49 protein-coding genes (2 of these 49 running past the window's edge) are annotated in these 55,854 nt (G+C 66.8%); 29 read left to right on the forward strand and 20 right to left on the reverse strand.

Going from position 1 to position 55,854, the window contains the following annotated elements:
- Positions 1-30: the 3' end of an AraC family transcriptional regulator gene (locus tag ACSVDO_RS21260; protein ID WP_489596982.1), read on the forward strand. It extends 999 nt beyond the left edge of the window; only the last 30 of its 1,029 coding nucleotides appear in the window; the start codon falls outside the window, past its left edge; the stop codon is at positions 28-30.
- Between the two features lie 10 nt (positions 31-40).
- On the opposite strand, the gene ACSVDO_RS21265 is transcribed toward ACSVDO_RS21260, so the two are convergent.
- The 4 genes from ACSVDO_RS21265 to ACSVDO_RS21280 all read right to left on the reverse strand — a co-directional run bounded on the left by ACSVDO_RS21265 (position 41) and on the right by ACSVDO_RS21280 (position 4,969).
- Entirely contained in the window at positions 41-1,033 is a 993-nt protein-coding gene (locus tag ACSVDO_RS21265) for a Bug family tripartite tricarboxylate transporter substrate binding protein (RefSeq protein WP_489596984.1), read from the reverse strand.
- Between the two features lie 195 nt (positions 1,034-1,228).
- On the reverse strand, positions 1,229-2,617 hold the full coding sequence (locus tag ACSVDO_RS21270; RefSeq protein ID WP_332534126.1) for an MATE family efflux transporter: 1,389 nt from the start codon (positions 2,615-2,617) through the stop codon (positions 1,229-1,231).
- Between the two features lie 126 nt (positions 2,618-2,743).
- Positions 2,744-3,730 (reverse strand): TRAP transporter substrate-binding protein, encoded by a 987-nt coding sequence (locus tag ACSVDO_RS21275; protein WP_489596986.1) that lies wholly within the window; start codon positions 3,728-3,730, stop codon positions 2,744-2,746.
- 186 nt (positions 3,731-3,916) lie between these two features.
- Positions 3,917-4,969 (reverse strand): porin, encoded by a 1,053-nt coding sequence (locus ACSVDO_RS21280; protein ID WP_489596988.1) that lies wholly within the window; start codon positions 4,967-4,969, stop codon positions 3,917-3,919.
- 318 nt (positions 4,970-5,287) lie between these two features.
- Between ACSVDO_RS21280 and ACSVDO_RS21285 the strand changes: the two genes are divergently transcribed.
- The 3 genes from ACSVDO_RS21285 (at position 5,288) to ACSVDO_RS21295 (ending at position 9,755) form a co-directional block, all read left to right on the forward strand.
- Positions 5,288-6,817 (forward strand): SEL1-like repeat protein, encoded by a 1,530-nt coding sequence (locus tag ACSVDO_RS21285; RefSeq protein WP_489596989.1) that lies wholly within the window; start codon positions 5,288-5,290, stop codon positions 6,815-6,817.
- A gap of 25 nt (positions 6,818-6,842) precedes the next feature.
- Positions 6,843-7,520, forward strand: a complete 678-nt coding sequence (locus ACSVDO_RS21290; RefSeq protein ID WP_489596991.1) for a winged helix-turn-helix domain-containing protein — start codon at positions 6,843-6,845, stop codon at positions 7,518-7,520.
- A gap of 249 nt (positions 7,521-7,769) precedes the next feature.
- The gene (locus ACSVDO_RS21295) at positions 7,770-9,755 is read left to right on the forward strand and encodes a gamma-glutamyltransferase family protein (protein ID WP_489596992.1); all 1,986 of its coding nucleotides are present in this window, start codon (positions 7,770-7,772) and stop codon (positions 9,753-9,755) included.
- Between the two features lie 82 nt (positions 9,756-9,837).
- Here the strand turns inward: ACSVDO_RS21295 and otnC are convergent, their stop codons facing one another.
- Positions 9,838-10,485 carry a 3-oxo-tetronate 4-phosphate decarboxylase gene (otnC, locus tag ACSVDO_RS21300; protein WP_489596994.1) on the reverse strand — a complete coding sequence of 216 codons (648 nt, stop codon included), beginning with the start codon at positions 10,483-10,485 and terminating at the stop codon, positions 9,838-9,840.
- A complete protein-coding gene (gene otnK, locus ACSVDO_RS21305) occupies positions 10,482-11,768 on the reverse strand; it encodes a 3-oxo-tetronate kinase (RefSeq protein ID WP_489596995.1) in 1,287 nt (428 codons plus the stop codon). The genes otnC and otnK overlap by 4 nt, the downstream gene beginning before the upstream one ends.
- Positions 11,769-11,900: 132 nt before the next feature.
- Here otnK and ACSVDO_RS21310 point away from each other — a divergent pair, with 132 nt between their 5' ends.
- The 9 genes from ACSVDO_RS21310 to ACSVDO_RS21350 all read left to right on the forward strand — a co-directional run bounded on the left by ACSVDO_RS21310 (position 11,901) and on the right by ACSVDO_RS21350 (position 22,196).
- Complete coding sequence (locus ACSVDO_RS21310; RefSeq protein ID WP_489596997.1) at positions 11,901-13,271, forward strand: homoserine dehydrogenase; 1,371 nt, start codon at positions 11,901-11,903, stop codon at positions 13,269-13,271.
- A gap of 21 nt (positions 13,272-13,292) precedes the next feature.
- Positions 13,293-14,129, forward strand: coding sequence for a DeoR/GlpR family DNA-binding transcription regulator (locus ACSVDO_RS21315; RefSeq protein ID WP_332534117.1), 837 nt, complete (start codon positions 13,293-13,295; stop codon positions 14,127-14,129).
- A gap of 31 nt (positions 14,130-14,160) precedes the next feature.
- Positions 14,161-15,135 (forward strand): Bug family tripartite tricarboxylate transporter substrate binding protein, encoded by a 975-nt coding sequence (locus tag ACSVDO_RS21320; RefSeq protein WP_489596999.1) that lies wholly within the window; start codon positions 14,161-14,163, stop codon positions 15,133-15,135.
- A gap of 47 nt (positions 15,136-15,182) precedes the next feature.
- Complete coding sequence (locus ACSVDO_RS21325) at positions 15,183-15,695, forward strand: LysR family substrate-binding domain-containing protein (protein WP_489597000.1); 513 nt, start codon at positions 15,183-15,185, stop codon at positions 15,693-15,695.
- 126 nt (positions 15,696-15,821) lie between these two features.
- Positions 15,822-16,997 (forward strand): MFS transporter, encoded by a 1,176-nt coding sequence (locus ACSVDO_RS21330; protein ID WP_489597001.1) that lies wholly within the window; start codon positions 15,822-15,824, stop codon positions 16,995-16,997.
- A gap of 107 nt (positions 16,998-17,104) precedes the next feature.
- Positions 17,105-17,605, forward strand: a complete 501-nt coding sequence (locus ACSVDO_RS21335) for a sigma-70 family RNA polymerase sigma factor (protein WP_489597003.1) — start codon at positions 17,105-17,107, stop codon at positions 17,603-17,605.
- Positions 17,605-18,609, forward strand: a complete 1,005-nt coding sequence (locus ACSVDO_RS21340; RefSeq protein WP_489597005.1) for a FecR domain-containing protein — start codon at positions 17,605-17,607, stop codon at positions 18,607-18,609. Before ACSVDO_RS21335 ends, ACSVDO_RS21340 begins: the two co-directional genes overlap by 1 nt.
- A gap of 109 nt (positions 18,610-18,718) precedes the next feature.
- Entirely contained in the window at positions 18,719-21,187 is a 2,469-nt protein-coding gene (locus ACSVDO_RS21345; protein WP_332681585.1) for a TonB-dependent siderophore receptor, read from the forward strand.
- Positions 21,188-21,302: 115 nt separating this feature from the next.
- Complete coding sequence (locus ACSVDO_RS21350) at positions 21,303-22,196, forward strand: alpha/beta hydrolase family protein (RefSeq protein WP_489597007.1); 894 nt, start codon at positions 21,303-21,305, stop codon at positions 22,194-22,196.
- Between the two features lie 26 nt (positions 22,197-22,222).
- Here the strand turns inward: ACSVDO_RS21350 and ACSVDO_RS21355 are convergent, their stop codons facing one another.
- From ACSVDO_RS21355 to ACSVDO_RS21385, 7 genes are all read right to left on the reverse strand, one after another.
- A complete protein-coding gene (locus tag ACSVDO_RS21355; protein WP_489597009.1) occupies positions 22,223-23,284 on the reverse strand; it encodes a porin in 1,062 nt (353 codons plus the stop codon).
- 59 nt (positions 23,285-23,343) lie between these two features.
- On the reverse strand, positions 23,344-24,309 hold the full coding sequence (locus tag ACSVDO_RS21360; RefSeq protein WP_489597010.1) for a Bug family tripartite tricarboxylate transporter substrate binding protein: 966 nt from the start codon (positions 24,307-24,309) through the stop codon (positions 23,344-23,346).
- Entirely contained in the window at positions 24,306-25,382 is a 1,077-nt protein-coding gene (locus ACSVDO_RS21365) for a CobW family GTP-binding protein (protein ID WP_332534107.1), read from the reverse strand. The genes ACSVDO_RS21360 and ACSVDO_RS21365 overlap by 4 nt, the downstream gene beginning before the upstream one ends.
- 168 nt (positions 25,383-25,550) lie before the next feature.
- Positions 25,551-25,916: a hypothetical protein gene (locus ACSVDO_RS21370; protein ID WP_489597012.1), complete on the reverse strand. Its 366-nt coding sequence runs from the start codon at positions 25,914-25,916 to the stop codon at positions 25,551-25,553.
- Between the two features lie 8 nt (positions 25,917-25,924).
- Positions 25,925-27,715, reverse strand: a complete 1,791-nt coding sequence (locus ACSVDO_RS21375) for a hydantoinase B/oxoprolinase family protein (protein WP_489597014.1) — start codon at positions 27,713-27,715, stop codon at positions 25,925-25,927.
- Positions 27,712-29,790 (reverse strand): hydantoinase/oxoprolinase family protein, encoded by a 2,079-nt coding sequence (locus tag ACSVDO_RS21380; protein WP_332534104.1) that lies wholly within the window; start codon positions 29,788-29,790, stop codon positions 27,712-27,714. Before ACSVDO_RS21380 ends, ACSVDO_RS21375 begins: the two co-directional genes overlap by 4 nt.
- A 15-nt stretch (positions 29,791-29,805) precedes the next feature.
- Positions 29,806-30,663 (reverse strand): fumarylacetoacetate hydrolase family protein, encoded by an 858-nt coding sequence (locus ACSVDO_RS21385; RefSeq protein ID WP_489597016.1) that lies wholly within the window; start codon positions 30,661-30,663, stop codon positions 29,806-29,808.
- A gap of 114 nt (positions 30,664-30,777) precedes the next feature.
- Between ACSVDO_RS21385 and ACSVDO_RS21390 the strand changes: the two genes are divergently transcribed.
- Complete coding sequence (locus tag ACSVDO_RS21390; protein ID WP_489597018.1) at positions 30,778-31,737, forward strand: LysR family transcriptional regulator; 960 nt, start codon at positions 30,778-30,780, stop codon at positions 31,735-31,737.
- Here ACSVDO_RS21390 and ACSVDO_RS21395 read toward each other — a convergent pair.
- From ACSVDO_RS21395 to ACSVDO_RS21405, 3 genes are read right to left on the reverse strand one after another with little or no spacing between them, the layout of a single operon-like run.
- Positions 31,734-32,603, reverse strand: coding sequence for an EamA family transporter (locus tag ACSVDO_RS21395; protein ID WP_332534101.1), 870 nt, complete (start codon positions 32,601-32,603; stop codon positions 31,734-31,736). The two genes, ACSVDO_RS21390 and ACSVDO_RS21395, sit on opposite strands and share 4 nt — an antisense overlap.
- Positions 32,600-33,160: a phosphonate degradation HD-domain oxygenase gene (locus ACSVDO_RS21400; RefSeq protein ID WP_489597020.1), complete on the reverse strand. Its 561-nt coding sequence runs from the start codon at positions 33,158-33,160 to the stop codon at positions 32,600-32,602. Before ACSVDO_RS21400 ends, ACSVDO_RS21395 begins: the two co-directional genes overlap by 4 nt.
- A 2-nt stretch (positions 33,161-33,162) precedes the next feature.
- Positions 33,163-33,897 (reverse strand): phosphonate utilization associated transcriptional regulator, encoded by a 735-nt coding sequence (locus ACSVDO_RS21405; protein ID WP_489597022.1) that lies wholly within the window; start codon positions 33,895-33,897, stop codon positions 33,163-33,165.
- Positions 33,898-34,052: 155 nt separating this feature from the next.
- Between ACSVDO_RS21405 and ACSVDO_RS21410 the strand changes: the two genes are divergently transcribed.
- The 15 genes from ACSVDO_RS21410 (at position 34,053) to ACSVDO_RS21480 (ending at position 51,492) form a co-directional block, all read left to right on the forward strand.
- Positions 34,053-35,090: a putative 2-aminoethylphosphonate ABC transporter substrate-binding protein gene (locus tag ACSVDO_RS21410; RefSeq protein WP_332549524.1), complete on the forward strand. Its 1,038-nt coding sequence runs from the start codon at positions 34,053-34,055 to the stop codon at positions 35,088-35,090.
- A 5-nt stretch (positions 35,091-35,095) separates the two neighbouring features.
- Positions 35,096-36,187, forward strand: a complete 1,092-nt coding sequence (locus tag ACSVDO_RS21415) for a putative 2-aminoethylphosphonate ABC transporter ATP-binding protein (RefSeq protein WP_489597023.1) — start codon at positions 35,096-35,098, stop codon at positions 36,185-36,187.
- A complete protein-coding gene (locus ACSVDO_RS21420) occupies positions 36,184-37,905 on the forward strand; it encodes a putative 2-aminoethylphosphonate ABC transporter permease subunit (protein ID WP_489597025.1) in 1,722 nt (573 codons plus the stop codon). The genes ACSVDO_RS21415 and ACSVDO_RS21420 overlap by 4 nt, the downstream gene beginning before the upstream one ends.
- Before the next feature lie 39 nt (positions 37,906-37,944).
- On the forward strand, positions 37,945-39,069 hold the full coding sequence (locus ACSVDO_RS21425) for a TIGR03364 family FAD-dependent oxidoreductase (RefSeq protein WP_489597027.1): 1,125 nt from the start codon (positions 37,945-37,947) through the stop codon (positions 39,067-39,069).
- 24 nt (positions 39,070-39,093) lie between these two features.
- Positions 39,094-39,918, forward strand: a complete 825-nt coding sequence (gene phnX / locus ACSVDO_RS21430) for a phosphonoacetaldehyde hydrolase (RefSeq protein WP_489597029.1) — start codon at positions 39,094-39,096, stop codon at positions 39,916-39,918.
- Positions 39,919-39,993: 75 nt separating this feature from the next.
- Entirely contained in the window at positions 39,994-41,070 is a 1,077-nt protein-coding gene (locus ACSVDO_RS21435; RefSeq protein ID WP_489597031.1) for a ligase-associated DNA damage response exonuclease, read from the forward strand.
- Positions 41,067-42,719 (forward strand): ATP-dependent DNA ligase, encoded by a 1,653-nt coding sequence (locus tag ACSVDO_RS21440; protein WP_489597033.1) that lies wholly within the window; start codon positions 41,067-41,069, stop codon positions 42,717-42,719. The genes ACSVDO_RS21435 and ACSVDO_RS21440 overlap by 4 nt, the downstream gene beginning before the upstream one ends.
- Positions 42,719-45,382, forward strand: a complete 2,664-nt coding sequence (locus ACSVDO_RS21445; protein WP_489597035.1) for a ligase-associated DNA damage response DEXH box helicase — start codon at positions 42,719-42,721, stop codon at positions 45,380-45,382. The genes ACSVDO_RS21440 and ACSVDO_RS21445 overlap by 1 nt, the downstream gene beginning before the upstream one ends.
- A gap of 5 nt (positions 45,383-45,387) precedes the next feature.
- On the forward strand, positions 45,388-46,095 hold the full coding sequence (gene pdeM, locus ACSVDO_RS21450) for a ligase-associated DNA damage response endonuclease PdeM (RefSeq protein WP_489597037.1): 708 nt from the start codon (positions 45,388-45,390) through the stop codon (positions 46,093-46,095).
- Between the two features lie 146 nt (positions 46,096-46,241).
- The gene (locus ACSVDO_RS21455; protein ID WP_489597039.1) at positions 46,242-47,204 is read left to right on the forward strand and encodes a LysR family transcriptional regulator; all 963 of its coding nucleotides are present in this window, start codon (positions 46,242-46,244) and stop codon (positions 47,202-47,204) included.
- Between the two features lie 45 nt (positions 47,205-47,249).
- Positions 47,250-48,239, forward strand: a complete 990-nt coding sequence (locus ACSVDO_RS21460) for an ABC transporter substrate-binding protein (RefSeq protein WP_489597041.1) — start codon at positions 47,250-47,252, stop codon at positions 48,237-48,239.
- Between the two features lie 9 nt (positions 48,240-48,248).
- Positions 48,249-49,016, forward strand: coding sequence for an ABC transporter permease (locus ACSVDO_RS21465; protein ID WP_489597043.1), 768 nt, complete (start codon positions 48,249-48,251; stop codon positions 49,014-49,016).
- Between the two features lie 11 nt (positions 49,017-49,027).
- Positions 49,028-49,795: an ABC transporter ATP-binding protein gene (locus ACSVDO_RS21470; protein ID WP_489597045.1), complete on the forward strand. Its 768-nt coding sequence runs from the start codon at positions 49,028-49,030 to the stop codon at positions 49,793-49,795.
- A gap of 16 nt (positions 49,796-49,811) precedes the next feature.
- Positions 49,812-51,116, forward strand: coding sequence for an NAD(P)/FAD-dependent oxidoreductase (locus ACSVDO_RS21475; RefSeq protein WP_489597046.1), 1,305 nt, complete (start codon positions 49,812-49,814; stop codon positions 51,114-51,116).
- 22 nt (positions 51,117-51,138) lie between these two features.
- Entirely contained in the window at positions 51,139-51,492 is a 354-nt protein-coding gene (locus ACSVDO_RS21480) for a RidA family protein (RefSeq protein WP_489597047.1), read from the forward strand.
- 9 nt (positions 51,493-51,501) lie between these two features.
- On the opposite strand, the gene ACSVDO_RS21485 is transcribed toward ACSVDO_RS21480, so the two are convergent.
- The 4 genes from ACSVDO_RS21485 to soxA form a co-directional block, all read right to left on the reverse strand.
- Entirely contained in the window at positions 51,502-52,599 is a 1,098-nt protein-coding gene (locus ACSVDO_RS21485) for a YeeE/YedE family protein (protein WP_489597048.1), read from the reverse strand.
- Between the two features lie 80 nt (positions 52,600-52,679).
- Positions 52,680-54,407: a thiosulfohydrolase SoxB gene (soxB, locus tag ACSVDO_RS21490; protein ID WP_489597050.1), complete on the reverse strand. Its 1,728-nt coding sequence runs from the start codon at positions 54,405-54,407 to the stop codon at positions 52,680-52,682.
- A gap of 62 nt (positions 54,408-54,469) precedes the next feature.
- Positions 54,470-55,135, reverse strand: coding sequence for a sulfur oxidation c-type cytochrome SoxX (gene soxX / locus ACSVDO_RS21495; RefSeq protein WP_489597052.1), 666 nt, complete (start codon positions 55,133-55,135; stop codon positions 54,470-54,472).
- 10 nt (positions 55,136-55,145) lie between these two features.
- Positions 55,146-55,854: the 3' portion of a sulfur oxidation c-type cytochrome SoxA gene (gene soxA / locus ACSVDO_RS21500; RefSeq protein ID WP_489597054.1), read on the reverse strand. Its footprint extends 101 nt past the window's final position; only the last 709 of its 810 coding nucleotides appear in the window; its start codon lies beyond the right edge, outside the window; the stop codon is at positions 55,146-55,148.

The following is a 55,854-nucleotide window of genomic DNA, read 5'->3' on the forward strand; positions in this document are numbered from 1 at the left end:
GCCGTGCCACGCAGTCCGGCGGTCGGTTAGGCGCGGCGATTCACTGGGGCGTGGTCGGCATCTTGAGCTTGAGTAGGATCTGGCGGTTCTGCTCCACGGTATCGGCCATCTGCTGTTGCAGCTGCGCGAACGTGCTTTCCTGCGGCTGGTCAAAGCCCTGGGCGGCCATCAGTTCGCGGAACTTCGGCGCGCGCATGACTTTCTCCATTTCACGGCGTAGGCGTTCGGCCAGGGCCGGCGGCGTGCTGCTCAGAATGAACAGGCCCACGCTGGCATCGGGCATGACCAGATCGGCCATGCCCAGTTCCGCGAAGCTGGGCACATCGGGCAGATGGGGCGAGCGCGTGGCCGAGACAATGGCCAGGCCCTTGATCTTGCCCGACTTGACCAGCGGCGCCACGTTGCTGACCACATCGAAGGTCAGCTGCACCTGGCCGCCCATCAGGTCCACGAGCACGGGCGCCGAGCCTTTGTAGGGCACGACCAGGATGTTGCGCACGCTCTTCTCGCTGAGCAGATCGCCCAGCAGATTGGAGCGCGTTCCGGTGCTCATGTTGGCCACGCTGACCGTGTTGCGGTGCCTGCGCGCATGCTCCAGGATTTCCTGCGGCTTGCTGGGCGCAAAGCTGTTGCTGGCCACCAGCACATGCACCATGCTGGCCACGTCGGCCACATAGGTGAACGCCTTGTGGGGATCGAAAGGCGTCTTGACCGAGAACGGGAAATCGGTCCAGACGCTCGAGGGCGCAACCATCAGTGTATGGCCGTCGGCGGGCGCGCCCAGCAGCGCGCGCTCGGCGATCACGGCCGAGCCGCCGGGCTTGTTGTCGATGATCACCGGCTGGCCCAGCTGGATGCGCAGCTGCTCGCCGACCAGGCGCGCGACGCCGTCGGTGATCGCTCCCGGCGGCGCGGGAACGATGATGCGTATCGGCTTGCTCGGCCATTCCTGGGACCAGGCGCAAGGCATGGCTGCAAACGAGGAAAGCAAGGCCAGGGCGAGAGCGGGCAGGCGCGAGAGGGGGGTTTTCATGGCGTTTCACCGGGGGTAATGCGGGCGGGTTGAAAGGACGATGCGCGCCACCGGCGCGGCATCCACGGCCGTTTCATGATCACGGCGGCGTGTCGGCGCCACTTGACGCAAGGCGCCGCCGGCTTGGCTTTTCGTGACGCCGCCCCCCCGCGAAAACCCCAGGCGCCGCGCGCCGGCCCGCGGTGGCTGCCTCGGCTAGCGCCCTGGTTTGGCGAACCAGCTGCCCGAGGCCACCGACCAGAGGATGAGCAGGCCGTAGGCGGTCATGGCGACTGCGCCGAGCGCGAAGAACGCCCACAGCGCGCCGGTGACCACCAGTGTCGCCCAGCCCAGGCCCGCATACAGGAACAGGCGCAGCGCGCCGGCCAGCAGTGGCCACTTCAGGCGGCCCGCGCCCTGCGACGCGAAGTACAGCGCTATGCCCAGCGCAAAGAAGCCGTAGAACGGGCCTGCGATGCGCAGGTACTGCGCGCCGGTCGCCAGCATCTGCTCGTCGCTGCCGAACAGCCTGAGCCAGGCTTCGGGCCACAGCGCTGCCGCCAGGCCCACGGTCTCGCCGATGGCGAAGGCGATCGCGCCGCCGACCAGCGCGATGCGGCGCGCGCGCTCGGGCTGGCCTGCACCCAGATTTGCCCCGACCAGCGCCACCATGGGCGCGCCCAGGCCGAAGGCGATGGGAATCAGCAGGTACTCCAGCCGCGCCGCGGTCGCATAGCCGGCCAGGGCCGCCGAGCCCGCATGGGCGCCCACGATGGCGGCTGTCGAGGCGATCAGGCCGTTGGTCAGCAGGGGGTTGATGCAGGCCAGGCCGCCCACGGTGAGAATGCTGCGCATCGGCGCCCAATGCACGGCGCCGGCGCGCAGCCTGGCAGTGTTGCGTCCGCTGGCGCAGTACCAGGCCAGCACCAGCGTGCCCAGCGCATAGTAGGCGAGCAGCGCCCAGGCGCCGCCGACGACGCCCAGCGCCGGAATCGGCCCCCAGCCGAAGATCAGCAGCGGGCAGATGGGAATCAGCAGCAGCGCGCCGCCGCAGATCACCGCGCCGGGCAGCAGCATGTTGCCCGTGCCGCGCACCACGCTGGCCAGCGCGTTCATGGCCCACATCAGCACCAGCGCGGCAAACACCACATGGCCATAATCATGCGCCACATCCAGCGCCGCGCCGCGCGCGCCCAGCAGATGGAACAGCGGCGTGCTGAACGCCAGCAGCAAGACCGTGAAGACCAGACCCACGCCCGCGCTCAGCACCAGCGCATGGCGGGCCAGCGAGTCGGCCAGCGCCTTGTTGCCCGCGCCCAGGGCGCGCGCCACCGCGGCCGAGATGCCGCCGCCCAGCGCACCCTGCGACATGTTCTGCATCAGCATCAGAACGGGCACGACCACGGCGACGCCGGCCAGCACGTCGGTGCCGAGCTTGGCCAGAAACCACATCTCGATCAGACCGGTCGATGCCTGGGCCAGCATCATCAGCATGTTGGGCCAGCTCATGCGCAGTATCGTCGGCAGCACGGGGTCGTGCAGCATGGCGCGCACGCGCGGGCTGGCGGGGGGCATGCGAGGCGCCAGCAGCGGGTCGGCATTCATGGGCAGTTTTCCTGATTAAGTTGCATATGCAATTGTTGCAGCTGCAATATATCATGCGAAAGGCGCCGAATGCGCGCGCCGCAGCCGACCCGCTGGCCGCGGGTCAGGATGCTGCCTGTGCGGCGCTTATTTGACGGCCGTGATCGCGTCCAGCGTCTTCTGGCCGAACTTGGTCGCGAACTGCTTGTAGGCCGGGGCCAGCGCGGCGCGGAACGCCGCCTGGTCGACTTCGCTCACGACCTGCACGCCATGGCGCTTGATTTCCTCCACACCGCTCTTTTCGACGTCGTCGACGAACTTGCGCGAGGCCAGGCTGCCGGCGCGCGCGCCGTCGGCAAAGGCCTTCTTCTGCGCGTCATTGAGTCCGGACCAGACCGAGGGGGCGACGATCAGCACCATGGGTGCGTACACATGGCTGGTCAGCGACAGGTACTTCTGCACCTGCCAGAGCTTGGCCGAGGTGAACACCGAGACCGGGTTTTCCTGGCCGTCAATGGTGCCCTGCTGCAGCGCGCCAATGACTTCGGGCCAGGACATGGGCGTGGGCGACATGCCCAGCTGGCGGAAGGCCGTGATATGGGTCTGGTTCTCGGTCACGCGGATCTTGAGACCTTGCGCGTCCGCGGGCTTGACCACCGCGCGCTTGTTGTTGCTCAGATGGCGGAAGCCCTGCTCGCCCCAGGCCAGCGCGATCAGGCCGCGCGCGCGGAACTTGGCCAGCAGGTCCTCGCCTATCTTGCCGTCGAGCACGGCGCGCGCATGCGCGGTGTCGCGGAACAGGAAAGGCACATCCATCACGCCGGCGTCGGGAACGAAGTTGCTCACCGCGCCATTGGAGACCACGACGGCTTCGACCGTGCCCAGCGTGAGGCCTTCGATCAGCTCGCGCTCGCCGCCCAGCGCGCTGGACGCGAAATGCTTGAACTTGAAGGCGTTGCTGGTGGATTTCTCCACCGCCTCGGCCCAGGCCAGCGCACCGGCGCCGAAGTGCGAGTTCTGCGCCAGCGCATAGCCGATCTTGATTTCGCGCGCCTGCTGCGCGCCCACCTGGCCGGCGAGCCCCAGGCCTGAGGCGGCAGCGAGAGCGAGGGCGGAACGGCGGGTGATGGTCATGGAAGTCTCCTGGTTTGTTGTGGGCGCGCAGTCCGATCGTCGCGCGTGCGCGTAGAAGATAAACCGGTTGCAGGCAAAAATCGGCGTTGCCGGGCGATTTTTTCAAAGCGTGGCGTGCCCGCCATGAAAAAAGCCCCATGGCCTGGGCCATGGGGCAAAGCGCAATGAAATTAAACCGCTGATCTATCAGAACGCGTGGCGAATGCCCACTTCCGCGCCGGTGGACTTGCCGCCGGCGGCCAGGCCGGGTGCGCCGCCGACCAGGCTGAAGTTGGCGCCGTTCTTGTTGCGGATGTAGGAAGCGGTGGTGTACACGGCCGTGCGCTTGGACAGGTTGTGGATATAGCCTATCGAGTACTTGTCGGCGTCGGCGCGGTTGAACGCTGCGTTGCCGCGGCGCGAGTCCGTGCGCACATACGAGCCGCTGATCTGGTGCGCGCCCAGCGGTGCGGTAAAGCCCAGCAGAACGCGGTCTTCGCTGCCTGCCGTGGCCGTGCCGTAGGTGCCGAACGGCAGCTCCTCGCGCTGGTAGAAGCCCATCAGGCGCACCACGCCCAGATCGTAGGCCGCGCCCACGCCGGTCTGCTTGAGCTTGTCGCCCGCGGCGTTGACGAAGGTCGTGCCGTAGGACAGCGAAAGATTGAGCGGGCCGTTGTCATAGACCAGGCGCGCCGCGGCATGGCGGCCGGCCTTGGTGGTGACGCTTTCGTCGGGCGCGTACATCAGCTCCAGCTGCGCGCCACCCATCACCGGCGTGAAATACTGCATGGCGTTGTCGTGGCGGTAGTACGAGGCAAAGGTGCCGGGCATGCGGCTGGTGACATTGGAGCCCGCAACGCCGACCACGCCGAACGGATCGAACTTGACGACGTTCTGGCTCGCGGGAGAGAAGTCGCGGCCCAGGCGCAGTTCACCGAAATTGCCCATCAGGCTCACGGTGGAGCGGCGCTGGAAGAACTTGCCGGTGGGGCTGGTGTTGCCGGTGTCGGCCAGCACGTCGGATTCCAGCCAGAAGCCGGCCTTGAGGCCGCCGCCGAGGTCTTCGACACCGCGAAAGCCCAGTCGACCGGTGGACAGGCCGCCGCTGTTCATCGTCACATTGCTGGACAGGTCGCTGTTCTTCACATAGCGCACGTTGGCGTCCACGATACCGAACACGGTGACCGATGACTGGGCATAGGCACCGGCGCTGACGAAAATGGCTGCCAGTGCAGCTGCATGGGTGGGGCGAAGTTTCATTCCGAATCCTTGGGTTTTCAAGATGATTAATAGATGCATGAAGACATCAGCCGCAATCCTAGGCAGCAACTGCAGGAAAAATGCGCGCTGATCCCTATCCGCCCACCCAGCGCTAGCCATATGGCCGAATGGCGCTGCATACCGTAAAGAGAAAGCGACGGCAGGCATATCTTTGCGTGGCGAAACGATGAGTGAAACGCCTGTGAAAAAAGTGACAAAAAATTAATAATGATGTCATTTTGGATTTTTCGGCCCGACGGTAGACTGTGCGCGTAAAGCACCAATATCAAGCGTGTGCTTGGTTTTACCGAACATGCCATGAGACGAGACAATATCCGACTGAGAGCACTGGCAAGAGCCGGTGATTTAGAGGCAAGAATAAAGCTGGGGGGCTTCTATCTGCAAGGTGTGCTGGATTTTCCCAGAAACATCAAACTCGCTCTTGAATATCTTTCCACGCCCGCACTGAAGTTCAGGAACGATGTGGCGGTGCTGATTTGTTCGCATCTGGATATCCTGGAGCTCATTGAACACTCGCAGGTTGAAAATCTCAGAAAGGCCGCGGCCTTGGATGGTTGCGCGCGCATCAAGCTCATCACGCTGCTGATCATCCGCAAGAATCTGGACGAGCTTGCATTCTGGCGGGGCAGAAATGATGGCCTTCTTTGCAAAGACATCCAGAAAGTGCTGGCCCAACGCGCCGATCAGGACCTGGCCCAGGCATTGTTGCGAATTTCCGAAAAATACAATATTCCTTGCCTGGACATCATCGCGGCCGAAGCCGGCGCGGCGCTGAGTGAAGGCGACTACGGCAGGGCGGAGCAGGCATTGGGCCTGGTCGCGCCCGATGCGCAAGGCATTCCCGATGCCATCCATGAAGCGATCGCAAGAATAGTCTCGATTGCCGAGGAGAGCGGGCGCAAGCTGGAAAAGATCCCGTCGACCTTGATCGAGGCCAGTCTGGAGCACTCTGCAGCTGCCAGCGACAAACATTCCTGTTACCTGCTCGGCCGCATGCTCGCCGGTCTCAAGACGGAGTTCATCGAGACCTCGCAGCGCTCGCGCTCCATCAACCTGCGCAAGGCCATCGCCCTGCTGCTCAAGGCCGCGGACAACGGGCGCGCGCAAGCCTGGATGGACCTGTTCTATCTGTGCTCGGATTACCGCAGCTCCGTGGGCAACCCGTCGATGGCGCGTTTCTTTCTCGAAAAGGCCGCGGCTTCGGGGATTGCCGAAGCCAAGCGGCGGCTTGGCGCGCTGACGCTCAAGGAAGCCAAAACCATAGAGCACATGGAAAAAGGCCTGTCCCTTCTGTATGAGTCGAGCATCCACGGCGACAGCATTGCCAACGGCATCATCAAGACGCTGGTGCTGGAGGTCAACGGCTGTGAGGAAGAGGCCAACTCCGGCATCGAGGAGGTGCAGCAGATCGCGCCCCTGCTCGCCACCCGGCTGCGCCTGGCGCGGCACTTCGGCCTGACCAAGCTCGAAGCCCTATCGATCAACCCCTCGACTGCGATTCGCCCCTGGGGACTGGTGGTGCAGCGCAATCTCCATATCAAGAAGGGCAATCTGTCCGAGCCCAGGGCCGTGCCCGCGGCCAGCAGAAAGGCGCTGGAGACCATTCGCAATGCAGCCATGGAGTTTGCTCCGCACGGCGAGATTGCTGACTTGCTCGAAGGCTCGCTGCGCGCCAGGGCATTGAAGCAAAGACGGATCTTTCAGAAAGTCAAGCTGCAGGAAAATCTTTTCTTCTCGCAGGCAAATTCAACGCAGCGTGATGCCTTGAGAATTGGCACGCGTTGGGCCCAGCACCAGAAGAAATTTCTTGATCAGGCATTGGCCTGAAATCAGGGTTTCACAGGAATGGAATATGGAAATTCTCATTGTTGATAGCGACGGGGATTTTGCGCGGCGACTAAAAACAAAACTGTTGGGCATGGGCAGAAAAGCAGATCTGTTTGAATGCTGCAAGCGTGCCGGTGAGCCTGCCCTGGAGCGAAACTACAGTCTTCTGATTGTCAATGTCGAAAAGGTCGGCGATGAGTGCTCTCGATTCATTGAAAGCTTCAACAAAGCCAGGAGTACTCCGGTTATCGTTGTTTCGAGAAATGCAGAAATGGAAACCAAGATTCATCATTTCAAGATTGGGGCGGTCGACTATGTGGTCAAGCCAGTGGACTTCGAGGAATTCCTGGCGCGCGTGGATCTGCAACTGCGCAAAAGGACGCTGCATTCGGATGTCACGTCAAAACTCGTTTTTGACGATCTGACAATACACCTGTCCAGCGGCTGTGTGGAGCGCGCCGGCAGGTCCATCAATCTGACGCAACAGGAATTTGCAACCTTGCTTTATCTCGCGCGTCACCAGGGGAAGACGGTCAGCAGGCAGAAGCTGTTCGAGAATGTCTGGGGCAGCAAGAATTTGCACCAGGCGAATCTGGTGAATGTGGCCATAGGGCGTTTGCGCAGAAAGATAGACCACTCTTTCGAGAAGAAGTTTCTGCATACCGTGCATGGCATAGGCTATGTCGCCGAATATCGGGACTGAGCGGGGGAGACAGGCGAATCGATTGGCATGCAGGATGCAGGCGCCGGGTGACGCGGCGCAGCGCGCGCGCCGTGGCCTGGATCTTGCGTGACATGGCGCGCCGTTGTCCGGCGCCGCGCATTATGGCGCCATATCGGTGCTGCGCATGTCCCGCCCATGGCAGCAACCGAGCCGATAAGTGCTTAGGCTGGATCCGCCGCGCAGACAACGGCACGCGATTTCCCTCCAAAAGCCCATAAAGGTGTCTCCATGAACCATGTCACTTCTTCCACCCCGCCCAGCTGGCGCCTGACCGCAACGCTCACGGCCTCATTGCTGATGCTTTCTGCCTGCGGCGGCAGTGACAATGCGGACAACGCCAGCGCCGAGTCCGCCTGCGCCGTGGTCAGCTCCACCGGCTCGGTGGTCGTAGGCTCCGGCCTGCCGGGGGACCCCGCGGCGCCGGAACCGGCATCGGGCTATCGCCTGGGCAAGACCGCGGTGCATGCCAAGCAGTACATGGTGTCCACGGCCAATCCGCTGGCATCGCGCGCGGGCTGCGAAGTGCTGAAATCAGGCGGCTCGGCCGTGGATGCCGCGGTGGCGGTGCAGATGGTGCTGGGCCTGGTGGAGCCGCAATCGTCGGGCCTGGGCGGCGGCGCGTTCATGCTGCACTACGATGCCACGAAGAAGAAAGTCCAGGCCTATGACGGCCGCGAAACCGCGCCCGCAGCCGCGACCGAGAATTACCTGCGCTGGGTCAGCAATGCCGACCGCACGCTGCCCCAGCCCGGCGGCGCGCGTGCCAGCGGCCGCTCCATAGGCACGCCCGGCGCCGTGCGCATGCTGGAGCTCGCGCACCAGGACCATGGCAAGCTTGCATGGAACGGGCTGTTCAGCTCCGCGGAGCAGCTGGCTTCCGACGGCTTCCCCATCAGCGGCCGCATGGCCAGCGCCATTGCCGGTGCGACCGCCGGCCTGTCGCGCGATCCCGAGGCCGTGGCCTACTTCTTCAATGCCGACGGCAGCCCCAAGGCCCTGGGCACGACCATCAAGAATCCGGCCTACGCCACCACGCTCAGGACCATTGCCGCGGGCGGCGCCGATGCGTTCTATACCGGGGCGGTGGCGCAGGGCATAGTCAACAAGATCAAGGCCTCGAGCGGGGGCACGCCCGCTGTGGCCATCACGCCCGGCCTGACCGAGCTCAGCGATCTCGCCAACTACCAGGCCAAGCGCCGCGAGCCGGTCTGCACCACCTATCGCGCGTACTGGGTCTGCGGCATGTCGCCACCGTCGTCGGGCGGCATTGCAGTTGCCTCGGCGCTGGGCATTCTGGAGAACTTCGACCTGGCAAGCCACAAGCCCACGGCCATCGACATCGAAGGCGGCAAGCCCTCGGTGATGGGCGTGCATCTGGTCAGCGAAGCCGAGCGCCTGGCCTATGCCGACCGCGACAAGTACGTGGCCGACACCGACTTCGTGTCGCTGCCCGGCGGCTCCCCGGCCATGATGCTGGACAAGACCTATCTGCGCAATCGCGCGGCGCTGATCAGCACCACCAAGAGCATGGGCACGGCCAGCGCTGGCGACTTCGGCACGCCGGCAGCGGGCGTGACGCCGCTCAACGAGCGCGGCACCACGCACTTCACCATTGTCGACAAGCAGGGCAATTCGGTGGTCATGACCACCACGGTGGAGGCGGGCATGGGTTCGTTCCACATGACCCAGGGCTTCTTGCTGAACAACCAGCTCACCGACTTCTCGGCCACGCCCACGGACAGCACCGGAGCCCCTGTGGCCAACCGCGTCGAGCCCGGCAAGCGTCCGCGCAGCTCGATGGCCCCTACGCTGGTGTTCCACAAGGCTGCGGACGGCAGCATGGGTGACTTCCTGATGGGCACGGGCTCCCCCGGCGGCGGCACCATCATCCAGTATGTGGTCAAGACCGTGGTCGGTGCACTGGACTGGGGCCTGGATGCGCAGCAGGCCACTTCGCTGGTGGATTTCGGTGCCAGCAACAGCGCCACCACTTCGCTGGGAGGCGAGCATCCGGCGATCAACACCGCCAACAATGGCGCCGATGACCCGCTGATCACCGGCCTGCGGGCGCTGGGCCACACGGTCTCCACCAGTGCGCAGTCCAGCGGCATCAGCACCATCATGCGCGTGCAGCGCAATGGCCAGAGCGTGCTGCAGGGCGGCGCCGACCCGCGCCGCGAAGGCGTGGTGCTGGGCGACACCTACCAGCCCTGATCGCCGCCGCAGCGATCAGAACTGAAAACGCCGGCCGCGAGAAGATCGCAGCCGGCGTTTTTTCCAGGCGTTCAACGAGCGCTCACCAGCGCACGCCAAACGCGCTCTCGAGTTCCGCGACCTGGGCCGGCGTGAGCGCGGCAGGGCGGGGCGCGAGCATCAGCCACAGCCGCGCGGTCTCCTCGAGTTCTTCCAGCGCATGGCTGGCGCGCGTCACGCTGTCGGCCCAGACCACGGGGCCCAGGCGTTCGAGCAGCACGCCGCGGACTTCGCCGGCGATCGCCGCCACCTGTTCTGCAACCGTTGCCGCACCGGGGCGCGCATAGGCAATCAAGGGCACGCGGCCGATCTTCATCACCTGGTAGGGCGTGATCGGTGGCAGCACCGCGTCGGGCGCGGCGACGCCGGCCAGCGTCAGCGCGACCAGGTGCGTGGAGTGGGTGTGCAGCACACAGCGCGCCTGGGCGTTGCGTTCGTAGATGCCGCGGTGCAGGGCCAGTGTCTTCGACGGCTTGTCGCCCGAGATCCATTCGTTGTCGGCATTGACCTTGGCCAGGCGCGCGGGGTCGAGCTTGCCTAGGCAGGCGTCGGTGGGCGTGATCAGCCAGCCGTCGGAAAGGCGCGCGCTGATGTTGCCCGCGGTGCCGGTGGTGTAGCCGCGCGCATGCAGGCTGGCGCCGACTGCGCAGATCTCTTCGCGCAGCCGCGCTTCATCGGTCTGCGCTGTCATGCCGCAGCCCCGTCGAGGTGCTTGAGCGCCTTGTCGAAGAAGTCTTCGCTGCCGAAGTTGCCCGACTTGAGCACCACGGCCAGCGGTTGGTCGTCGCCCAGCGACTGGGTTTCGGGCACGCCCGGATCGATCTGCCGGCCTATGCGCAGCGCCTGCAGTTCCAGCGCCTGGATCACCGCGCCCGAAGTCTCGCCGCCGGCGACCACGAAGCGCCGCGTGCCTGCGGCGCGCAGCCGCGCAGCCACCTGGCCCAGCGCCTGCTCGATCAGCGCGCCGGCGCGCGCCACGCCCAGTTCGGCCTGCACGCGGCGCACTTCGTCGGGGCTGCTGGTCGCGTAGATCAGCGCGGTCTCGCCCACGCCGGCCAGGGCCAGCGCGGCGGCCACCACATCTTCGCCGCGCGCCAGCGCCAGCGGGTCTATGCGGTAGGCGGGGCGGCCGCTGCGCAGCCAGGCCGCGACCTGGCCGTTGGTGGCAGTGGAGGCGCTGCCAGACAGCACGACGGCCGGGCCATCTATGCGCGGCAACTGGGCGGCGTCGCTGTCGCGCAGCTTGCCCAGGCGGCGGAAGTTCGCGGGCAGGCCCTGGGCCACGCCCGAGCCGCCGGTGACGAGCCGGGCGTCGGCGCAGGCTTCGCCCAGCGTCACCAGATCGGCGTCGCTGATCGCATCGGCGACGGCCAGGCGCACGCCCTGGGTGCGCAGCGCGGCAATGCGCTCGCGCACGCTGGCCGCGCCCTGGGCCACGGCGCCCTGGGCGATCAGGCCGACCTTGGCCTGGCTTTGCGACTGCAGCACGCGCACCAGATCGGGGTCGCGCATGGGCGTGAGCGGGTGGTTTTCCATGCCCGATTCATTGAGCAGGCGCTGGTTGACGAACAGGTGGCCCTGGTAGACGGTGCGGCCCGCGCCGGGGAAGGCCGGACAGGCAATGGCGAAGTCCGTGCCCAGCGCCTGCTGCAGCGCTTCGGCTACGGGGCCGATGTTGCCTTCGGCCGTCGAGTCGAAGGTAGAGCAGTACTTGAAGAAGAACTGGGTGCAGCCCTGGGCCTGCAGCCAGCGCAGCGCCTGCAGGCTCTGGGCCACGGCCTGCTCCACGGCAGCGGTGCGCGACTTGAGCGCGATCACGATGGCGTCGGCGTCCAGCGACGCGGCCAGCCCGGCCGATGGCACGCCTATGGTCTGCACCGTGCGCATGCCGCCGCGCACAAGGATGTTGGCCAGGTCGGTGGCGCCGGTGAAATCGTCGGCGATGCAACCCAGCAAGGGAGGAAGCTTGTTCATAGGTCTGGAGGAAGTGTGAATAAATGGTACGCGACTTCACAAATTTGAACAACCAAGGGGAATCCCTGTGATTTTGTGTGATGTTTTGTGAATAATAGAGCCCAGCGCTGCCCTCACTGCAATGGACCACCTATGAATTTTGAACTGCTGTTCGCCGACCAACCCGAGCGCAAAGTGCGCTACACCCTCACTGGCGCCAAGGGCGGCTTTGCGCGCACGCTGCTGGCGCAGACGCGACTGATCCCGCGGCTGATCCCGGCCGCGCTGTGCGACCTCGATGTTCCGGGCCTGCGTGCGCTGTGTGAAGAATTGGGATATCCCGCAAGCCAGCTGCGCGAATGCCTGAGCGCCGCCGACATCGCCGCGCTGCCCGCCGACGCGATTGCCCTGGTCGCCGACGCCGGCCTGCTGCGCGAAGTGGCGCACGATATCCTGGTCGAAGCCACGGGCAATCCCAAGGTCGGTTTCCGCGCGGCCTGCGAAGCCATTGAAGCCGGCCGCCATGTGGCCATGGTCAGCAAGGAAGTCGATACCGTTGCCGGCGTGACCATGTCGCGCCTGGCCGCGGCCAAGGGCGTGGTCTACACCACGGCCGACGGCGACCAGCCGGCCAATCTGATCGGCTGGGTCAGCTGGGCGCGCACGCTGGGCCTGGAGATCGTTGCCGCTGGCAAGTCGGGCGAGTACGACCTGGTGTTCGATCCGCGCAGCGGCCAGGTGCGCCAGCTCGACGAGACCCGCGCGATTCCCGAAATGGCCGAACTGCTGACGCTGGGCGACGACATTCCCGCGACGCTGGCCGCGCGCCGCGCCGCGCTCAAGGGCTGGAAGACCAGCGCCACCGCCGACTACTGCGAGATGGCCGTGGTCGCATCGAACACCGGCCTGGTGGCCGATGTCGAGGCCATGCACTACCCCGTGGCGCGCACTGCCGAACTGGCCGACATCTACGCGCTGCGCGAAGACGGCGGCATTCTGCACAAGCCCGGCGTGATCGACGTGTTCAACGTGCTGCGCCTGCCCGACGAGGCGAGCTTTGGCGGCGGCGTGTTTGTCATCGTGCGCACCGGCGACGGCCCCACCTGGCAGCTGCTGGCGCAAAAGGGCCATGTGGTCAGCCGCAACGGCCGCTACGCCTGCATGTACCTGCCGTATCACTTCATGGGCGTGGAAACGCCGATCACGCTGCTCAACGCCGTGCTGCATGGCCGCGCCTCGGGCAGCGACCGTCCGGCCCAGCACGCGATTCTCGCGGGCCGCGCCATCGAGACCATTCCCGCCGGCACGGTGCTGCGCATGGGCGGCCACCACCACGACGTGACCGGCGTCGCTCCCGTGCTGCTGGCGCGCGAGCAGGCACCGGCCGGTGTGGCGCCGCTGTACCTGGCCGCGCACGCCACGACGGCGCGCGCGATCCGCGCGGGCGAACTGATCACCCTGGACGACATCGCGGGCGACGATCCTGCGCTGCGCGCCGCCTGGCTTGCCGGGCTGCAAGACTGAAGTCCGCCAAGGGAGCAGGCAATGAACGATCTCATCGACCACGCCAGCGGCCGCGCCGCGGGGCTGATTCCCGAGCAGCGCCGCGAGATGATAGTGCGGCAGCTGCGCCAGCACCAGGTGCTGAGCGTGCACCAGCTCACGGAACTGCTGGGCTGCTCGCATATGACGGTGCGCCGCGATGTCGCCGCGCTCGAGGAAAAGGGCCGGGTCTACGCGATTGCGGGCGGGGTGCGCATTGCCAGCCACCAGATCGTCGAGCCCAGCCACCAGGCAAAATCGGTCACCGAGCAGGCGGAAAAGCGCGGCATCGCGGCCCAGGTCGCGCGCCTGCTCAAGCCGGGAATGACGGTTTATCTCGACGCCGGCACGACCACCGCCGGCCTGATTCCGCAGATCATCGCGCTGGCCGACATGACGGTGATCACCAACGATTTCCATGTCGCGCTGGCGCTGGGCGAGGCGCCGCATGTGACGGTGCTGCACACCGGCGGCGTGCTCGACCACCGCAACGGCTCGAGCATAGGCCCGCTGGCCGCGGCCACGCTGCGCCAGCTGGTGGCCGATATCGCGTTTCTTTCGGCCAGCGCCTGGGATCTGGAGCGCGGCGTGACCACGCCCTCGGCGCCCAAGGTCGAAGTCAAGCGCGCGGCGATGGCGATTGCCTCGCAGCGCGTGCTGCTGGCGACCAGCGCGAAATACGGCACCTACGGCACCTACCGCGTTGCCGGCCTCGACGAGTTCGATCTCGTGGTCACCGACGACACGCTGTCGGAAGCCGCGGTGCAGCGCCTGCGCGAGACCGGGCTGGAGCTGGAAGTCGCGTCCGCCTTGCCGGCCACGGCCGCGCCGCCGCACTGAGTATTTTCATTAAAAAGTTGGAGACAAAGCCATGGCTTTCCGAATCAAGTTTTCCGCGCTGGCCGTTGCCGCGCTGTGCACCGTGCCGCTGCTGGCGGCGGCCCAGCCCAACTGGCCGAGCAAGCCCGTGACCATCGTCGTTGCCTATCCCGCGGGCGGCGCGGCCGACATGCTCGCGCGCCTGGTCGCGCCCAAGATGGCGACGGTGCTGGGCCAGTCGGTGGTGATAGAGAACCGCGGCGGCGCCGCGGGCCAGATCGGCGCCGGCTATGTGGCCCAGGCCAAGCCCGACGGCTACACCCTCCTGGTCGACGGCGGCGGCTACGCGATCAATCCCACGCTGTTCCCCAAGCTGCCCTACGACCCGGCCAAGGCGTTCACGCCGCTGGGCATCCTGGGCGTGTTTCCGCTGGTGCTGACGGTTTCGCCCAACTACAGCGCCAAGACCACGGCCGAGCTGGTGCAGACCGCGCGCTCGGCGCCGGACGCGGTGTCGTATGCCTCGCCCGGCACGGGCTCGACCCAGCATCTGGCCACCGAGCAGTTCCTGCAGCAGGCCAAGGCCAAGATGGTGCACATTCCCTACAAGGGCGGCAGCCCGGCCATGGCCGACGTGATGGGCGGCCATGTGCCGGTCTATGTCGCCAACATCGGCTCCTCGCTGTCCAACATCAAGGCCAACAAGCTGCGCCCGCTGGCCGTGATGGCCGCGCGCCGCTCGGCCCTGCTGCCCGATGTGCCTACGCTGGCCGAGGCCGGCGTGCCCAATGCCGAAGCCTATGAATGGAACGGCATGTTCATGCCCGCCGGTGTGCCGCCCGCGGTTGCGGCCAAGCTGGCCGAAGCACTCAAGGTCGCGCTCGACGCGCCCGACGTGAAGGAGCGCATCACCAGCGTGGGCGGCGAGCCGTTCACCGGCAGCAATGCCGAAGTCAGGAAGTTCATCGACCTGCAGACCCAGCGCATGGGCAAGGTGATGCGCGACGGGAACATCAAGGCCGAATAAGCCCGCACAGTCGGGCGGTCCGAGACGGGAAATATGCCAAAGTCGCGGTGCTGGCGCTGGAGAGCGGCGCCGCGGACATCGGCTTTCTGCGCACGCCGGGAACGACTGCGCCCCGGCTGCGGTTCGAGACGCTGCTGCGCGAGCCCATCTGCGTGGCGCTGCCCGCGGGCCACCGGCTGGCGGGCAGCGCGCAGATCGAACTGGCGCTGCTCAAGGACGAAGCCTTTGTCGCCTCGCCGCGGCCGCTGGGCCCGGGCTTTCACGATCAGCTGATCGCGCTGTGCCAGGCCGCGGGCTTTGTGCCGCGCGTGGTGCAGCAGGCGCGGCAGATGCAGACGCTGATCGCGCTGGTCGCCAGCGGCTTTGGCCTGGCGCTGCTGCCGGCATCGCTGGCGAGCGGCACCCAGCACGATGTGGTGTTCCGCCCGATTGCCGTCGATGCGCCCGCAGCGCTGCGCCGGCTGGACCTGCTGATGGCCTGGAATCCCGGCCAGCCGTCGGCGATACGCGACCGGTTGATCGCTGAAATCCGCGGCGCTTTTGCACCCGGCGGTGATTGAGACGCCAGACGTCTTGTTTGGCGACAGGAACGGTATTTTACGAACGCCGGCGCGGCGGCTACGCTGCGGCAGCACCCGCGTTCCATACCGTGACGCCGGGGTTGCTGCACTTCAATGCGTATAGCCATGCCGGTCGCTATCTATGTTTTCTCCCTGTGTACCTTTGCCTTCGGGCTGTCCGAGTTCGTGGTGGCCGGCCTGGTCTCGGCCATTGCCGTCGATCTTGAAAGCCAGATCGCCGCGGTCGGCACCGCCATTGCCGCCTACGCGCTGGGCGCGTCGATAGGCGCGCCGTTCATCACCGCGCTGCTCGCGCACTGGAAGGACAGGAGCATCCTGCTGCTGGCCATGGCGGTGCTGGCCGCGGGCAGCGTGCTGATGGCGGCTGCGCCCAATCTTGCCCTGCTGCTGGCGGTGCGCTTTGTCGTCGGCCTGGGCCACGGCGTGTTCATGGCCGTGGCCTCGGACGCGGCGACCCAGCTGGTGCCGCCGGCGCGCTCGGGGCGCGCGCTGTCCGTGGTGTGGCTGGGGCTGACGCTGGCGCTGGCCGTGGGCGTGCCCCTGGGCACCTTTCTCGGCAGCCTCTGGTCGTGGCGCGCGATCTTCCTGGCCATAGGCGGGCTGAGCCTGGCGGGCATGCTGGGCCTGCGGTTTTTCATGCACAGCCAGGCCAAGGGCGGCGGGCCGGCCGGCGCCTGGCAAGGCATACGCGCCATCACGCAGCCGCAGCTGCTGACCACGGCCGGCATTGGCGCGCTGGTGAGCGTGGCGACCTTTGCTTTCTTCACCTTTGTCTCGCCCTATCTGCTGCAGGTCACCGCCGTCGATGTGCGCTGGTTGAGTCTGGCCATGCTGCTGTTCGGCCTGTGCTCGGTGCTCGGCAATCTACTGGGCGGGCGGCTGGCGGACCGGGCGGACGCAGCCCGCAGCACGCTGGCGGCACTGGCCGGGCTGGCGCTGAATCTGGCGGCGCTCTACCTGCTGCGCGGCTTTGCGCCGGCCATGCTGGTGCTGGTGGGCAGCCTGGGGGTGTTCTTCTTTGCCATCGTGACCCTGCTGACCATGCGCCTGCTGCAGCAGGCCCGGCGCCATATCCCGCAGTTCACGGCGGTGGCCGCGGGCCTGAACATCGCGTCGTTCAATCTGGGCGCGGCGCTGGGCGGGGTGCTGGGCAGCTTCACTATCGCCTGGGCCAGCCTGGCGCATGTCCCGCTGGTCGGGGCGCTGGCGGCAGTCCTGGGCGCAGCCGTGCTGGGTCTGCAAGCCAGAGGTAGGCGCAGCCAGGAGATTTCCGCGCGCTGAGGCACAGTTCGGGCGCGGCCTGGTGATGTCGGGCCATGCCGCTGCTGAAACTCGATATACTTGAGAATAGTTCTTATTAATCGGGCCTTCTCTTGTCGACCGCTCCCATGCCTGCCGACGAAGTCTCAGCGGCCGCTGAGCTCTTCATTGACCATCAACCCTGGCTGCTGGCTAGACTGCGCAGGCGCTTGCAGAATGCCGCGGATGCCGAGGATGTGAGTTCCGAGACTTTCGTGCGGCTGCTGGGCTCGCGCCGGCTGCTGTTGCTCGATGAGCCGCGTGCCTTTCTCACGGCCATCGCCAAGAATATCCTCGTCGACCTCTGGCGCCGCAGAGACCTGGAGCAGATGTGGGTCGAGACCCTGGCCGCCATGCCCGAGGAACTCGCGCCTTCACCCGAGGAGCGCGCCTTGCTGCAAGAGTCGCTGGCCAGCATCGCCAAAGCCTTGGAAAGCTTGTCTTCCCACGCGCGCTGCGCTTTTCTGCTGAGTCAGCTCGATGGCCTGGCCTACGCCGAGATTGCCGCGCAGATCGGCAAGTCCGAGCGCATGGTCAGGCGCTATGTAGCCGATGGCCTGCGCTGCTGCCTGCTGGCGGTGCAAGACTGATGGCGCGCTCTTCCGCGCTGGATGCGATTTCCGAGGCGGCGATCGAGTGGATGGTCGAACTGCGCTCGGGTACAGCCGGCGCAGCCGAACGTGCGGCATTCGAGCAATGGCTGCTGACGGATAGCCGTCACCGACAAGCCTGGCTGCGGCTGGGCGGCGCGCTCGAGGCCACCTTTGGCGCGACTTCGGCGGACAAGGCCACGACGACCGGGCCGCGCGCGCCTGCGGTGCACGCTACCCTGCGCAAAGCCGATGGACTGCCTGACCGCCGCAGAATGCTGCGTGGCGCATTGGGCGTCGCGGGCCTGGGGCTGGGCAGCGCATGGCTGGCCGAGCGTAGCGGCATGTTGCCCGATTGGCGTGCCGACCTGCACACGGCCACGCGCGAGCGACGCAGTTTCGAGCTCGCGGATGGCAGCCGCCTGCAACTCGATGCGCGTTCCTCGGTGGACGTGCGTTTCAGCGCGGGACTGCGTCTTGTCCATCTGCGCCAAGGCCAGTTGCTGGCCACGGTGCAAGCCGGGGTGTCCGCGCCCTTTGTGGTGCGCAGTCCGCACGGCAGCATGCAGGCATTGGGCTCGCGGATCATGATGAAGCTGGCCGATGAGCGTACGTTTGCGCTGGCCCTGGAAGGCGAGGCCGGGTTGACCACAGGCAGCGATGCCCAGCCGCTGTCGCAGCTTCTGTCGCAAGGCCAGTCCGCGTGGTTCGATGGACGCGCTTTCTCTGAGCTGAGCCGCCAGACCCTGCCCGATGCGGCGGCGGCCTGGGAGCGCGGGGAGATTCATGCTTATGACCAGCCCTTGGGCGAAGTGCTGGCGAGCTTGAGGCCCTACCGGCGCGGCTTGATCCGCGTTTCACCCGGCGCGGCCCAACTGCGCGTCACGGGCGTGTTTGCGCTTGACGACACGGATGCGGCGCTCGAGTCCCTGGCGCAGACGCTGCCCATCGACATTCACCGGCATTCGGGCGGGTGGCTGGTTCGGGTGGATACGAGCACCTGAGCCAGCGCAAAAAATTCGGCCAAACCATGGCCGCTTTTTTGCTCTCGTCCGACAAACAGTGGAAAGGTCGGAATTTCTCCGGCTCTGCAGTTTCCACCACAGGTCCATCATGCCTCCTGCGTTCTCTCATAGCCGCCATCTTTTGGCGATCGCCTGCCTGACGACTTCTGCGAACGCGCTCGCGCTCAGCGGTCTTGCACAGTCATATGACATCCCGGCGCAGGATCTCAACGCGAGTCTGATCCGCATTGCCAGCGAAGGCGGGGTGCAGCTCGCCGTGCCGGCTCCTGTGGTTCGCGGCCTGTCGGCACCGGCAATCAAGGGCCGCTTCACGCCGGAGCAGGCCTTGCAACGGGCTCTGGTCGGCCATGGCCTGGAGTTCGCGCGCACGGCCAACGGCACACTGACCGTTCGCCCGAGCGCTGCCGTTGCCAGCCCCGGCGCAGCGCAAGGCGAGCCGGGGGCAACGCTCAAGGAAGTGCAGGTGACGGCCAGCGCCGAGCCTGGCAGCACCACCGAAGGATCGGGCTCCTACGCTAGCAATGGGCGCAGCACGGTGGCTACGCCGCTCAATCTGACGCTGCGGGAAACTCCGCAAACCATCAGTGTGATCACCAGCCAGCGCCTGGGCGACCAGGCCTTGAGCGGCATAGGCGACGCCTTGCAGCAGACTCCGGGCATCACGCTGCAGAACATCGGTGGCGAACGCTACAGCGTGATGTCGCGCGGCTATGCCATCGATTCCTACCAACTCGACGGCGTGCCGACCACGCTGGACGTGACCACGCAGGATGTGTCGCAAAGTCTCGCCGACCTGTCCATCTACGACCGGGTCGAAGTCTTGCGCGGGGCTTCGGGTCTGATGAGCGGGGCTGGCGACCCTTCTGGCACGATCAACATGGTGCGCAAACGCCCGACAGCGGATTGGCAAGCACATGTCTCGGTGGGCGCCGGCTCCTGGAGCAAGGCGCGCGCCGAGGTCGACCTCTCCGGCCCGCTGAATGCCTCGGGCTCGGTGCGGGGCCGCCTGATCGGCGCCTATCAGAAGAGCGACAGTTACATCGACTACTACCAGCTGGACAAGCAAGTGCTGTACGGCGTTGTCGAAGCCGACCTCACGGACTCCACGCTGTTGACGGCGGGGCTGAGCTACCAGAAGGATGACCCGCGAGGTGGAATCGGCAATGGCGTAGGCCTGCCGCTGTTCTACAGCACCGGTGCCCAGAGCGACTTCGATCGCTCGACGAGCTTCGCCAGCCGGTACAACCGCAACGAAACCGCGGCCAGCAACGCGTTCGTGGCATTGAACCAGCGCCTGAGCGAGGGCTGGTCGCTGGACTTCGCGGCCAATCAGTTGCGGCAGACGCGCGCGTTCTCCTGGGTTGGCGGCACCACCTGGAACGCAATGTTCAACCAAGACACCGGCAATCTGCCGTTGAATGCGCAAAGTGGCGACAGCGAGCAGAACCAGACGGGCGTGAGTCTCAAGGCGTCGGGGCCGTTCGAGCTGTTTGGTCGCAAGCATGAGCTTGCCGTGGGCTACAACTACGCGGATTACGCCAACGACACCGCCTACAGCCCCAAGGCGGCGCTTGGCGTTCCAGGCAATATCTACAACTTCCAGACCTGGGCGCACGCAGGCACGGTGGCCGACGCCCCGCATGGCCGGACCAGCAATACTCAGATGCGCCAGTCAGGCGCCTACGCCGCGGCCCGCTTGCGGCCCAGCGACCAGCTTTCGTTGATTCTTGGCGGCAGGCTCAGCCGCTACAACTCGCGCTATGACCTGGTCTACACCAGCGGAACGTATAGCTCGCACGAGAGCGCCGAGAAGAAGAATGTGCTCACGCCTTACGTCGGCATCGTCTACGACCTGGACCCCAGCCATGCGCTCTATGCGAGCTACACCACGATCTTCAAACCCCAGTCCTATCAGGATCGCAACGGCGCTTTCCTGGACCCACGCGAAGGCAATAGCTACGAGCTGGGGGTGAAAAGCCAGTTCGCGGACGGCAAGATCCACAGCAGCGCCGCGGCCTACCAGATCCGCCAGGACAACCTCGCGGTGGCCGACAGCAGCTACACGGTGCCCGGCACGACCAATGCCGCCTATCGCGCCGAGAAAGGCGCGAGGACGCAGGGCCTGGACCTGGAGGTCAACGGTGAGCTTTCGCGCGGCTGGAATGTGGCCGCGAGCTATACCTATGCGAAGACGCAGGATTCGGCGGGTGCACGCATTTCCACGACCTTTCCCAAGCACCTCGCAAAGCTGTGGAGCACCTACCGCCTGCCCGGCCAATGGAACGCGCTCACGCTGGGCGGGGGCGTGAATTGGCAAAGCCGTAGCGACTTCACGAGTTCTCCCTGGTGGTCTGCCAAGCCCTTGCATGGCGAGCAGGGCGCTTACGCGGTGGCCGGATTGATGGTGCGCTATGACTTCAGCGAGAAGGTTTCGCTGACCATAAACATCAACAATCTGTTTGACAAGCAGTACTGGAGTTCCATGGACACCACCTTCTATACAGGTGTTTACGGCGCGCCGCGCAATGTGATGCTGAGCTTGCGGGCTGCGCTCTGAAAGTCTGCGCGCCTTCGTGCAGGCACATAGATGACAGCGCGGGGCGCCACGCGGGCGCACCATGCGGATCAACCCAGCAAGGCTTCTTTCACAGTCGTCACAGAGGATTGCGCCCATGACCCATGAGATACATTCCGCAGCGCGGACGATGACGCTCACCGCGACGGACGGATTTGTGCTGGCCGCGACGCTTTACCCCGGCGCGCAAAGACCACTGGCGCGGCTGATCGTTGCCGGAGCGACGGCCGTGCCCCAGGGCTTTTACCGCCGGTTTGCCGAGTTTGCCGCGGCCCGGGGCTTCGAGACGCTGACCTTTGACTACCGCGGCATAGGAAGGTCGCGTCCGCCTTCGCTCAAGGACTTCAGGATGTCGCTGCTGGACTGGGGGCAGCTCGACCTGGCGGCGGCCGTGGAGGCGATGTCCGGCGGCGATGGACTGCCGCTGTACGTCATCGGCCACTCGTATGGCGGCCATGCGCTGGGCCTGCTGCCCAACCATGACAAGGTCGTGGCGTTCTACGGCTTTGGCGTGGGCGCGGGCTGGCATGGCTGGATGCGCCGCAGCGAGCAGTTCAAGGTGCTGCTGATGTGGAATCTGGTGCTGCCGCTGCTCACGCGCTGGAAAGGCTATTGCCCTTGGAAGATGCTGGGCCTGGGCGAAGACCTGCCGCGCGACGCCTTCGTGCAGTGGCGCCACTGGTGCCGCTTTCCGCGCTATTTCTTCGACGATCCGCAGATGCCCGAGATCGCGGACCGGTATGCGGCAGTGAAAGTGCCCATGATGGCGGCCAACGCGCTGGACGACCTCTGGGCGCCGGCCGCATCGCGCGATGCGTTCATGAGCGGCTATCGTCATGCCGCGCTGTCCACCTGCGATATCGCACCCGAGGCGCGCTCGCGCGGCATTGGCCACATGGGCTATTTCAGGGCGTCCTCGCAAGGGCTGTGGCAGGACGCTCTCGATTGGCTGGTGCAGCCCCGGCCGCACCCAGCACTGGCCGCAGGCTGAGCCCCGAGGTTTGCGGGGCGCGTGCCTCAGAAGCTGTGGCGCATGCCTATGTCCAGGCCGGTCCAGGCTGCGTTGGCCACGCCGGGCACGCCGCCGCCGGTCAACGCGGCGCCATTGCGGTTTTGCAGCCGTGAATAGGTCGAATACAGCGCCGTGCGCTTGGACAGGTTGTAGACATAGCCCACGGCAAGTTGCTTGGCCTGGCGATCGCTGGCCGAGTTGTCCGAGACGCGGGAGTAGGACAGGGGAATATAGCCCGGGCCGGCATTGATCTGGGCGCCGACCAGCCAGCCGTTGGAGCGGTTGGGCGCGGCGACGACCTCCTTGCTGTCGCGGAACACCTGGGCCATGGCCTTGATGCCAGCGAACTGGTAGCTCGCGCCGATGTTGCTGGTGCTGACATCGCCCGTGCCCAGGCGGGTCACGCCATGGGCCAGTGCCAGGTTCCAGCCAGCGTGCGCATAGCCCAGCCGCACTCCGCTATAGCGACCATCCTGGCGCGACGGCCCGTTGCCTTCGGCCAGCGCATGCATGGCCTGGCCGTAGAAACCATGCAGGCCGGGCAGTACGTAGCCTATGCTGTTGGAAGCGCGCACCGCGGTCTGCACCGTGGACACGCGCGTCAGCCCGCCTTGCGCCAGGTTGTTGACCGAGCCCGCGCCGGCGCTGCCGAAAGGATCGAAACCCGTGAGGTTCCAATAGGTGGGAACGAAGTCGCGCCCCAGCCGCAGTTCGCCCCAGGACTTCGATATCAGACTCACCGTGGAGCGGCGGCTGAACGTCAGCGCGCCGCCGCCGGCGGTCGTCAGATTGTCGGCGCTGGTCAGCGCGCCGGCGCCGGTGTCGAGATTGAGCCCCGCATCGAGCACAAAGCCCGCGGACCATCCGCCGCCCAGGTCTTCGACGCCGCGAAAGCCCAGGCGGCTGAACTGGTTGCCGCCTATGCCGTTCTGTCGGGTGACGCTGTTGCCGGCCTGCCGGGCATGTTGGACCGCCAGATCGATCACGCCGAACACGGTGACCGACGACTGGGCGTGGCTTGCGCCGCTGGCAATCAATATCGTCGCCAGGGCAAGAGGTTTTTTCATGTTTGTCTCCATCTCTCTTTTTGATTGAAACTTTCGCGCGGCCGTACGGGCCGCGGGCGCTACTCCGGCTTGAAGCCGGCGTTCTTGAGCAGTTCTGCGCCCTGGGCCACGTCGTTGGCGATGAACTGGCGGAACTGCTCGGCGCTCTCGTTGACGGGTTCTATGCCCAGGTGCGCCCAGGCCCCGGCCTTGGCCTGGGCGGAAATGGCCGTGTTGATGGCCGCGTTCAAACGCTTGACGCGCTCCGCGGGCGTGCCCTTGGGCGCCCAGACGCCGTACCAGGACATGTAGGTCATCTCGGGAAAGCCGCTTTCCCTGGCGGTCGGCACATCGGGCGTCAGCGCGCTGCGCCTGGGCGCCGTGACCGCGATAGGCTTGACCTTGCCGGCCTTGGTCAGCGGCAGCATGGAGATCATCGAGTCCAGCAGCAGCGCCGTATGGCCTCCGGCCACGTCGATCAAGGCCGGCTGCGTGCCGCGGTAGGGCACGAAGCTGAACTTCACATTGCCCTGCTTGGCGAGCAGCAGCGTGGCCAGATGGCTGGGCGCGCCGACTGCAGGAATGCCCGCAGTCCATTTCTCGGGTTGCTGGCGCGCTGCGGCCAGCACTTCGCCGAGGTTCTTTGGCTCCAGCTGGGGCGCGATCACCAGCATCAGCGGCGCCTCGCCCACGCGCGCCACCGGCGCGAAGTCGAGTTGCGGGTCGTAGGGCGGGTGGCTCATGACCTGCTTGGCCAGCACATGGGTCGCGGCGGAGAACAGCAAGGTGTGGCCGTCGGCGGGCGCGGTCTGCGCGGCCTTTCCGCCGACCGTGCCGTTGGCGCCCGAGCGGTTGTCTATGAGCACCGGCACGCCCAGCTGCGTCTGCAGTTGATGGGCCAGCACGCGCGCCGCGTTGTCCACGCCGCCGCCCGCGGCGAACGGCACGATGATCTTGATGGCGCGCTCGGGGAACTTGTCCGTCTGGCTCCAGGCGGGCGCCGCCGACAAGGCGATCGCGCCGGCGATGATTTTGATCCAACTCATGGTGTCTCCTGTGGTTTTGGTATGGGGGTCGTGTCCGGCTCCGGCCTGGCGCGGGCGCGGCGGCGCTCGAAGACGTGCAGCGTGTCGTCCAGCGCCTGGGCGTCCACGCCGCGGGTGATGAACACGATGCGCGTGCGGCGATCCGGCCCGGGCCAGCAGGGCAGCAGCTCGGGAGGATGGAAAAGATGCTGCACGCCATGAATCACCAGCGGCCGGTCGGGCTCCTCGGCGAGATGCACCAGGCCCTTGACGCGCAGCAGGTCGTCGCCGCGCATGGCGATCACCATGTCGAGCCAGGCGGAAAACGCGTCGCGTGCCAGGGGCTGGTCGCGGACGATGACAAAGGAATGTATGCCGTCGCGGTGCGTGGGGGCGGCCTCGGCCTGGCCTTGCGGGCGGTAGTGCGGTGTCTGCGGGTCCCGGGCCGCGGCCGAGGGATGGCGCAGCAGCTGTTGCAGGATGGCGGGGTATTGATCGCTGTGCGTGTGTTGCGCCGCCGTCGCGCCCAAACTGCGCAGGCGCTCGCGCAGTTCAGGCGAAACCTGCCGCTCGGGCGTCAGATCGGTCTTGGTCAGAAACAGCTGGTCCGCGACCGCGACCTGCCGCACCGATTCCGGGAACCGGTCCAGGGTCTGCATGCCCAAGACGGCATCGACGGTGCAGGCGACGCCCGCCAGCCGGAAGCGCGAGCGCACGGCCGGCTCGCCCATCAGCGCGCGCAAGATGGGGGCGGGGTCGGCCAGCCCGCTGGTTTCTATCAGCACCTGCCGTGCGCTCGCCGCCTCGCCTATGCGCAGCAGGGCGTCCACCAGGTCGCCGCGCACCGAGCAGCACATGCAGCCGTTGGCCAGCAGCACGGTGTCTTCGGTGGTCTGCGCGATCAGATCGTGGTCTATGCCGATCTCGCCGAACTCGTTGACGATGACCACGGTGCCCGTCAGATCGGGCAGGCGCAGCAGGCGGTTGAGCAGCGTGGTCTTGCCGCTGCCGAGAAATCCGGTGAGCACCGTGACCGGAATGCGATCGCCCAGGGACGGCGTGTCGGCCAGCAGCGCGGAAAAATGCCCGCTCATGGCCGTGCCGCCGGCGCCGGCGAAAAGCGCTGCCTGCCTGCGGGCCTGCGCGGCGCAGTGCCTGGGGTTATCGCGGAAATGGATAGGGCCGATGTCATTGTTGTCTCCTCGGGGCGCAGGCATCCAGGCCCCGTTGTTGTGGTTGCATTGCCGCGCCAGGTCCTGGCGCTACACCATGTCCGCTCCATGCATCTGCGCGAAGGAGCGCAGCGTGCGTTCCAGCCGCTGCAGCATCCACCGGGCGACCGGCGCGGGCAGGCGTTGCTGCAGCACCTCGTCCAGCAGGGCGCGCAGCGGCTGGGCGCGCGCTGCCAGCTCCGGGTGGGCGTGAAACCACTGTGCGACCTGGGCTTCGTCACTGCGCTCGCCGCCGTCCTGCAGGTAGTCGACGATGTCCAGTTCGAAGTCTTCGAGCCGCAGGCTCACGCCGCCCGAGCCGCAGGCGCAGGCCGAGCCCAGGGCCACATGGCGCAGCGCCAGGCTGCACCACAGGTCCAGCAGGCTTTCGGCCTGCTGCGTCAGTGCGTCGGCCATGGCGGTGCTCACTGCCCGGCCCAGGCGAGATCGGCCGATCCGTTGCCGGCGCTGCCGGGCGTGCTGCGCAGCGTGCGCGTGGCCTTATGGTCGACCTGGCCCCGCGAGTCCAGTGCCACGCGGTAGACCGCGCGCGCCACCTGGGCGCTGACATAGCCTTCGCGCACGTCCTCGGCCACCTTGTCGAGCTCGCGCTCCAGCGGATTGCCGAAGCCGCCGCCGCCGCCCGACAGCATCTTGTAGGCGTCGCCGCGCTCCAGCCGCACGTTGAAGATCTTCGCGTTCGCGTGGTCGGTCTTCCACTCGCCCTTGTGGCGCACGGCCAGGCCGTTGCCCATGGCGTCGCCGCCGCCTTCCAGGCCCCAGGGCTTGCAGTGCACGCGGTCTATGCGCGTGGTGACGGTGAACGGCGACAGCGCCTGCACCACCATCTCCGCGCCCAGGCCGCCGCGGTACTGGCCCGCGCCAGCGCTGTCCTGGCGGATCTCGTATTTCTCCACCAGCACCGGGTACTTGGCCTCGAGCTGCTCGGTAGGGCTGTTGTGCGTGTCGCCGTCGTTGATGCAGACCGTGACCGAGACGCCGTCTTCCTGGCTCTTGGCGCCCCAGCCGCCGCCCAGCGGGCCTATGCCCACGATGAACAGCCTGCCGTCCTCGGGCGAAATGCCGTGGATGTTGGGGAACACCAGGTCGGCGTGGTGGCCGGCAATGGAGCGGTCGGGAATCGCGGGCGCCAGCGCCTTGAAGATGGTGTCGATCACCGTCATCGGGAAGGTCATCCAGACGCGCATCGGATAGGGCCGCTCGGCCGAGATCACCGTGCCCATGGGCATGATCACCTTGAGCGGGCGGAAGCTGCCGTCGTTGACCGGGTAATCGGTGGGCGTGGTCAGGCACTTGTAGGCCACCTGCGCACAGGCAATGCCCGTGGTGAAGCCCGAGTTGTAGAAGCCGCGCACCTGCTTGCTGACATCCGACAGATCGACGGTCATCTCGTCGCCCGCGACCGTGATCTTCACGCGGATGGGAATGCGCTTGCCTATGTCCAGGCCGTCGTCGTCCATGAACGACTCCGCCTCGTAGACGCCGTCCGGAATCGACAGCGTGTTCTTGCGCGCCACGGCCTCGGACGAGTCCATGATCTGGGCGATCGAGCCGTTCACGGCATCGACGCCGTAGCGCTGCAGCAGCTCGACGTAGCGGCGCTCGCCCGTGGTGATGGCCGTGATCTGCGCGCGCAGATCGCCCAGCGCGCGCTCGGCCAGGCGCACGTTCATGGCAATGATGTCGATCAGGTCCTGGTTGACCACGCCTTGGCGCTGGTACTTCATGATGGGGATCTGAATCCCTTCGCTGAAGATGTCGGTGGTCACGTTGCCCAGCGTGCCGCCCACGTCCAGCCAGTGCGCCATGCAGCAGGTGAAGCCTTCGAGCTTGCCTTCATGGAACACCGGCATGGTGAACGTGAAATGGTTCAGGTGGCTGCCGGTGGTGTAGGCGTCGTTGGTCACCAGGATGTCGCCCGGCAGGATGTTCTCGTAGCCGAAGTGGCGGATCTTGGCCTTGACCGTCTCGGACATGCCGCGGATGAACATCGGCAGGCCCAGGCCTATGGAGACCGTATCGCCTTCCTTGGTGAACAGGCCCACCGTGAAGTCCAGCGCCTCGTAGATGATCAGGTTGTAGGCGGTGCGCGTGAGATTGGTCTTCATCTCCTCGGTGACCGCGTACAGGCCGTTGCGAATGACTTCGACGGTGATCGGATCGATCGCCACGGGGGTGTTGGGGTTGGTGCTCATGAACGGTCGCTCCCGATGTCGATTTGCAGATTTCCGAGTTCGTCGACGCGCAGCGCGTCGCCGGGCTGGACCACGGTGGTCGAGGCGTGCTCCTCGATCAGCGCCGGCCCGGCAATGGCATTGCCCGCGAGCAGGCGGTCGCGGATGTAGACCGGCGTGTCGGCCCAGCCGCCGGCGCGGAAGTACACCGGCTTGGTGGTGCGCAGCGCCTGGCGGTCGGGCGCGGCCATGCCTTTTTCCACGCTGTGCCTGGGCGGTTTCTTCATCGTGCCCAGCACGGTCACGCGCAGGCTCACCAGATCGGCGGGCTCGCCCGGTGCCGAGGTGCCGTAGCGCACCTTGTGCAACTCGTCGAACTGCTGCTTGATGGCCGAGCGATCGCGGCCCGCGAAGAACGCCAGCGGCAGGTCCACCGTGACCGCGTGCTCCTGGCCCACGTAGCGCATGTCGGCGGCGCGCTCTATCACCACGCCGTCGGCCTTGACCCCCGACTGCGCCAGCGCGGCGCGGCCCTCGTCTTCCATGGATTGGTAGGCGGCCTCGATTTCCTCGAAGGACACATCGTTGAGCTTGCGGAACACCGAGCGCACGTAGTCGTAGCGCAGGTCGGAAAACAGCATTCCGTAGGCCGAGAAATAGCCCGGCGCATAGGGAATCAGCACCTTGCGTATGCCGATCTCGCGCGCAATTGCCGAGGCATGCAGCGGGCCCGCGCCGCCGTAGACCACCATCGTGAAGCTGCCGGCGTCCAGGCCGCGCTCGGTGGTCACGGCCTTGACCGCATGCGACATCTGCGTCACCGCGATGCGCAGGATGCCATCGGCCGCCTGCGTGGGCTCCAGCCCCAGCGGCGCGGCGATACGCTCGCGCATCTGGCGCTGGCAGCCTTCCATGTCGAGCTTGAGTTCGCCGCCGAGGAAATTGTCCGCGTCCAGTCGGCCCAGCACCAGATTGGCGTCGGTGACCGTGGGCTCGAGCCCGCCGCGGCCGTAGGCGACCGGGCCGGGAATGGAGCCCGCGCTCTGCGGGCCCACGCGCAGCGCGTTGCCGGTTTCCACGCGCGCGATCGAGCCGCCACCCGTGCCCACTTCGTGGATGTCCATCATCGGGATCTGTATCGGCAGCGCGCGTTCGTAGCCACCGATCAGCGCCGAGCCCGTGGTCAGCGGCCGGCCGTTGCTGATCACGCCGGCCTTGGCCGTGGTGCCGCCCATGTCGAAGGCAATCGCATCGCCCATGCCCAGCTGGGCGCAGATGGCCTGCGCGCCGATCACGCCCGCGGCCGGGCCCGATTCCAGCATGCGCACGCAGCCGACCTTGGCATGCTCGACCGGGAACAGGCCGCCGGTCGATTGCACGATGTAGAAGTCGCCGTCAAAGCCCTTGCCGGCCAGATGCGTCTCCAGCTGGCCCAGGTATTCGGAGACCCGCGGGCCCACGTAGGCATTTGCCACGGCGGTGGAGACGCGCTCGAACTCGCGGTATTCCTGGCTGAGCTCGTGCGAAGCGCAGACAAAGGCGCCGGGCAGCTCTTCCTGCAGGATCTGCTTGACGCGCTGCTCGTGCGCCGGGTTGCGGTAGGAATGCAGCAGCAGCACGGCCACGGCCTCGACGTTCTGGCCCTGCAACTCGCGGGCCAGTTCGCGCACCGCCGCTTCATCGAGCGGCTTGTGCGTGCTGCCATCGGCGCGCAGGCGTTCGGACACTTCGAAACGCAAGGAGCGCTTGACCAGCGGCTGGTGCTTGTTGAAGAACAGGTTGTAGGCATCGGGCCGGTTCACGCGGCCGATCTCGTAGATGTCGCGAAAGCCTTCGGTGATCAACAGCGCGGTATTGGCGCCCGTGCGTTCGAGCAGCGTGTTGATGGCAATGGTCGAGCCGTGCAGGAACAGGTGGCCGTCGCGCCAGTCGATATCGGCGCTGTCTATGGTCGCCTGTATGCCCTCGACCAGCGCACCGTGCGTGGACAGCGCCTTGCCGAACAGCAGCTTGCCGCTGGCTTCGTCAAAGGCCGCCATGTCGGTGAAGGTGCCGCCGATGTCGACCGCGATGCGGAGTTTGGGTGGGTTGCTCATGTGCTTGTCTCCAGTTCAGACGGTGCCGGGGTCGGTGGCGATGCGGTTGCGCAGCACGCCCAGGCCGGTGATCTCGACTTCGATCTCATCGCCTTGCTGCATGTACAGCGGCGGCTGGCGCCGGTCGCCCACGCCGCCGGGCGTGCCGGTGGCGATGACGTCGCCCGGGGACAGCGGGGTGAAACGCGAGATGTAGGCAACGATGGTCGGGATGTCGAAGATCAGATCGGCCAGGCCGGCCTTTTGCACCACCTGGCCGTTGAGCCGGGTCTCGAGCTGCAGCTGCGAGACATCGGGCACTTCGTCGCGCGTGACCAGGAAGGGGCCGAAGGGCGCGGTGCCGGGAAAGTTCTTGCCCGGAGTGAACTGGTGCGTGTGGCGCTGCCAGTCGCGCACGCTGATGTCGTTGAAGCAGGTATAGCCGGCAATGTGTTCGAAGGCGTCTTCCTTGCGGATGTGGCGCCCGCCCTTGCCGATCACGAAGGCCAGCTCGCCTTCCCAGTCGAAGCGCTCGGAAAACGCCGGGCGCAGCACTTCGTCGCCGTCGGCGGCCAGCGAGTCGTTGAAGCGCAGGAACAGCGAAGGATATTCGCTGTCCGCGCGCTGGGTCTCGGCCACGTGGGTTTTGTAGTTGAGCCCGACGCAGATCAGCTTGCCGGGATTGGGGATCACGGGCAGAGCGCGCAGCGAGGAACGTGCGAGCGCCGTGCCTTGGGCGAGGGCGTCGCGCAGCTCGCCGAGCGCAGCGCCCGCAAGAACCGAGCGCAGGTCGGGAAAGCGCGCCAGGAAAGCCGGGGAAGGCACGAGGCAGTCATTGCCTTGCAGCACGCCATAAGTGGCTTGGCCGGCATGTTCGAAGCTCAGGATTTTCATATCGGACTCTGTGGATGGGGGGAGTGCTAGGGACTGTAAGAATTCAGCAGACTTTCTTCTAGATAGAATTCCCAGATATCAGAGTTCTGTCTTTTGGCAATTCACAAGTCCGCCATGCACCTGCCCACCGTTCGCCTGTTCCTGGAAGTCGCCGAGGCCGGCAGCCTCAGCAAGGTGGCGTTGCGCCGCCAGACCGTGCAGTCGCACATCAGCCGCCAGATCACCGACTTCGAAGCGCAATGCGGCGGGCCGCTGTTTCGCCGCACCGGACGCGGCGTGGTGCTGACCGAGCACGGCGTGCGCGTGGCCTCGCGCCTGCGGGTCTGGCTCAACGACACGGAACACCTGATGGAGGAAATGCGCCTGGATTCCAGCCAGGTGATGGGCGAGGTCAGGCTGGGCATACTGCCTTCCTCGGCCCACCCGCTGGTCACGCGGCTGTTCCAGCGGCTGCAGGCCCAGCACCCCGGCATACGGCTCAACATCACCGAAGGCCAGGGCGTGGTGCTGGACACCTTGCTGGACAGCGGCGCGCTGGACCTGGCCATCCTGTTTCGCTTCCAGCCGCCCAGCAGCGCCGAGGAAAAGCTGCTGTGCGTGGTGCATACCTATCTGGTGTCGGCACCCGGTGCGGCGCTCACGGCCGAGCCCACCGTCGAGTTCGCCCGGCTCGACGGCCTGCGGCTGGTGCTGCCGCGCCGGCCCAGCCATTGGCGCAATGCACTCGACGAGACGGCGCGCAGCCTGGGCTTCCGGCTCGAATCCGTGGCCGAGGCCGACTCGTTGACGGTGCAGCGCGAACTGGTGGCCCACACGCCGGGACTCTATTCGATACTCGGGCCGTTCACCGTGGTCGCGGATCTGCAGGCCGGGCGTCTGCAGGCCAGCAAGCTGGTGGGCCCCGACCTGTGCCGCCATGTCACGCTGGCGCTGCCCAAACAGGGCAAGCTGACCCCCGCCTGCCGCGTGGTGGCCGCGGCCATAGAGGAACTGGTGGCCTCCTGGGGTCACCAGCTGACCGAGCCGCCGATTTCCGAACCGGATGTGCCGGACCGGCTAGCCAGCGGGCGCTAGCTGAAACGCAGCGTCACCACGCCCGCGACAACCAGCGCCGTGCCCGTGGCGCGCGCCCAGCCGAAGCGCTCGCCCAGTACCCAGGTGCCTATCAGTGCCGCGAAGATCACCGAGGTTTCGCGCAGCGCGGCGACCAGCGCCACGGGCGCGTGCATCATGGCCCACAGCGCAATGCCGTAGCTGCCCAGCGAAGCGGCCGTGCCGGCCAGGGCCAGCGCAGCGCGCGCGCGCATGTAGCGCAGGGCTTCGCCGCGGCGCGGGCCCGCGCGCCACAGCACCAGCGCCATATAGGGCAGGCCGTCGAACAGGAACAGGGCCGCGACATAGGAAAACGCATTGCCCGCGGCGCGCACGCCCATGCCGTCGATGACGGTGTAGCTGGCGATGATGGCCGCGTTGGCCAGCGCAAATCCTAGCGCCTTGCGGCGGTGGCCGGCGTTCGCCGCGTTGTGGCCGGCACGCGCCAGTCCCACGAGCAGCACGCCCGCCGACAGCACGATCACCCCCAGCCAGGCGGGGCCAGAGAGCGGCTCGTCCAGCAGCACGGAACTCACCAAGGCCACCAGCAGCGGCGCGGCTCCGCGCATGATCGGATAGGTCAGACCCAGATCGCCGTAGCGGTAGGCACCCGCCAGCGCCGCATAGTAGGCGATGTGGATCAGCGTCGAGGCCGCGATGAAGGGCCAGGCCGCAGCCGGCGGCAGACCGAACCAGAGCAGGGCCGGAAGCGCGAAGACCAGGCCCAGGCTGTGGATCAGCGCGGTGTCCAGCGACTTGTCGCCGCCGGACTTGATGAGCGCGTTCCAGCTGGCGTGCAGCAGCGCGGCGAACAGCAGGGCCAGAACCAGGAAGATGTCCAGGCTCATGGCCGGGCCTGCGGAGCGCGGCAGCGCGCAGCGATGGCCAGATAGTGGTCCAGGCCCGGCGTGGGCAAATCCTTGATCTTGGCGCGGTCGTCCCACAGCCGCAGTTGCACGGCTTCGCGCGCATGCGGCCTGGCGATGAATTGCGCGGCCTGCTGCGGCGAGAACACGCCGCCCTGCAACGCCAGGCTGCGCCGCGAGTCCGCCGACAGCGCGGCTTCGTAGTCCGCGCGGATCGCGCACAGATAGCGCTTGGCGTCCACATGCCAGCGTATGGCGTCCAGCACCCTGTCGCCAAACAGCCCGCGCAGGAAAGGCAGGGCGCTGAACTGGTGCAGGTCATCGATGCCGCGCGCGCTCGGGGTCTCGCCGCGGTCTTGCAGCAGGTGGCCGATGTCATGCAGCAGCGCGGCCGTGATGAGCGCGTCGTCGGCGCCGGACTGCTCGGCGAACCAGGCGGTCTGCAGCGCGTGTTCGGTCTGGGTCACGGGCTCGCCGCTGTATTGCGTGGCGCCGTGGCGCGCGAACAGCAGCGCGATGTCGTCCAAGGCCAGCGCCATGCTCAGGCCTCGGCGCTGGCGCGCAGCGCGCGCCGGCGCGCCGGCACCTCGGCGGCCGGCTGCGCGCTGTAGTTGTGCAGCGTGCGTTCGCGGCTGTTCATCACATGCTCGAACATGGCGCGGCCCGCGGCCTCGGCGTCGCGCGCGGCGATGGCCTTGACGATCTGCCGGTGCTCGCGCGCATAGACCACCATGGTTTCCACCGTGAGGTTCTTGCGCCGAATCAGCGACAGCTCCTTGATGAGCCGGCGGTAGTTGGCGGTGAACTTGGCATTGCCCGCGAGCTGCAGCAGGCTGTCGTGAAACTCCAGGTTGCTGCGGTGGAAGTCCTGGCCATTGCCGGCCTTGGCCGCGATGTCCATGGCATCGACCAGCTGGCGCAAGGCCCGGGTCTGCGCGGCAGTGCAGGTCTCGGCGAGCTTGCGGCCGATGTACATCTCCATCACGGCGCGCAGCTCGAAGATTTCCAGCGCCTCATCCAGCGCGATGGCGCGCACGAACACCCCGCGGTTCTTCTCGCTGCGCACCAGGCCGGCCTCGTCGAGCATGCGGAAGGCTTCGCGCACCGGGCCGCGCGAGACGCCCAGCTGCGTGGCGATGGACGCCTCGGTCAGCTTGACGCCGGGCTGCAGTTCTCCGGCCAGGATCATGCGCTCGACTTCGTCGTGCACCAAACCGGCGAGCGAGTTGCCCTGCAGCTGTGCAATGGCGTCGTTGATGGGGCTGGAAACGGTCATGGGCTGTTCTTCAAAAATCGGTGTTTTGTAGATTGTCTACGATCTACAACAAACAATCTACAAACCATGGCCTGCATTTTGCTTGAAGAAAATGTCACAGTCATGACATGTGAGAGCGCCAAAGTTCGACCCTGTTCAACTCTTGGAGCCGCTCAATGAAATACGCCGCCCGGCAGATCCTCGCCGTCACCTTCGGACTCATGCTTGCCGCGCCGGCCTTGGCGCAAAAGCAGCAGCTGGTGGTCTATACCGCGCTGGAAACCGACCAGCTCAAGGCCTATCAGGAAGCCTTCGTCGCCTCCCATCCCGACATCGAGATCAAGTGGGTGCGCGACTCCACGGGCGTGATCACCGCCAAGCTGCTGGCCGAGAAGGCCAACCCCCAGGCCGATGTCGTCATGGGCGTGGCCGCCACCAGCCTGGCGCTGTTTGACCGCAACGGCATGCTCGAGCCCTATGCGCCGCTGAACATCGACGCGATCATGCCGGCCTACCGCGACAAGAAGAATCCGCCCGCCTGGTTCGGCATGAACGTCTTCGGCGCCACGGTGTGCTTCAACACCGTCGAGGCCAAGAAGCGCAACATCGCCATTCCCACCACCTGGAAGGATCTGACCAAGCCCGAGTTCAAGGGCCAGGTGGTGATGCCCAACCCGGCCTCGTCGGGCACGGGCTATCTCGACGTCGTGTCCTGGCTGCAAATGTGGGGCGACGAAGGCGGCAAGGGCGGCGGCTGGAAGTACATGGACGCGCTGCACCAGAACATCGCGCAGTACACCCACTCGGGCTCCAAGCCCTGCAACATGGCGGCGGCCGGCGAGTACGTGGCGGGCATCTCTTTCGAATACCGCGGCCACACCAACAAGGCCAAGGGCGCGCCCATCGAGCTGGTGTTTCCCAAGGAGGGTCTCGGCTGGGACCTCGAAGGTTTCGCCATCTACAAGGGCACGAAGAAGCTCGAAGCCGCCAGGAAGCTCGCCAACTGGGCCTCGTCCAAGGACGCGATGCGCCTTTACGGCAAGAACTTCGCGATCACCGCCCAGCCCGGCATCGCGCCCAAGCTGGCCGGCATTCCCGACGACTACGAGTCGCGCCTGATCAAGCTGGACTTCGACAAGGCCGCGGCCAGCCGCGATGCGACCCTGGCCGAGTGGTCCAAGCGCTACGACAGCAAGTCCGAAGCCAAGAAGTAAGCACCATGGACGACTCCTACCTCGCGCTGCGCGGCATCCACAAGCGCTTTGGCGCGTTCACCGCGCTGCAAAGCATAGACCTGAACATCCGCAAGGGGGAGTTTGTCTGCTTTCTCGGGCCTTCGGGCTGCGGCAAGACCACGCTGCTGCGCATCATTGCCGGGCTGGAGACCCAGACCTCGGGCAGCATCGTGCAGGGCGGCTTCGACATTTCCACGGCGCCGCCCGCCGAGCGCGACTACGGCATCATGTTCCAGTCGTATGCGCTGTTTCCCAACCTGACGGTGGCGCAGAACGTGGGCTACGGGCTGGTCAACGGCCGGCAGTCGCGCGCGCGCATCGCGGCGCGCGTCGATGAGCTGCTGTATCTCGTGGGCCTTGTGGCCAGCGCCGGCAAATACCCGGCGCAGATGTCGGGCGGCCAGCAGCAGCGCGTGGCCCTGGCGCGCGCGCTGGCGACTTCGCCGGGCCTGCTGCTGCTCGACGAGCCGCTGTCGGCGCTGGACGCCACGGTGCGCGGCCACCTGCGCAGCGAGCTGCGCGCGCTGCAGCGCCGCCTGGGCGTGACCACCATCATGGTCACGCACGACCAGGAGGAGGCGCTGTCGGTGGCCGACCGCATCGTGGTGATGAACCATGGCGTGATCGAGCAGGTGGGAACGCCGCTGCAGGTATACCGCGAGCCGGCTTCGCCGTTTGTGGCCGACTTCGTCGGCAAGGTCAACCGCCTGCAGGCCGTGGCCGAAGGCGATCACTGGTATCGCTGCGGCGACAAGCGCCTGCGCTGCGCGCCGCAAGAAGGCGCGGATTTCCGGCCCGGCAGCGCGGTGGCGCTGTACCTGCGGCCCGAGGACCGCGTGGTGGGCGGGGTCGACGCCGACGACCCGCTGCACTGCGCAGGCACGGTGCGCCACATCGAGTTCCTGGGCGGCAACTGCCTGGCCGAAGTGGATGTGGAAGGCCTGGCCGGGCAGCCGCTGCAGTTGCAGTACTCGCTCAACCAGATGGATGAATTCGGCGTGCGCCAGGGCGCGCGCGTGAACTTTGCGCTGCGCGCCGATAGGCTGCGCGTGTTTCCCGCGGGAGTTGGCGCATGAACGCCGCGGCGACGGCCCCACGCCTGGCGCCCCTGCGCCAGCGCGTGCACTGGAACGAGCGCCTGGGTCATCTGGGCCTGCTGGGCGTGCTGCTGCTGCTGGGCGTGGGCCTGGTGGCGCCGCTGCTGCTGATACTGTCCAAGGCGCTGCAGGTGCCCGAGGGCGTGGCGGTCTCGGCATTCGGCGCGTTTTCCGCCTACCTGGCTTCGCCGGCGCTGCTGACCAGCCTGTGGCAAAGCATCTGGGTCGCGCTGCTGGTGACGGCCATCGTGCTGCCGCTGGCCTTCACCTTTGCCTATGCGCTCACGCGCAGCTGCATGCCGGCCAAGCCGCTGCTGCGCACCGTGATGCTGCTGCCGCTGCTGGCGCCCTCGCTGCTGTCGGCGATCTCGCTGATCTACTGGTTCGGCAACCAGGGCTTGGCCAGGGATTTCTGGCTGGGACTGGGTTTCGACGGCATCTACGGCGCGCCGGGCATCGTGCTGGCCGAGTGCTTTGCGGTGTTTCCGCATGTGCTGATGATTCTCGTGACCGCCTTGTCGCTGGCCGATGCGCGCCTGTACGAAGCCGCCGATGCGCTGGGCACGGGCACGGTGCGCAAGTTCCTCACCGTCACGCTGCCGGGCGCCAAGTACGGCCTGATCTCTGCGGGCCTGGTGTGCTTCACGCTGGTGATCACCGACTTCGGCATTCCCAAGGTGGTGGGCGGCAATTTCAACGTGCTGGCCACCGATGTCTTCAAGCTGGTCATAGGCCAGCACGACTTCCAGCGCGGCGCGGTGGTGGCGCTGCTGCTGCTGGCGCCCGCGGTGTTCACCTTTGCCATCGACGGCTGGGTGCAGCGCCGGCAGACCGCGACGCTGACGGCGCGCGCCGTGGCGCTGGTGCCCAGGCCGTCGCGCGGCTTTGATGCGGCGATGACGCTTTACTGCCTGCTGATCGTCGGCCTGGTGCTGGCGATGTTCGGCATGGCGGTGTTTGCCTCGTTGGCCACACTGTGGCCCTACAACCTTGCGCCCAGCCTGAATCACTACGTGTCGGGTCTGGTCGATGCCGAGCTTGGCGAGGCGCTGATCAACAGCCTGAAACTCGCGGCCAGCACGGCGGTGATAGGCACCCTGGTGGTGTTTGTCGGCGCCTACCTGCTGGAGAAGACGCGCGGCCTGGACCTGCTGCGGCCCGTGGTGCGGCTGATGGCCATGCTGCCCATGGCCGTGCCCGGCCTGGTGCTGGGCCTGGGCTACATCTTCTTCTTCAACACGCCGGGCAACCCGCTGGGCGGGCTGTACCAGACGCTGCCGTTGATGGTGCTGTGCACCGTGGTGCATTTCTACACCACCGGCCATTTGACCGTCGTCACGGCGCTCAAGGCGCTCGATGCCGAGTTCGAGGCGGTGTCGGCTTCGCTCAAGGTGCCGCTGTACAAGACGTTCTGGCGCGTCACGCTGCCGATCTGCCTGCCGGTGCTGCTCGATGTCTCGCGCTACTTCTTCATCAACGCCATGACCACCATCTCGGCCGTGGTCTTCCTGTATTCGCCCGACACCAAGCTGGCCTCGGTGGCGATTCTCAATCTGGACGAGGCCGGCGAGACCGGCCAGGCCGCGGCCATGGCGGTGCTGATTGCCGCGACTTCGGGCGTGGTCACGCTGCTCTACCTGGCCGCGGGCCGGCTGGTCGATCGCCGCACCCAGGTCTGGCGCGCGCCGGCGCGCTGAGCCGGCTGCATATTCCCTTTTCCTTGCGAACCCAACTCCATGAATTCCCCCGATACATTCGATCTGATCGTCGTCGGCGCCGGCATTGTCGGCCTGGCCCATGCCTACACGGCCGCCCGACGCGGCCTCAAGGTCTGCGTGGTCGAGCGCGACGCGGCCTGCGTCGGCGCCTCGATACGCAACTTCGGCTTCATCACCGTCACCGGCCAGGGCGCGGGCGACACCTGGCGGCGCGCGCGACGCGCGCGCGAGATCTGGGGCGAAGTCGCGCCGCAGGCCGGCATTGAAGCGCTGCACCACGGCCTGTACCTCACGGCCTTTCGCCCCCAGGCGCTCAAGGTGCTCGAGCAGTTCATGGCCACCGAGATGGGCCAGGACTGCGAGCTGCTCGATGTGCGCGCCGCCGCGCGCCGCGCTCCGGTGCTGCAGCTCGACGGCGCCCAGGGCGTGCTCTACAGCCCGCACGAGATGCGCGTGGAGTCGCGCAGCGCCATCGGCCTGCTGGCGCAATGGCTGGCCCAGGCGCATGGCGTGGTGTTTCGCTTTGGCGAGGCCGTGCTGGAAGTCGCGACGCCGCGCGTACGCACTGCGCGCGCGCTGCTGCACGCCGAGCGCGTGGTCGTCTGCACCAATACCGATCTCAACGGCCTGTTTGCCGAGCGCCTCGCGCCCCACCAGCTGCGGCTGTGCCAGCTGCAGATGCTGCGCGTGCGGCCCGAGCCGGGCTTCAAGCTGCCGGGCTCGGTCATGGCCGACCTGAGCCTGGTGCGCTACCACGGCTACAGCAAGCTGCCCGCGGCCGCGGCACTGCGGGCACAGCTGCAGCAGGAAGAGGGCGAGTCGCTGGACCACGGCATCCATCTGATCGTGGTGCAAAGCGCCGACGGCTCGCTGGTCGTCGGCGACTCCCACCACTACAGCGCCGCGCCCGAACCGTTTGCCGACCAGCGCGTGGACGAGCTCATCCTGCGGCATCTGCATGACACACTCAAGCTCAAGACTGCCACCGTCACCGAGCGCTGGGTAGGCATCTATCCCTCGTCGGCCAGCAGCGACTGCCTGATCGACAAGCCTGACGACGCCACGCGGCTGGTGCTGGTCACCAGCGGCACCGGCGCCAGCACCGCCTTCGGCATTGCCGAAGACACGTTTGGCGACTGGTGAGCCACCCCTTTGAACGGAATCAAAATGAGCAGCAAGCAACCTTCCCGCACCGAACTGTCCGCCGTGGTCTTCGACTGGGCGGGCACGATTCTCGACTTCGGCTCCTGCGCGCCCATGGGCGCCTTCGTGCGGCTGTTCGCGCAGTTCGGCATGGAGATCAGCATAGAGCAGGCGCGCGGCCCGATGGGCGTGGCCAAGTGGGACCATATCAAGGCGCTGAGCCTGCTGCCCGAGGTCGCCGCGCAGTGGCAGCGCCGGCACGGCCGGCCCTTTACCGATGCCGACATCGACCACCTCTACGCGGTGTTCACGCCTATGAACGCCGCCGTGGTGGCCGACTTCGCGGACTTCATTCCGGGCGCGCTGGATACCGTCGCGGCGCTGCGCCGGCGCGGCCTGAAGATAGGCTCGACCACGGGCTACAACCGGCCGATCATGGACATCGTCTCGCCGATTGCCGCGGCCGCGGGCTACCTGCCCGACAACCTGGTGTGCGCGGGCGACCTGAGCGCGGGACGGCCCGCGCCGCTGATGATGTACCGCTGCTTTGCCGAGCTGGGCGTGTGGTGGCCGGCGACGGTGGTCAAGGTCGACGACACCGATGTCGGCATTCTTGAAGGCAGGAATGCCGGCACCTGGACCGTGGGAGTCTCGGTCAGCGGCAACGCCATGGGGCTGACGCTGCAGCAATGGACTGCGCTGAGCACGGCGCAGCAGCAGCAGCGGCGCGAAGCTGCGGCCCAGCAGCTGCGGGCGGCGGGGGCGCACTATGTGATCGATTCCGTCGCCGACCTGCTGCCGGTTCTCGACGACATCGCCCGCAAGCTCGCGCAAGGCATACAGCCCTGAACGCCTGCTGACGCCGGCGGGATGCTGCACCCTGTCCTACAGCATCCTCGCCGCGGCCCGCATAGCATCCAAAACATGCGTGCTGTTGCGGATCTGATCGTCGCCCGTCCCGAAGGACTGTATTGCCCGCCAGGCGACTTCTACATAGACCCCTGGCGGCCGGTGGAGCGCGCCGTCATCACCCATGCGCACAGCGATCACGCGCGCTGGGGCAGTGCGCATTACCTGGCCCAGCACGACAGCGCGCCCATCCTGCGCCGGCGCCTGGGCGAGGACATCACGCTGCAGACGCTGGCCTATGGCGAAGTCATAGACCACCACGGCGTCAGGCTGTCGCTGCACCCGGCCGGCCATGTGCTGGGCTCGGCCCAGGTGCGGCTTGAACATGGCGGGCGCGTGTGGGTCGCCTCGGGCGACTACAAGCTGGAGAACGACGGCACCTGCGCGCCGTTCGAGCCGGTGCGCTGCGACACCTTCATCACCGAATCGACCTTTGGCCTGCCGATCTACCGCTGGCCCACGCAGGCCGCGCTGTTTGCCGAGATCAACGCCTGGTGGCGCGCCAACGCCGAAGCCGGCCGGGCCTCGGTGCTCTATGCCTATGCGCTGGGCAAGGCGCAGCGCCTGCTGCATGGCGTCGATGCGTCGATAGGGCCCATCGTCGCGCATGGCGCCGTCGAGCCCATCAACGCGATCTACCGCGCGGCCGGCGTGGCGCTGCCGCCCACGCATTACGCGACCGATGCCGCGCTCGACAAATCTGCGCTTTCGCGTTCGCTGGTGATCGCCCCGCCCTCGGCCGGGCGCAGCAGCTGGCTGCGGCGCTTCGGCCCAAACCCCTCGGATGCGTTTGCCAGCGGCTGGATGCTGCTGCGCGGCACGCGCCGCAGGCGCGGCGTGGACCGCGGCTTTGTGGTCTCCGACCACGCCGACTGGCCCGGCCTGCAATCGGCCATTCTCGCCACCGGCGCCGAACGCATCTTCGTGACCCATGGCAGCGTGGCGGTGATGGTGCGCTGGCTGGGCGAGCAGGGCCTGCAGGCCCAGGGCTTTTCCACCGAATACGGTGATCACGACGAGGCCGACGACGCCGCGCCGCGCGCGCAAAGCGATGCCGTTGTGCCCGATGGCGGGACCCCCGACTCCGCATGAAAGCCTTTGCCGATCTTTACCGCGAACTCGACGCGTCCACCTCCAGCCTGGCCAAGCAGGCGGCGCTGCAGCGCTATCTGCGCGCCGCGCCGGCGCGCGACGCGGCCTGGGCCGTGTATTTCCTGGCCGGCGGCAAGCCGCGCCAGCTCGCGCCCACGCGGCTGCTGCGCGAGCAGGCGCGGCTTGCCGCCGGCCTGCCCGAATGGCTGTTTGATGAGAGCTACGAAGCCGTAGGCGATCTGGCCGAGACGATTGCGCTGCTGCTGCCCGCGCCCGAGACGGCGCTGGAGCTGCCGCTGGCCGACTGGATGGAGCAGCATCTGCTGCCGCTGCGCGGCCAGGCGCCCGAGGCGCTGGCACGGGTGCTGCAGGAACACTGGCGCATGCTGGCCGCGGCCCAGCGCCTGGTGTATTTCAAGCTGATCACCGGCGCGTTCCGCGTCGGCGTCTCCAAGCTGCAGGTCACGCAGGCGCTGGCCGCGGTCAGCGGCGTCGACGCCAAGCTGATTGCCCAGCGGCTCATGGGCTATACGCACATCGGCGCCCAGCCGACGGCGGCCGACTACGAGGCGCTGATTGCCGCCGACGAAGGCGCGCACGGCGGCGGCATGCGCGGCGGCCAGCCCTATCCCTTCTTTCTGGCCCATCCTTTCAACCTGCCGCTGGCGCAGTTCGAGGCCGCGCTCGGCGCCGCGGACGGCTGGCTGGTCGAGTGGAAATGGGACGGCATTCGCGCCCAACTGGTCAAGCGCGACGGCCAGGTCTCGGTCTGGACGCGCGGCGAGGAGCTGGTCAGCGACCGCTACCCGGAGCTGCAGGCCATGGGCCTGGGCCTGCCCGACGGCACGGTGCTGGACGGCGAGATCCTGGTCTGGCGCGACGGCCGCGCCCAGCCGTTTGCCGAGCTGCAGCAGCGCATAGGGCGCAAGACGCTCAGCGCCAAGCTGCTGCGCGAGCTGCCCGTGGTGCTGTGCGTCTACGATCTGCTGGAAGAGGAGGGCGCCGATCTGCGCGCCCTGCCCCAGCATGAACGCCGCGCGCGGCTGGAGCAACTGGTCGCGGCCTGTCCCCATCCCCAGCTCGAGCTCAGCCCGCTGCTGCGCGGCGCCGACTGGACCGCGCTGGCGCGCCAGCGCGAACAGGCGCGCGCGCTGGGCGTCGAGGGCATGATGCTCAAGCGCCTGGACGCGCAGTACGGCGTGGGCCGCACCAAGGATGTCGGTGTCTGGTGGAAATGGAAGATCGACCCGCTGTCGGTGGACGCAGTGCTGATCTACGCCCAGCGCGGCCATGGCCGGCGCGCCAGCCTGTACAGCGACTACACCTTTGCGGTGTGGAACGGCCCCCGGGACGATCCCGCGCGCCAGCTGGTGCCGTTTGCCAAGGCCTATTCGGGCCTGACCGACGCCGAGATGCGCGCCGTCGACGCGGTGATCCGCAAGACCACGGTGGAGACCTTCGGCCCGGTGCGCAGCGTCACGCCGAGCATGGTGTTTGAACTCGGCTTCGAAGGCATTGCCGCCAGCAAGCGCCACAAGAGCGGCATTGCCGTGCGCTTTCCGCGCATGCTGCGCCGGCGCGAGGACAAGCCGGTGGAGGAAGCCGACACGCTGGCGACCCTGCAGGCGCTGCTGCAGGCAGACGCCTGATGGCCAGGCGCGCCGACCCCGCACTGGCGGCCTGGATCGCCGCGCGCGGCTGGAAGACCTTTGCTTTCCAGCGCCGCGTCTGGGCCGAGATGGCGCAGGGCCGCAGCGGCCTGCTGCATTCGAGCACCGGCAGCGGCAAGACGCTGGCGGTCTGGCTGGGTGCGCTGGGCGCCTTGCGCAAGAGCGTCGCACCCGAGGGAATCAAGGGCAGGCCGCCGCCGCTGACCGTGCTGTGGATCACCCCCATGCGCGCGCTGGCCGCCGACACGCTGCGCGCGCTGCAGGAGCCCATGCAGGCGCTGAGCCCGGGCTGGACTTCGGCGCTGCGCAGCGGCGACACCACCTCGGCGCAGCGCGCGGCCCAGGACCGGCGCCTGCCGACAGTGCTGGTCACCACGCCCGAAAGCCTCACGCTGCTGCTGTCGCGCGCCGATGCCTACGAGCTGCTGCGCCATGTGCGCGTGGCCGTGGTCGACGAATGGCATGAGCTGATGGGCAACAAGCGCGGCGTGCAGACCCAGCTGGCGCTGGCGCGCCTGCGGCGCTTTCAGCCGGCGCTCATGACCTGGGGGCTGTCGGCCACGCTGGGCAACCTCGATGAATCGCTGCAGACGCTGCTGGGAACGACAGCCGCGCCCGAAGGCCAGGACGCGGCCATCGTCCAGGGCGAGACCGACAAGACGCTGGTGATAGACACGCTGCTGCCCGCGGCCGCCGAGCGCTTTGCCTGGGCCGGCCACATGGGGCTGCGCATGCTGCCCCAGGTGGTGCAGGCCATAGAGGAAAGCGCCAGCTGCCTGGTGTTCACCAACATGCGCTCGCAGGCCGAGCGCTGGTACCGCGCGCTGCTCGAAGCGCGGCCCGACTGGGCCGGCGTGCTGGCATTGCACCATGGCTCGCTGGACCGCGGCGTGCGCGAGTGGGTGGAACTGGGCTTGAAGGAAGGGCGCATCAAGGCCGCGGTCTGTACCTCGAGCCTCGACCTGGGCGTCGATTTCCTGCCCGTGGACCGGGTGCTGCAGATCGGCTCGGTCAAGGGCGTGGCGCGGCTGGTGCAGCGCGCCGGGCGCGCCGGCCACGCGCCGGGCCGGCCCTCGCGCATCACGCTGGTGCCCACGCACAGCCTGGAGCTGGTCGAGGCCGCGGCCGCGCGCGCGGCCGTGCACGCCGGCCAGATCGAGGCCAGGCCCAGCCCGCGCGCGCCGCTCGACGTGCTGGTCCAGCACCTGGTGACGATTGCGCTGGGCGGGGGCTTCGAGCCCGACGCGCTGCTCACCGAGATCCGCAGCACCGTGGCCTATGCCGGCATCAGCGACGCGCACTGGCAGTGGTGCCTGGATTTCGTGCGCCAGGGCGGCCCCTCGCTGGCCGCCTATCCCGACTACCACCGCGTCGTGCCCGACGAAACCGGCCTGTGGCGCGTGCCCAATGCGCGCCTGGCGCGGCGCCACCGCGTCAACATCGGCACCATCGTCAGCGATGCCTCGATCAGCGTGCAGTACCTGGGCGGCGCGCGCCTGGGAAGCGTGGAGGAAAGCTTCATCGCGCGGCTCAAGCCCGGCGACGCCTTCATGTTCGGCGGCCGGCTGCTGGAGCTGGTGCGCGTCGAGCAGATGACAGCGCTGGTGCGCCGCGCCACGGCCGGGCGCGCTGCGCTGCCGCGCTGGAACGGCGGGCGCATGCCGCTGTCGAGCACGCTGGCCGACGCCGTGCTGCGCCAGCTGCAGGCCGCCGATGAAGGCCGCTTCGACAGCCCGGAAATGCAATGCGTGCAGCCGCTGCTCGACATCCAGCGCCGCTGGTCGGGCCTGCCCACGCCGACGACGCTGATTGCCGAGACGCTCAAGTCGCGCGAAGGCTGGCATCTGTTTCTCTACCCGTTTGCCGGCCGCCAGGTGCACCTGGGGCTGGCCAGTCTGCTGGCCTGGCGCGCGGCCCAGCCCGAGACCGGAACCTTTTCCATCGCGCTCAACGACTACGGCATCGAGCTGCTCAGCGCCAAGGAGATCGACTGGGCCGGGCGCCTGCCGGGGCTGCTTGCTGCGCGCCCCAATGAACAACTTTTGGGCGAAGTGCTGGGAAGTCTCAACGCCACCGAACTGGCGCGCCGGCGCTTTCGCGAGATCGCGCGCATTGCCGGGCTGATCTTCCAGAGCCATCCGGGCGAGCGCCGCAGCAACCGCCAGCTGCAGGCCTCGGCCTCGCTGTTCTTCGAAGTGTTCCAGCGCTACGATCCGCACAATCAGCTGCTGCTGCAGGCCGAGCAGGAACTGCTGACGCAGGAGCTGGACGTGGGCCAGCTCGCCGCCGCGCTCGCGCGCATCGCCGGCCAGACCTTGGCGCTGCATGCGCTGCGCAAGCCCACGCCGCTGGCGTTTCCGCTGATGGTCGAGCGCTTTCGCGAAAAGCTGACCAACGAGTCGCTGGCCGACCGCATTGCACGCATGGTGGCCGAACTCGAGCGCAGCGCGGGCGGCGAGGCCGTGGGCACGGCGCATGCGAGCGCCGACCAGGTGTTTGCCTCGGCCCAGGCGCGCGCGCTGCCTGAAGCCGACATAGGCGCGGCGCTGGCGCTGGAGACGCGCGGCGAAACAGCGGGCACGCGCAAGCCACGTGCGCGCAAGAGCGGCCGCGCGCGCCAGGCGCCGGGCGCGGAGAATTGATCGATATGGACGGCATTGACATTGCATTGCACATGGCTCCCCCGGGCGCCTTGCCTCTCGTTCTGGCCGGCGAGTCGGTGGCGCTGCTGCCCGAGCGCGCGCTGTGGTGGCCGCGCGAGAAAACGCTGTTTGTCGCCGACGTGCACCTGGGCAAGGCCGCGAGCTTTCGCGCGCTGGGCCAGCCCGTGCCCTCGGGCACGACGCGCGACAACCTCGACCGGCTGAGCCAGCTGATCGACGGCCTGGGCGCGCAGCGCCTGGTGGTTCTGGGCGACTGGCTGCACGCGGCCACGGCCCAGCAGGAGCAGGTGATCGCCCCGGTGCGCGCCTGGCGCGAGCGCCATGCGCAGCTGGCCTGCCTGCTGGTGCGCGGCAACCACGACAGCCACGCGGGCGATCCGCCGCCCGCGCTGCGCTTCGAGATCGTCGACGAGCCGTTTCGCCTGGGGCCGTTCGCAGCCTGCCACCATCCGCAGACCGTGGCCGACGCGCTGGTGCTGGCCGGCCATCTGCACCCCGCGGTGCAGCTGCGCGGGCGCGCCTACGACCGCGCGCGCCTGCCGTGCTTTTGCACCGCGCCCGGGCTGATGATACTGCCCGCGTTTGGCGCCTTCACCGGCAGCACGCGCGAGCTGCCGGCCGCAACCGAGCGCTGCTACGCGGTGGGCGGTGGGCAGGTGGTGGCGCTGCCGTGGGTGGGTGGCCGGCGCTGAAGTGCGAGAGGTGTTTTTTAGCGGCTAAAACCCGCAGATGGCAACAGTGCAGCTTAAGCTAACTATTAGTTTTACTTAAGTTGATGTGTGAACTCCAAGCTATTCGTTAGTATTTCCATAAATACTAATACTAGCTTGGAGACAACATGAAAATTGCAGCGGGCCTGGATATCCGGGCGCTGAGAATTTTTGAAGCCGTCGCCACCTCCGGCAGCCTGTCGCTGGGCGCGCGCCAGTTGGGTGTGACCCAGTCGGCGGTGTCGCAGACCATCAGCCAGATCGAGAGCATCCTGGAAACCCAGGTGTTCGATCGCAGCCACCGGCCGTTCAAGCTCACGCCCGCGGGCATCGCGCTGAGCCGCCGCTCGCGCCAGATTGTCGAAGACATGGACCGCCTGGTGGTGCATGTGCGCGATGCCGACCTCGCCAGCCGGCCCGCGATGCGCGTGGGCATGATCGACTCGTTTGCCGCCACGGCCGGCCCGGCCATCGTCAAGAAAGTGACGGCTTCGGCCAGCCAATTGCTGCTGTGGTCTGGCCTGGCCAACAGCCATGCGGCGGCCTTGCTCAATCGCCAGCTGGATTTGATCGTCACGTCGGACACGCTGGACGATGTCAACGGTATCGTGCGCCGCTCGATCTTCTGCGAGCCTTTCATCGTCGCCATTCCGAAAGCCAGGCTGAGCCAGTTCCAGGATACAGACCTGACGACGCTCATCGCGCGCATGCCGTTCATCCGCTTCAGCGCGCGTTCGCACTTCGGCGCGATCATCGAGCGCCATCTGCGCCGCAGCGGCCATGTGCCGCGGCCCTATTTGGAGATAGACACATCGGACGTGGTGATGGCCATGGTCGCCGCGGACCTGGGCTGGACCATCACCACGCCGCTGTGCCTGCTGCAGGGCCGGGCCTACAACGCCCAGGTCGCCACCTTGCCGCTGCCCGGAGCGGCGCTCAGCCGCACCATTTATCAGCTTTCGCGCGAAGGCGAATATGAAGAGATGGTCGAGCACTGTTTCCAGGCCAGCCGCAATGTGCTCGAGACCGATATCTTCCCCGAGATCCGCGCCCAGATTCCCTGGCTGCGCAGCGGACTCGCGCTGAGCTGAGTTCCCCGTTTTCCGGTCATTCCATTAATAAATCAAGGAGACAAGATGTCCATCAATCGACGCAATTTCATGCAGGACTGCGCGCTGGCTTCCCTGGCCGCGGCGCTGCCACTGGGCGCTCTGGCCGCGGGCCAGAGTGTCAAGTACGGCGGCTCGGCCTGGCTGGGCCATTACCCGGCTTATCTGGCGATGACCGAGGGCTACCTCAAGGAAGCCGGCATAGAGCAGGACTGGCAAATGTTCGGCACCTCGTCGGCGCGCATGACCGCCGTGATGTCGGGCGGCGTCGACATTGCCTGCACGGGCATTGTCTCGGCGCTGGCGTTGATGTCGCGCGGTGCACGCCAGTTCTCCATCATCGCGATTCCTGAGAACTTCGGCCGTGTCGAAGGCATCGTGGCGCGCAACGGCATTCGCAGCATTGCCGACCTCAAGGGCAAGAAGCTGGGCGTCACGTTTGCTTCGAGCGCCCACCTGCTGGTGCTGGATGTGTTGGACAAGGCCGGCTTCAAGCCCGCCGACGTCGCCGTGCTCAACGTGCCCGCGCCCGAGTTGCCGGCCGCGATGCAGGCCGGCCAGATCGACGCCGCGGCCGCGTGGACACCGCAGTTCGACAGCATTCTTCGCCAGCCCGGCGTGACGCTGCTGGCCGACGACACCAGGTTCAGCCTCTACGAATCGCACAAGGTGACTCCGGGCCCCGACGTGCTGGTGGTACGCAAGGCGTTTGCCGAGAAGAACAAGGACTTGGTCAAGGCCTACCTCAAGGCCTATTTCAGATCCAATGAACTGCTGCGCCAGAAGCCCGAGGAGGCGGCGCGCGCGCTCACCAAGCTGACCCAATTGAGCGCCGAGGACCAGATGGCGTCGGTCAAGGGCGCGGAGTGGTACACGCTGGCCCAGCAGGCGGAGATTCTCAAAGGCCCCTACATGGAAGGCCTGCAAAAGCTCGCGGAACTGCTGGTCAAGCACAAGCAGATCGACAAGGCCCCGGTCGTCAAGGACTGGATAGATGCGTCGTTCATCACCGCCTGAGGAGTAAGCGTGATTTCCAAACCTCCTTCCCGCGGCGCCTTGCTGACCACCAGCGCCGCTTCCGTCCTGGTCTTCCTGCTGTTGTGGGAAGCCTGCTGCCGTGCCGGGCTGGTTGACCCCATCTTCCTGCCGCCGCCCAGCGCGGTGCTGGCCAAGGCCCTGCAGATGATGGGCGAAGGCACGCTGCTGGCCAACGTGCTGGCCTCGGCGCGCCGGGTGATGATGGGTTTTCTGGCGGCGACCGCGATTGCGATTCCGTTGGGCATCATGCTCGGCACCTCGACCTATGCTCGCGCCGCATTCGATCCCATCCTTTCCTTCCTCAGGCCGCTGCCCTCGATGAGCTGGATTCCGCTGTCGCTGCTGTGGTTCGGCATCACCGAGACGCAGAAGTACAGCATTGTCTTCATGGGCACGTTTGCGCCCGCACTGGTGTATGTGATCGAGGCCACGCGCAATATCGATCCGCTGCTGATCCGCGCGGCGCAGAACCTGGGCGCCAGCCGCTGGCAGGTCATGAAAGAAGTGATTCTTCCGGGAAGCCTGGCGCAGATCCTGAGCGGTCTCAAGGTCATCCTGGGGCTGGCCTGGACCTGCGTGATTTCTGCCGAACTGGTGGCAGCCCGCGAAGGCCTGGGCTTTCTGATCATGAATGGCAAGGAATTCTTCCAGACTGAAGTCGTGGTGCTGGGCATGGTGCTGATCAGCATCACGGTGCTGGTGACCGACTTCGTGTTCCGTTTGATTGAGAACCGCGTATTGAGGTGGCAGCGATGAGCGAGACAAGCATGATTTCCATTCAGGGAATTTCCAAGCACTACGGCGACTTCAAGGCGCTCGATCATGTCGATCTTGAAATCAAGAAGGGCGAATTCGTCGTCCTGCTCGGTGCCTCGGGCTGCGGCAAGTCGACGCTGCTCAATTTGGTGACCGGCTTCGACCGTCCCACGGCCGGGCGCATCGTCGTCAACGGCCGCGAGGTCAACAAGGTCGATCCGCACTGCGGCATGGTGTTCCAGCAATACGCGCTGTTTCCTTGGCTCACGGTGATCGACAACGTCGCGTTTGGTCTGAAGATGAAAGGCGTGGCCAAGGGCGAACGCCTCGAAGTTGCCCAGCGCTTCATCGAGATGGTCGGCTTGCGTGGCTTCGAGCAGAAATTTCCCAGCGCGCTCTCGGGCGGCATGCGCCAGCGCGTCTCGATTGCGCGCGTGCTCGCCAATGACCCGGATGTGATCCTGCTTGACGAGCCTTTTGCCGCGCTCGACGCGATGACGCGCCAGGTGCTGCAGGACGAGTTGCTGCAGATTTACGAGAAGAGCAAGAAGACCATCATCTTCATCACCCACTCGATCGACGAAGCGCTGCTGCTGTCGACGCGCATGCTGATCATGAGCGCCCGGCCCGGCCGCGTGGTGATGGACATTCCCAATGACCTGCCGCTGCCGCGCAATGCCGAAGTGCAGCTTTCCGCGCGCTACAACGAACTCAAGTCGCAGATTTGGGGAACGGTGCAGTCAGAAGTCATGCGCAGTCTGCAGGCGTCGAGTCACTAACCAGCAGAGCCCCAAAATGACGACCGCTACTACTTTCCCGAGCTACCAGGCGAGCTCGGGCTGGAATGATTTGCTCGCAAAAAGGACGCCGCTCACGCGCGCGCCCGCTGAAAAGCACTTCGACGCCATCGTGATCGGCGCAGGCGTGACCGGCCTGGCCGCAGCGCGGCGCATTGCCGAGATCGAGCCGCAGGCACGCATCCTGATTGTCGATGCCAGCACCGTTGGCGAAGGCTCCTCGGGGCGCAACTCGGGCTTTCTGATCAATCTGCCGCACAACACCGGCATGTCGGGGCATGGCAGTCCGGTGGCGGTGGCAAAAAAGCAGATCGCGCTCTACAACACCGGGCTCGACTGGCTCAAGTCACTGATCGACCGCCACGGCATCGACTGCGGCTGGAACCCCATAGGCAAATACCACGCGGCGGCGACGGCCGACGGCGCCAAACGTCTCAAGGCCTCGCTGCGCCAGTACCAGGACTGGGGCGTGGTCTACCAGGAACTCGAACGCGACGCGCTCGAACACCAGCTGGGCACCAGCCACTACCACTATGGCTACCACTCCGACAACAACGTCTTTGTGCAGCCCGCAGCGCTGGTGCGCGGCCTTGCCGATCACCTGCCGCCCAATGTCCAGCTATGGGAAGGCGAGCCCGTGCTCGCGCTGCACGAAGGCCGGCCGCACCGCGTGGTGACGCGCAGCGCCGAGCTCACAACGCGGCGCGTGATCGTTGCCAACAACGGCTTTGCGCGCAAGCTGGGCCTGGCGCGCGACCGCGTGTTCACCATCTACACCTATGCGGGCTTCACCGGCCAGCTCGATGACGACGAGCTGCGCAAGCTGGGGCCGGCGCCGGAGTGGGGCGTGATTCCCGCGAACCGCCTGGGCACGACGCTGCGCAAGGCCGCCTCGGGGCGCTTCATGGTGCGCAGTGCCTATTCATATGAGCGCGAGCAGCCTATGGCCGATGTCCAGAAGATGCTGCAGGCCTGCTACCAGACCCGCTACCCGCGCATGCACAGCCATGAACTACCGCTGGTCTGGGGCGGAGTCACGGCGCTCACACGCAATGGCGCACTGTATTTCGGCCAGATCGGTGACGGCATCTACATATCCATAGGCTGCAACGGCGCAGGAATGCTCAAGGGCAGCATGTTTGGAAAACTGCTGGGCGAAATGGCCTGCGGCGAGCAGTCGCCGCAGCTTGCCGATGCGCTGGGGTTTGAAAAGCCCAGCTGGCTGCCACCGGAACCGATACGCCGGATTGCCGTCACCAGCGCCATCCGCTATCAGAAACACAAGGCCGGCATCGAGTGCTGAGCCGCAATCCAAGGAAACCAGAATGTCGAATATCACCCGTACCGGCGGCAACCACCGCATGTCCAACGTCGTGCGCCACGAGAACACGCTTTATCTGGCGGGCCAGGTGCCCGACGACGTGAGCGTGGGCATCACCGGCCAGACGCAGGAAGTGCTGGCGAAAGTCAGCCGCATCCTGGAGGAGCATGGCAGCAGCAAGTCGCGCATCCTGTCCTGCCAGATTTACCTGTCGGACATGCGCTATTTTGCGGAGATGAATGCTGTCTGGGACCAGTGGGTGGACGCGGACCATGCGCCCGCGCGCGCCACGGTCGAGGCGCGGCTGGCAAGCCCGGCGAAGTTCATCGAAGTCTGTATCGTGGCGGCCACCGAGTAGCGCGCAGCGCTATTGCCCTGCAGCCAGATACCGCAGCATCGCCACCGCGCCGGCGACAATGCCCGCGATGGCAATCAGGCTGGCCAGGCTCAGCAGGGAAACCGCGCTGATGCCCTGGCCCACGGTGCAGCCCAGCGCGGTCACGCCGCCCACACCCATCAGCAGCGCGCCCAGCAGATGGCGCGCGAGGTCCTGGGTGTCGGCAAAGCCCTGCCACTGGAAGTCGCCCCGCCACAGCGCATGCACCAGGCTGCCCGCGACCATGCCGCAGACCGAGGCAATGCCCCAGGTCAGCCGCTTGTTGCTGTCGCTGAAGAACAGCAGCCAGTCCAGCGTATGCGCGACCGGGGTGACGAAACTGAAGGCTTCGATGCGGCCGCTGTAGGTGGTCGCATACATATGCTCCAGCGTCTCGGGGTGTTCGGCGACTTCGCCCACATGGCCGCCCAGCCACCAGGCCGCGGTCACGCAAAGGCCTACGGCCAGTCCGCCCAGCAGCACGCCGGCGTTGCGCCCCGGCCTGAGCGCGAGCGCGATCAGCAGGCCGCCCAGCCCCAGGCCCAGCGCCAGCCGCGTGGCGAACACCGGCCAGCCGCCGGCCTGGGCCAGCAGTTCGGGCAGCAGTGCCAGCGTGTCGAACTGCAGCTGCACGCTGTCGAGCCAGCGCACGCGCGCCACGGCCGTGACGCCCTTGAGCGTGGCAAAGGCCGCCAGGCCCATGACCAGCAGCACCACCAGCGCCTTGAGGCTGCCGCCGCCCAGGCGCGTGAGATTGCGCGCGCCGCAGCCCGAGGCCAGCACCATGCCGGCGCCAAACAGCAGGCCGCCGACCAGCGCCGACAGCCAGGGCAGCTGCCGGCTTGCATAGAGGGTGTCGCCCACGGCCACGCCGCCCCACAGCACCAGCGCGGTCGCGCCGCACATCGCCACGCCCACGGCCAGCGCCCATTGGCGCATGCGCGTCCAGTCCTGCAGATAGGCCACGTCGCTGATCGCACCCATGGTGCAAAAGCGCGTTTCGCGCATGGCAAAGCCCAGCACGGCTGCCAGCAAAAAAATGACCGCCAGGACGGCGGTCGACAGGGAGGAAAACTCGGCAGCACTCATGCGCGCATTGGAAGGTGCATCGCCGGCTCAGCGTACTGGCATATACCCGCAGCCGGGCGTTAACGCCACCTTAATGCAAGTCATACGAGTCCCTTGTCGGGGCGCACATTGACCAGCCGGGGCTCGTTGGGCCGGCCCGGCTTGATCACCTTCTGGTCCTTGAGCCAGGGCTCGACGATTTCCCAGATCTGCTTGTTGCCGGCGTTCTTCGCGTCTTCGGCCACGGGCGCCCAGCCCGCGACCTTGTACTTCTTGTCGGCCTCGAGCAGCTGGCCGTTGAGGCGCATGTCGCTGATGCGCTTGCCGGCGCCGGCCGTGGGGTCGCACTGGTACTGCAGGCCGCCCACGCGCACCATGTCGCCGCCTTGCTGGTAGTAGGGGTCGGGGTTGAACAGGTTGTCGCCCACGTCCTCGAGCACGGTCTTGATCGTCGCGCCGGTCATCTCGGTGACGGTGGCATAGGAATAGGTGGTGGCCGTCATGTCCATCAGCCATTCGCGCGTGATGTCCTGGCCGGCAAGCAGCGAGGTGCCCCAGCGGAAACCCGGCGAGAACGCGATCGGCGCGTCCTGCACGGCCATCATGGCGTCGAGCAGCAGCTGGTCGCCCGTGCCGTTGAAGTTGCCGCGCCGGTACAGCGTGCCGTCGGTGCGCGCCAGCACCTCGCCCAGCCTGGCTTCGTAGGGCGCGCGCACGCGCGTGATCAGCGCGTCCATCGCGGGGTCGGCCGGCAGGATGTTGGCGAACACCGGCAGCAGCCGGTACTTGAAGCCGGCGACCTTGCCTTCCTTGACGTCGAAGTCCAGCACGCCGAGGAACTTGCCGTTGGAGCCGGCGTTGGTGACTATGGTCTTGCCGCCGGCGTTGCTGACGATGGTCGGTAGGGGCATGCCGTCGTGCGTGTGGCCGCCCAGGATCGCATCGATGCCGCGCACCCGGCCCGCCATCTTGATGTCCACGTCCATGCCGTTGTGCGACAGCACGACCACCACCTTGGCGCCCTTGGCGCGCGCCTCGTCGACCATGGTCTGCAGGTTGTCGTCCTGTATGCCGAAGCTCCAGTCGGCCACCAGGTAGCGCGGGTTGGCGATGGGCGTATAGGGAAAGGCCTGGCCGATGATGGCCACGGGAACGCCGTTGATCTCGCGGATCACATAGGGCTTGAACACCGGATCGCCGAAGTCGGCGGTCTTGACGTTCTGGGCGACGAAATCGAGCTTGCTGCCGAAGTCCTTCTCGATGATCTCCTTGACGCGCTCCATGCCGTAGGTGAACTCCCAGTGGCCGGTCATCACGTCGACGCCCAGCAGCTTGCAGGCCTCGACCATGTCCTGGGCCTGGGTCCACAGCGATGTGGCCGAGCCCTGCCAGGTGTCGCCGCCGTCAAGCAGCAGCGCCCCCGGGCGCGCGGCGCGCATGCGCTTGACCAGGGTCGCCAGGTGCGCGAAGCCGCCCACCTTGCCGTAGCGCTGGGCCGCGGCGTCGAAGTCCAGGTAGCTGAACGCATGGGCGCCGGCCGTGCCCGGCGCAATCCCCATGGCCTTGAGCAGGTGCTCGCCCACCAGATGCGGCGCCTGGTTCTTCATCGCGCCCACGCCCAGGTTCACGCTGGGTTCGCGAAAGTGAATCGGTTTGAGCTGCGCATGGCAGTCGGTCATGTGCAGCAGCGACACGTTGCCGAACGCCGGCACGTCGTACAGCACCTTGTCGGCCAGCGCCGTGTCGGCGTGGGCATAGCGCTGCAGGCCCATGCCCGAGACGCTGGCCGCGGCCAGCACTTGCAGGAATTCGCGTTTGGAGAGGCTCATGGTTCAGTCGGAAAGCCGCGGGCGGCGCGGTCAGCGCGCCCGCCGCATTGCAAGGGAGGGAGTCAGCGATTGACCGGGGACTTGGGGTCTACGAGCAGGCCCACGAGATCGCGCACCTGGGCCTCGCCCAGGATGCCCGCATGGCCGAAACGCGGCATGCCCGAGCAGGCGTTGTAGGCCTTGGCGTTCCAGATCTTGCCCCAGGTGTATTCGACGATGGCGCGCGCCTCGGCGCTGTTCGGGTCGGTGATGCCGCGCAGCTTGCCGTAGTTGTAGAGGCTGGGGCCCAGCGTGCCAAACGAGATTTCCTCGCGGCTGATCTGGTGGCAGTTGTAGCAATTGCCGCCGTTGGCGCTGCCGGGCTTGTCGGTCCAGGTCATGCCGCGGCCGTTCTGCGCGATCTTCTCGCCTTCCTTCCAGTCGCCGACGAACTTGCCGTCGGCCGGCCACTGCACGGTCTTGAGATTGGCGGCTTCGATGGACTGGGCCTTGGCCTCGGTCAGCGCAATGCCCGACACGTCGGCCGCGCTGCAGGCCGCATTGGATTCGTCCTGCTGCAGCCGGTCGACCTTGGCAATGCCCTGGTCGCGAAACGAGGCCTGCACCATTTGTCGGGTCATCGCGTCCAGCGACTGCGCGGTATCCATCGAGGCGCAGCCGAGAACGACCAGGGAGGCGGCGACTGCGGCCACGGTGCAGAGCGTGGATAGGGGTTTGTGGTTTGACATCGCGGTCTCCTCAGCGCTTGATGGCCGGCGCGGTCGACATGCCGCCCTGGCCGTTGACGCCCATGAACACGCCCAGCGCCACGGTCACGTCGCTGGCATAGCCGGGGTAGGGGAAGCGCTGCTGGCGAAAGCAGTCGTTGAGCCGGCGCTGCATGCTCCACAGCTCGCCCGACGAGACGCGGTACGCGGGCCAGGAGCCGAAGCCTTCGGCCGCGCCCTTGGCCTGGGTGAGATTGGGCAGGTCCTGCAGGCGTATGCGCTTGTCGTCCGCGCCATGGCAGGAGGCGCAGGCAAAATCATGCGGGCCGCCGCGCAGATAGAACATGCGCTTGCCCACTTCGTACATCTGCTTTTCCTTGGCATGGCCTTGCGGCAGATTGAGCTTCATGCCCTTGGACTGCGAGGACACCCAGGCCACCAGGCCTTCCATGTTCTTTTGCTCGTCCTTGCCAAACGGCGTGGCGGCGATCTTGGCGGCGTCCAGGCCCTGCTGCACCTGCATGCAGGTCAGCAGGCGCGACTCGAGATCCTGCACCTTGTTGGTGTCGGCAAAGTAGCGCGGCAATTCGACAAACGCGCCCTTGACCACGCCCGGGCCCTTGCCCAGGTCACAGCGCTCGAGCGAGGCGTTCCTGGGGCCGCGCTTTTGCTTCCACAGCTCCTCGCCTTTCATCTCGAACAGTTCCGCGGGATTGCCGTCCTGCAGCATTTCACGGTAT

It is taken from the genome of Comamonas sp. DB36 (assembly GCF_057914905.1).

What these genes read in the sequence shown, in the direction of transcription:
- ACSVDO_RS21265 (WP_489596984.1), bottom strand. Translation starts at nt 1,033, where the DNA reads ATGAAAACCCCCCTCTCGCGCCTGCCCGCTCTCGCCCTGGCCTTGCTT.
- ACSVDO_RS21270 (WP_332534126.1), bottom strand. Translation starts at nt 2,617, where the DNA reads ATGAATGCCGACCCGCTGCTGGCGCCTCGCATGCCCCCCGCCAGCCCG.
- ACSVDO_RS21275 (WP_489596986.1), bottom strand. Translation starts at nt 3,730, where the DNA reads ATGACCATCACCCGCCGTTCCGCCCTCGCTCTCGCTGCCGCCTCAGGC.
- ACSVDO_RS21280 (WP_489596988.1), bottom strand. Translation starts at nt 4,969, where the DNA reads ATGAAACTTCGCCCCACCCATGCAGCTGCACTGGCAGCCATTTTCGTC.
- ACSVDO_RS21285 (WP_489596989.1), top strand. Translation starts at nt 5,288, where the DNA reads ATGAGACGAGACAATATCCGACTGAGAGCACTGGCAAGAGCCGGTGAT.
- ACSVDO_RS21290 (WP_489596991.1), top strand. Translation starts at nt 6,843, where the DNA reads ATGGAAATTCTCATTGTTGATAGCGACGGGGATTTTGCGCGGCGACTA.
- ACSVDO_RS21295 (WP_489596992.1), top strand. Translation starts at nt 7,770, where the DNA reads ATGAACCATGTCACTTCTTCCACCCCGCCCAGCTGGCGCCTGACCGCA.
- otnC (WP_489596994.1), bottom strand. Translation starts at nt 10,485, where the DNA reads ATGACAGCGCAGACCGATGAAGCGCGGCTGCGCGAAGAGATCTGCGCA.
- otnK (WP_489596995.1), bottom strand. Translation starts at nt 11,768, where the DNA reads ATGAACAAGCTTCCTCCCTTGCTGGGTTGCATCGCCGACGATTTCACC.
- ACSVDO_RS21310 (WP_489596997.1), top strand. Translation starts at nt 11,901, where the DNA reads ATGAATTTTGAACTGCTGTTCGCCGACCAACCCGAGCGCAAAGTGCGC.
- ACSVDO_RS21315 (WP_332534117.1), top strand. Translation starts at nt 13,293, where the DNA reads ATGAACGATCTCATCGACCACGCCAGCGGCCGCGCCGCGGGGCTGATT.
- ACSVDO_RS21320 (WP_489596999.1), top strand. Translation starts at nt 14,161, where the DNA reads ATGGCTTTCCGAATCAAGTTTTCCGCGCTGGCCGTTGCCGCGCTGTGC.
- ACSVDO_RS21330 (WP_489597001.1), top strand. Translation starts at nt 15,822, where the DNA reads ATGCCGGTCGCTATCTATGTTTTCTCCCTGTGTACCTTTGCCTTCGGG.
- ACSVDO_RS21335 (WP_489597003.1), top strand. Translation starts at nt 17,105, where the DNA reads ATGCCTGCCGACGAAGTCTCAGCGGCCGCTGAGCTCTTCATTGACCAT.
- ACSVDO_RS21340 (WP_489597005.1), top strand. Translation starts at nt 17,605, where the DNA reads ATGGCGCGCTCTTCCGCGCTGGATGCGATTTCCGAGGCGGCGATCGAG.
- ACSVDO_RS21345 (WP_332681585.1), top strand. Translation starts at nt 18,719, where the DNA reads ATGCCTCCTGCGTTCTCTCATAGCCGCCATCTTTTGGCGATCGCCTGC.
- ACSVDO_RS21350 (WP_489597007.1), top strand. Translation starts at nt 21,303, where the DNA reads ATGACCCATGAGATACATTCCGCAGCGCGGACGATGACGCTCACCGCG.
- ACSVDO_RS21355 (WP_489597009.1), bottom strand. Translation starts at nt 23,284, where the DNA reads ATGAAAAAACCTCTTGCCCTGGCGACGATATTGATTGCCAGCGGCGCA.
- ACSVDO_RS21360 (WP_489597010.1), bottom strand. Translation starts at nt 24,309, where the DNA reads ATGAGTTGGATCAAAATCATCGCCGGCGCGATCGCCTTGTCGGCGGCG.
- ACSVDO_RS21365 (WP_332534107.1), bottom strand. Translation starts at nt 25,382, where the DNA reads ATGAGCGGGCATTTTTCCGCGCTGCTGGCCGACACGCCGTCCCTGGGC.
- ACSVDO_RS21370 (WP_489597012.1), bottom strand. Translation starts at nt 25,916, where the DNA reads ATGGCCGACGCACTGACGCAGCAGGCCGAAAGCCTGCTGGACCTGTGG.
- ACSVDO_RS21375 (WP_489597014.1), bottom strand. Translation starts at nt 27,715, where the DNA reads ATGAGCACCAACCCCAACACCCCCGTGGCGATCGATCCGATCACCGTC.
- ACSVDO_RS21380 (WP_332534104.1), bottom strand. Translation starts at nt 29,790, where the DNA reads ATGAGCAACCCACCCAAACTCCGCATCGCGGTCGACATCGGCGGCACC.
- ACSVDO_RS21385 (WP_489597016.1), bottom strand. Translation starts at nt 30,663, where the DNA reads ATGAAAATCCTGAGCTTCGAACATGCCGGCCAAGCCACTTATGGCGTG.
- ACSVDO_RS21390 (WP_489597018.1), top strand. Translation starts at nt 30,778, where the DNA reads ATGCACCTGCCCACCGTTCGCCTGTTCCTGGAAGTCGCCGAGGCCGGC.
- ACSVDO_RS21395 (WP_332534101.1), bottom strand. Translation starts at nt 32,603, where the DNA reads ATGAGCCTGGACATCTTCCTGGTTCTGGCCCTGCTGTTCGCCGCGCTG.
- ACSVDO_RS21400 (WP_489597020.1), bottom strand. Translation starts at nt 33,160, where the DNA reads ATGGCGCTGGCCTTGGACGACATCGCGCTGCTGTTCGCGCGCCACGGC.
- ACSVDO_RS21405 (WP_489597022.1), bottom strand. Translation starts at nt 33,897, where the DNA reads ATGACCGTTTCCAGCCCCATCAACGACGCCATTGCACAGCTGCAGGGC.
- ACSVDO_RS21410 (WP_332549524.1), top strand. Translation starts at nt 34,053, where the DNA reads ATGAAATACGCCGCCCGGCAGATCCTCGCCGTCACCTTCGGACTCATG.
- ACSVDO_RS21415 (WP_489597023.1), top strand. Translation starts at nt 35,096, where the DNA reads ATGGACGACTCCTACCTCGCGCTGCGCGGCATCCACAAGCGCTTTGGC.
- ACSVDO_RS21420 (WP_489597025.1), top strand. Translation starts at nt 36,184, where the DNA reads ATGAACGCCGCGGCGACGGCCCCACGCCTGGCGCCCCTGCGCCAGCGC.
- ACSVDO_RS21425 (WP_489597027.1), top strand. Translation starts at nt 37,945, where the DNA reads ATGAATTCCCCCGATACATTCGATCTGATCGTCGTCGGCGCCGGCATT.
- phnX (WP_489597029.1), top strand. Translation starts at nt 39,094, where the DNA reads ATGAGCAGCAAGCAACCTTCCCGCACCGAACTGTCCGCCGTGGTCTTC.
- ACSVDO_RS21435 (WP_489597031.1), top strand. Translation starts at nt 39,994, where the DNA reads ATGCGTGCTGTTGCGGATCTGATCGTCGCCCGTCCCGAAGGACTGTAT.
- ACSVDO_RS21440 (WP_489597033.1), top strand. Translation starts at nt 41,067, where the DNA reads ATGAAAGCCTTTGCCGATCTTTACCGCGAACTCGACGCGTCCACCTCC.
- ACSVDO_RS21445 (WP_489597035.1), top strand. Translation starts at nt 42,719, where the DNA reads ATGGCCAGGCGCGCCGACCCCGCACTGGCGGCCTGGATCGCCGCGCGC.
- pdeM (WP_489597037.1), top strand. Translation starts at nt 45,388, where the DNA reads ATGGACGGCATTGACATTGCATTGCACATGGCTCCCCCGGGCGCCTTG.
- ACSVDO_RS21455 (WP_489597039.1), top strand. Translation starts at nt 46,242, where the DNA reads ATGAAAATTGCAGCGGGCCTGGATATCCGGGCGCTGAGAATTTTTGAA.
- ACSVDO_RS21460 (WP_489597041.1), top strand. Translation starts at nt 47,250, where the DNA reads ATGTCCATCAATCGACGCAATTTCATGCAGGACTGCGCGCTGGCTTCC.
- ACSVDO_RS21470 (WP_489597045.1), top strand. Translation starts at nt 49,028, where the DNA reads ATGATTTCCATTCAGGGAATTTCCAAGCACTACGGCGACTTCAAGGCG.
- ACSVDO_RS21475 (WP_489597046.1), top strand. Translation starts at nt 49,812, where the DNA reads ATGACGACCGCTACTACTTTCCCGAGCTACCAGGCGAGCTCGGGCTGG.
- ACSVDO_RS21480 (WP_489597047.1), top strand. Translation starts at nt 51,139, where the DNA reads ATGTCGAATATCACCCGTACCGGCGGCAACCACCGCATGTCCAACGTC.
- ACSVDO_RS21485 (WP_489597048.1), bottom strand. Translation starts at nt 52,599, where the DNA reads ATGAGTGCTGCCGAGTTTTCCTCCCTGTCGACCGCCGTCCTGGCGGTC.
- soxB (WP_489597050.1), bottom strand. Translation starts at nt 54,407, where the DNA reads ATGAGCCTCTCCAAACGCGAATTCCTGCAAGTGCTGGCCGCGGCCAGC.
- soxX (WP_489597052.1), bottom strand. Translation starts at nt 55,135, where the DNA reads ATGTCAAACCACAAACCCCTATCCACGCTCTGCACCGTGGCCGCAGTC.